The organism is Pseudomonas sp. NPDC086251, from assembly GCF_044746405.1.
Taxonomy (GTDB): domain Bacteria; phylum Pseudomonadota; class Gammaproteobacteria; order Pseudomonadales; family Pseudomonadaceae; genus Aquipseudomonas.
Window position 1 is genome coordinate 69,422 of the sequence record NZ_JBIVBY010000022.1, and the last position, 54,228, is coordinate 123,649.

The 54,228-nt window shown below is 59.0% G+C and carries 61 protein-coding genes (1 of these 61 running past the window's edge); 26 read left to right on the plus strand and 35 right to left on the minus strand.

Annotation, left to right across the window (positions count from 1 at the left end; all coding sequences use genetic code 11):
- On the minus strand, positions 1–202 hold a 202-nt coding region (locus ACIPL2_RS23820; RefSeq protein WP_401360399.1), incomplete at its 3' end, for a cytochrome c5 family protein.
- 191 nt (positions 203–393) lie between these two features.
- Between ACIPL2_RS23820 and yihA the strand changes: the two genes are divergently transcribed.
- A complete protein-coding gene (yihA, locus tag ACIPL2_RS23825) occupies positions 394–1,038 on the plus strand; it encodes a ribosome biogenesis GTP-binding protein YihA/YsxC (RefSeq protein ID WP_401360401.1) in 645 nt (214 codons plus the stop codon).
- 380 nt (positions 1,039–1,418) lie between these two features.
- Here the strand turns inward: yihA and polA are convergent, their stop codons facing one another.
- A complete protein-coding gene (gene polA / locus ACIPL2_RS23830; RefSeq protein WP_401360403.1) occupies positions 1,419–4,190 on the minus strand; it encodes a DNA polymerase I in 2,772 nt (923 codons plus the stop codon).
- 74 nt (positions 4,191–4,264) lie between these two features.
- Between polA and ACIPL2_RS23835 the strand changes: the two genes are divergently transcribed.
- Positions 4,265–4,555 carry a DUF2782 domain-containing protein gene (locus ACIPL2_RS23835; RefSeq protein ID WP_401360405.1) on the plus strand — a complete coding sequence of 97 codons (291 nt, stop codon included), beginning with the start codon at positions 4,265–4,267 and terminating at the stop codon, positions 4,553–4,555.
- Positions 4,556–4,612: 57 nt separating this feature from the next.
- A complete protein-coding gene (locus ACIPL2_RS23840) occupies positions 4,613–5,563 on the plus strand; it encodes a homoserine kinase (protein WP_401360407.1) in 951 nt (316 codons plus the stop codon).
- 118 nt (positions 5,564–5,681) lie between these two features.
- Here ACIPL2_RS23840 and znuA read toward each other — a convergent pair whose 3' ends face one another.
- A complete protein-coding gene (znuA, locus tag ACIPL2_RS23845; protein ID WP_401360409.1) occupies positions 5,682–6,602 on the minus strand; it encodes a zinc ABC transporter substrate-binding protein ZnuA in 921 nt (306 codons plus the stop codon).
- A 66-nt stretch (positions 6,603–6,668) separates the two neighbouring features.
- On the opposite strand from znuA, the gene zur reads away from it, so the two are divergent.
- The 4 genes from zur to ACIPL2_RS23865 are packed head-to-tail and all read left to right on the plus strand — an operon-like array spanning position 6,669 to position 9,471.
- Entirely contained in the window at positions 6,669–7,151 is a 483-nt protein-coding gene (gene zur / locus ACIPL2_RS23850) for a zinc uptake transcriptional repressor Zur (RefSeq protein WP_401360411.1), read from the plus strand.
- Positions 7,151–7,936, plus strand: coding sequence for a zinc ABC transporter ATP-binding protein ZnuC (znuC, locus tag ACIPL2_RS23855; RefSeq protein WP_401360413.1), 786 nt, complete (start codon positions 7,151–7,153; stop codon positions 7,934–7,936). The genes zur and znuC overlap by 1 nt, the downstream gene beginning before the upstream one ends.
- Positions 7,929–8,717, plus strand: coding sequence for a zinc ABC transporter permease subunit ZnuB (znuB, locus tag ACIPL2_RS23860; RefSeq protein ID WP_401360415.1), 789 nt, complete (start codon positions 7,929–7,931; stop codon positions 8,715–8,717). Before znuC ends, znuB begins: the two co-directional genes overlap by 8 nt.
- A 37-nt stretch (positions 8,718–8,754) precedes the next feature.
- Positions 8,755–9,471, plus strand: a complete 717-nt coding sequence (locus ACIPL2_RS23865; RefSeq protein ID WP_401360417.1) for a PA5502 family lipoprotein — start codon at positions 8,755–8,757, stop codon at positions 9,469–9,471.
- A gap of 105 nt (positions 9,472–9,576) precedes the next feature.
- Here the strand turns inward: ACIPL2_RS23865 and katE are convergent, their stop codons facing one another.
- Positions 9,577–11,715 (minus strand): catalase HPII, encoded by a 2,139-nt coding sequence (katE, locus tag ACIPL2_RS23870; RefSeq protein ID WP_401360419.1) that lies wholly within the window; start codon positions 11,713–11,715, stop codon positions 9,577–9,579.
- Between the two features lie 266 nt (positions 11,716–11,981).
- On the opposite strand from katE, the gene ACIPL2_RS23875 reads away from it, so the two are divergent.
- From ACIPL2_RS23875 to ACIPL2_RS23885, 3 genes are all read left to right on the plus strand, one after another.
- Positions 11,982–12,989, plus strand: coding sequence for a methionine ABC transporter ATP-binding protein (locus ACIPL2_RS23875; protein ID WP_401360421.1), 1,008 nt, complete (start codon positions 11,982–11,984; stop codon positions 12,987–12,989).
- Entirely contained in the window at positions 12,989–13,663 is a 675-nt protein-coding gene (locus tag ACIPL2_RS23880) for a methionine ABC transporter permease (protein ID WP_008002212.1), read from the plus strand. The genes ACIPL2_RS23875 and ACIPL2_RS23880 overlap by 1 nt, the downstream gene beginning before the upstream one ends.
- Before the next feature lie 75 nt (positions 13,664–13,738).
- A complete protein-coding gene (locus ACIPL2_RS23885) occupies positions 13,739–14,509 on the plus strand; it encodes a MetQ/NlpA family ABC transporter substrate-binding protein (protein WP_401360423.1) in 771 nt (256 codons plus the stop codon).
- Positions 14,510–14,656: 147 nt separating this feature from the next.
- On the opposite strand, the gene ACIPL2_RS23890 is transcribed toward ACIPL2_RS23885, so the two are convergent.
- The 5 genes from ACIPL2_RS23890 to ACIPL2_RS23910 are packed head-to-tail and all read right to left on the minus strand — an operon-like array spanning position 14,657 to position 18,565.
- Complete coding sequence (locus ACIPL2_RS23890) at positions 14,657–15,292, minus strand: SCO family protein (RefSeq protein ID WP_401360425.1); 636 nt, start codon at positions 15,290–15,292, stop codon at positions 14,657–14,659.
- Positions 15,289–16,188 carry a heme o synthase gene (cyoE, locus tag ACIPL2_RS23895; RefSeq protein WP_401360427.1) on the minus strand — a complete coding sequence of 300 codons (900 nt, stop codon included), beginning with the start codon at positions 16,186–16,188 and terminating at the stop codon, positions 15,289–15,291. The genes ACIPL2_RS23890 and cyoE overlap by 4 nt, the downstream gene beginning before the upstream one ends.
- Entirely contained in the window at positions 16,176–17,255 is a 1,080-nt protein-coding gene (locus ACIPL2_RS23900) for a heme A synthase (protein ID WP_401360429.1), read from the minus strand. Before ACIPL2_RS23900 ends, cyoE begins: the two co-directional genes overlap by 13 nt.
- 10 nt (positions 17,256–17,265) lie before the next feature.
- A complete protein-coding gene (locus ACIPL2_RS23905; RefSeq protein ID WP_401360431.1) occupies positions 17,266–17,859 on the minus strand; it encodes a hypothetical protein in 594 nt (197 codons plus the stop codon).
- Complete coding sequence (locus ACIPL2_RS23910) at positions 17,825–18,565, minus strand: SURF1 family protein (RefSeq protein WP_401360433.1); 741 nt, start codon at positions 18,563–18,565, stop codon at positions 17,825–17,827. The genes ACIPL2_RS23905 and ACIPL2_RS23910 overlap by 35 nt, the downstream gene beginning before the upstream one ends.
- Positions 18,566–18,635: 70 nt before the next feature.
- On the opposite strand from ACIPL2_RS23910, the gene ACIPL2_RS23915 reads away from it, so the two are divergent.
- Positions 18,636–18,839, plus strand: a complete 204-nt coding sequence (locus ACIPL2_RS23915; protein ID WP_008152470.1) for a twin transmembrane helix small protein — start codon at positions 18,636–18,638, stop codon at positions 18,837–18,839.
- Between the two features lie 24 nt (positions 18,840–18,863).
- On the opposite strand, the gene ACIPL2_RS23920 is transcribed toward ACIPL2_RS23915, so the two are convergent.
- From ACIPL2_RS23920 to coxB, 4 genes are all read right to left on the minus strand, one after another.
- A complete protein-coding gene (locus tag ACIPL2_RS23920) occupies positions 18,864–19,751 on the minus strand; it encodes a cytochrome c oxidase subunit 3 (protein WP_401360435.1) in 888 nt (295 codons plus the stop codon).
- A gap of 25 nt (positions 19,752–19,776) precedes the next feature.
- On the minus strand, positions 19,777–20,328 hold the full coding sequence (locus ACIPL2_RS23925) for a cytochrome c oxidase assembly protein (RefSeq protein ID WP_059403699.1): 552 nt from the start codon (positions 20,326–20,328) through the stop codon (positions 19,777–19,779).
- Positions 20,329–20,454: 126 nt separating this feature from the next.
- Positions 20,455–22,044, minus strand: a complete 1,590-nt coding sequence (gene ctaD / locus ACIPL2_RS23930) for a cytochrome c oxidase subunit I (RefSeq protein WP_059403698.1) — start codon at positions 22,042–22,044, stop codon at positions 20,455–20,457.
- An 82-nt stretch (positions 22,045–22,126) separates the two neighbouring features.
- Positions 22,127–23,254, minus strand: a complete 1,128-nt coding sequence (coxB, locus tag ACIPL2_RS23935; RefSeq protein WP_401360438.1) for a cytochrome c oxidase subunit II — start codon at positions 23,252–23,254, stop codon at positions 22,127–22,129.
- Between the two features lie 371 nt (positions 23,255–23,625).
- Here coxB and ACIPL2_RS23940 point away from each other — a divergent pair, with 371 nt between their 5' ends.
- Complete coding sequence (locus ACIPL2_RS23940; protein ID WP_401360440.1) at positions 23,626–24,276, plus strand: hypothetical protein; 651 nt, start codon at positions 23,626–23,628, stop codon at positions 24,274–24,276.
- A 94-nt stretch (positions 24,277–24,370) separates the two neighbouring features.
- Here ACIPL2_RS23940 and ACIPL2_RS23945 read toward each other — a convergent pair whose 3' ends face one another.
- The 3 genes from ACIPL2_RS23945 to ACIPL2_RS23955 form a co-directional block, all read right to left on the minus strand.
- Positions 24,371–25,897: a SulP family inorganic anion transporter gene (locus ACIPL2_RS23945; protein WP_401360442.1), complete on the minus strand. Its 1,527-nt coding sequence runs from the start codon at positions 25,895–25,897 to the stop codon at positions 24,371–24,373.
- 90 nt (positions 25,898–25,987) lie between these two features.
- Positions 25,988–26,719 (minus strand): carbonic anhydrase, encoded by a 732-nt coding sequence (locus ACIPL2_RS23950; protein WP_059403694.1) that lies wholly within the window; start codon positions 26,717–26,719, stop codon positions 25,988–25,990.
- A 243-nt stretch (positions 26,720–26,962) separates the two neighbouring features.
- Complete coding sequence (locus tag ACIPL2_RS23955; protein WP_401360444.1) at positions 26,963–28,021, minus strand: PA0069 family radical SAM protein; 1,059 nt, start codon at positions 28,019–28,021, stop codon at positions 26,963–26,965.
- A 224-nt stretch (positions 28,022–28,245) separates the two neighbouring features.
- Here ACIPL2_RS23955 and ACIPL2_RS23960 point away from each other — a divergent pair, with 224 nt between their 5' ends.
- From ACIPL2_RS23960 to ACIPL2_RS23970, 3 genes are all read left to right on the plus strand, one after another.
- Positions 28,246–28,545 carry a hypothetical protein gene (locus tag ACIPL2_RS23960; RefSeq protein WP_401360446.1) on the plus strand — a complete coding sequence of 100 codons (300 nt, stop codon included), beginning with the start codon at positions 28,246–28,248 and terminating at the stop codon, positions 28,543–28,545.
- 91 nt (positions 28,546–28,636) lie between these two features.
- Positions 28,637–29,197 carry a hypothetical protein gene (locus ACIPL2_RS23965; RefSeq protein WP_401360448.1) on the plus strand — a complete coding sequence of 187 codons (561 nt, stop codon included), beginning with the start codon at positions 28,637–28,639 and terminating at the stop codon, positions 29,195–29,197.
- A 126-nt stretch (positions 29,198–29,323) separates the two neighbouring features.
- Complete coding sequence (locus ACIPL2_RS23970; protein WP_401360450.1) at positions 29,324–29,968, plus strand: dual specificity protein phosphatase family protein; 645 nt, start codon at positions 29,324–29,326, stop codon at positions 29,966–29,968.
- Between the two features lie 38 nt (positions 29,969–30,006).
- Here ACIPL2_RS23970 and ACIPL2_RS23975 read toward each other — a convergent pair whose 3' ends face one another.
- Positions 30,007–30,294, minus strand: a complete 288-nt coding sequence (locus ACIPL2_RS23975; RefSeq protein ID WP_059403677.1) for a YheV family putative zinc ribbon protein — start codon at positions 30,292–30,294, stop codon at positions 30,007–30,009.
- Positions 30,291–32,369, minus strand: coding sequence for an oligopeptidase A (prlC, locus tag ACIPL2_RS23980; protein ID WP_401360452.1), 2,079 nt, complete (start codon positions 32,367–32,369; stop codon positions 30,291–30,293). The genes ACIPL2_RS23975 and prlC overlap by 4 nt, the downstream gene beginning before the upstream one ends.
- A 62-nt stretch (positions 32,370–32,431) precedes the next feature.
- On the opposite strand from prlC, the gene ACIPL2_RS23985 reads away from it, so the two are divergent.
- Entirely contained in the window at positions 32,432–32,977 is a 546-nt protein-coding gene (locus ACIPL2_RS23985; RefSeq protein ID WP_401360454.1) for a gamma carbonic anhydrase family protein, read from the plus strand.
- Between the two features lie 39 nt (positions 32,978–33,016).
- On the plus strand, positions 33,017–33,667 hold the full coding sequence (locus ACIPL2_RS23990) for an HAD family hydrolase (protein WP_401360456.1): 651 nt from the start codon (positions 33,017–33,019) through the stop codon (positions 33,665–33,667).
- Positions 33,668–33,788: 121 nt separating this feature from the next.
- Here the strand turns inward: ACIPL2_RS23990 and ACIPL2_RS23995 are convergent, their stop codons facing one another.
- Complete coding sequence (locus ACIPL2_RS23995) at positions 33,789–34,865, minus strand: aminopeptidase (protein ID WP_401360458.1); 1,077 nt, start codon at positions 34,863–34,865, stop codon at positions 33,789–33,791.
- A gap of 60 nt (positions 34,866–34,925) precedes the next feature.
- On the opposite strand from ACIPL2_RS23995, the gene ACIPL2_RS24000 reads away from it, so the two are divergent.
- On the plus strand, positions 34,926–35,348 hold the full coding sequence (locus ACIPL2_RS24000) for a hypothetical protein (RefSeq protein ID WP_401360460.1): 423 nt from the start codon (positions 34,926–34,928) through the stop codon (positions 35,346–35,348).
- Between the two features lie 42 nt (positions 35,349–35,390).
- Positions 35,391–35,810: a hypothetical protein gene (locus ACIPL2_RS24005; RefSeq protein ID WP_401360462.1), complete on the plus strand. Its 420-nt coding sequence runs from the start codon at positions 35,391–35,393 to the stop codon at positions 35,808–35,810.
- Between the two features lie 6 nt (positions 35,811–35,816).
- On the opposite strand, the gene ACIPL2_RS24010 is transcribed toward ACIPL2_RS24005, so the two are convergent.
- Both ACIPL2_RS24010 and ACIPL2_RS24015 read right to left on the minus strand, forming a co-directional pair.
- Complete coding sequence (locus ACIPL2_RS24010; protein WP_059403671.1) at positions 35,817–36,050, minus strand: DUF1161 domain-containing protein; 234 nt, start codon at positions 36,048–36,050, stop codon at positions 35,817–35,819.
- Positions 36,051–36,228: 178 nt separating this feature from the next.
- Positions 36,229–36,660 (minus strand): OsmC family protein, encoded by a 432-nt coding sequence (locus tag ACIPL2_RS24015; protein WP_401360464.1) that lies wholly within the window; start codon positions 36,658–36,660, stop codon positions 36,229–36,231.
- 242 nt (positions 36,661–36,902) lie between these two features.
- Here ACIPL2_RS24015 and ACIPL2_RS24020 point away from each other — a divergent pair, with 242 nt between their 5' ends.
- Entirely contained in the window at positions 36,903–37,904 is a 1,002-nt protein-coding gene (locus ACIPL2_RS24020) for an LLM class flavin-dependent oxidoreductase (RefSeq protein ID WP_401360466.1), read from the plus strand.
- A gap of 70 nt (positions 37,905–37,974) precedes the next feature.
- Here ACIPL2_RS24020 and ACIPL2_RS24025 read toward each other — a convergent pair whose 3' ends face one another.
- Both ACIPL2_RS24025 and ACIPL2_RS24030 read right to left on the minus strand, forming a co-directional pair.
- Positions 37,975–38,196, minus strand: coding sequence for a DUF1161 domain-containing protein (locus ACIPL2_RS24025; RefSeq protein WP_401360468.1), 222 nt, complete (start codon positions 38,194–38,196; stop codon positions 37,975–37,977).
- A 124-nt stretch (positions 38,197–38,320) separates the two neighbouring features.
- Positions 38,321–38,536 (minus strand): dodecin, encoded by a 216-nt coding sequence (locus tag ACIPL2_RS24030; RefSeq protein WP_401360470.1) that lies wholly within the window; start codon positions 38,534–38,536, stop codon positions 38,321–38,323.
- Between the two features lie 155 nt (positions 38,537–38,691).
- On the opposite strand from ACIPL2_RS24030, the gene ACIPL2_RS24035 reads away from it, so the two are divergent.
- Positions 38,692–39,018, plus strand: a complete 327-nt coding sequence (locus ACIPL2_RS24035; protein ID WP_008027738.1) for a YqjD family protein — start codon at positions 38,692–38,694, stop codon at positions 39,016–39,018.
- Here the strand turns inward: ACIPL2_RS24035 and ACIPL2_RS24040 are convergent.
- Complete coding sequence (locus ACIPL2_RS24040; RefSeq protein ID WP_401360472.1) at positions 39,015–39,908, minus strand: LysR family transcriptional regulator; 894 nt, start codon at positions 39,906–39,908, stop codon at positions 39,015–39,017. The genes ACIPL2_RS24035 and ACIPL2_RS24040 overlap by 4 nt on opposite strands.
- A 126-nt stretch (positions 39,909–40,034) precedes the next feature.
- Between ACIPL2_RS24040 and trpB the strand changes: the two genes are divergently transcribed.
- The 3 genes from trpB to ACIPL2_RS24055 all read left to right on the plus strand — a co-directional run bounded on the left by trpB (position 40,035) and on the right by ACIPL2_RS24055 (position 42,647).
- Positions 40,035–41,255, plus strand: coding sequence for a tryptophan synthase subunit beta (gene trpB / locus ACIPL2_RS24045; protein ID WP_401360474.1), 1,221 nt, complete (start codon positions 40,035–40,037; stop codon positions 41,253–41,255).
- Positions 41,255–42,067 (plus strand): tryptophan synthase subunit alpha, encoded by an 813-nt coding sequence (trpA, locus tag ACIPL2_RS24050; RefSeq protein ID WP_033059869.1) that lies wholly within the window; start codon positions 41,255–41,257, stop codon positions 42,065–42,067. Before trpB ends, trpA begins: the two co-directional genes overlap by 1 nt.
- 121 nt (positions 42,068–42,188) lie before the next feature.
- The gene (locus ACIPL2_RS24055; RefSeq protein ID WP_401360476.1) at positions 42,189–42,647 is read left to right on the plus strand and encodes an anti-virulence regulator CigR family protein; all 459 of its coding nucleotides are present in this window, start codon (positions 42,189–42,191) and stop codon (positions 42,645–42,647) included.
- 60 nt (positions 42,648–42,707) lie between these two features.
- Here ACIPL2_RS24055 and ACIPL2_RS24060 read toward each other — a convergent pair whose 3' ends face one another.
- From ACIPL2_RS24060 to ACIPL2_RS24110, 11 genes are all read right to left on the minus strand, one after another.
- Positions 42,708–44,663 (minus strand): DUF4105 domain-containing protein, encoded by a 1,956-nt coding sequence (locus ACIPL2_RS24060; protein ID WP_401360478.1) that lies wholly within the window; start codon positions 44,661–44,663, stop codon positions 42,708–42,710.
- On the minus strand, positions 44,660–44,980 hold the full coding sequence (locus tag ACIPL2_RS24065) for a DUF2388 domain-containing protein (protein ID WP_401360480.1): 321 nt from the start codon (positions 44,978–44,980) through the stop codon (positions 44,660–44,662). Before ACIPL2_RS24065 ends, ACIPL2_RS24060 begins: the two co-directional genes overlap by 4 nt.
- Positions 44,981–45,007: 27 nt before the next feature.
- Entirely contained in the window at positions 45,008–45,316 is a 309-nt protein-coding gene (locus tag ACIPL2_RS24070) for a DUF2388 domain-containing protein (protein WP_401360482.1), read from the minus strand.
- Positions 45,317–45,422: 106 nt separating this feature from the next.
- Entirely contained in the window at positions 45,423–45,740 is a 318-nt protein-coding gene (locus ACIPL2_RS24075; RefSeq protein ID WP_401360484.1) for a DUF2388 domain-containing protein, read from the minus strand.
- Between the two features lie 145 nt (positions 45,741–45,885).
- On the minus strand, positions 45,886–46,095 hold the full coding sequence (locus ACIPL2_RS24080; protein WP_401360486.1) for a DUF1127 domain-containing protein: 210 nt from the start codon (positions 46,093–46,095) through the stop codon (positions 45,886–45,888).
- Between the two features lie 257 nt (positions 46,096–46,352).
- On the minus strand, positions 46,353–46,568 hold the full coding sequence (locus ACIPL2_RS24085) for a DUF1127 domain-containing protein (RefSeq protein ID WP_008154465.1): 216 nt from the start codon (positions 46,566–46,568) through the stop codon (positions 46,353–46,355).
- 319 nt (positions 46,569–46,887) lie between these two features.
- The gene (locus tag ACIPL2_RS24090) at positions 46,888–48,381 is read right to left on the minus strand and encodes an acetyl-CoA hydrolase/transferase family protein (protein ID WP_401360488.1); all 1,494 of its coding nucleotides are present in this window, start codon (positions 48,379–48,381) and stop codon (positions 46,888–46,890) included.
- A 190-nt stretch (positions 48,382–48,571) separates the two neighbouring features.
- A complete protein-coding gene (locus ACIPL2_RS24095) occupies positions 48,572–50,008 on the minus strand; it encodes an NAD(P)(+) transhydrogenase (Re/Si-specific) subunit beta (protein WP_401360490.1) in 1,437 nt (478 codons plus the stop codon).
- Positions 50,008–50,331: an NAD(P) transhydrogenase subunit alpha gene (locus tag ACIPL2_RS24100; RefSeq protein ID WP_003187010.1), complete on the minus strand. Its 324-nt coding sequence runs from the start codon at positions 50,329–50,331 to the stop codon at positions 50,008–50,010. Before ACIPL2_RS24100 ends, ACIPL2_RS24095 begins: the two co-directional genes overlap by 1 nt.
- Positions 50,332–50,346: 15 nt before the next feature.
- Positions 50,347–51,468 carry a Re/Si-specific NAD(P)(+) transhydrogenase subunit alpha gene (locus tag ACIPL2_RS24105; RefSeq protein WP_401360492.1) on the minus strand — a complete coding sequence of 374 codons (1,122 nt, stop codon included), beginning with the start codon at positions 51,466–51,468 and terminating at the stop codon, positions 50,347–50,349.
- A gap of 434 nt (positions 51,469–51,902) precedes the next feature.
- Positions 51,903–52,802, minus strand: a complete 900-nt coding sequence (locus ACIPL2_RS24110; RefSeq protein ID WP_401360494.1) for a LysR family transcriptional regulator — start codon at positions 52,800–52,802, stop codon at positions 51,903–51,905.
- A 157-nt stretch (positions 52,803–52,959) separates the two neighbouring features.
- On the opposite strand from ACIPL2_RS24110, the gene ACIPL2_RS24115 reads away from it, so the two are divergent.
- Positions 52,960–54,141 (plus strand): acyl-CoA dehydrogenase, encoded by a 1,182-nt coding sequence (locus ACIPL2_RS24115; RefSeq protein WP_059405099.1) that lies wholly within the window; start codon positions 52,960–52,962, stop codon positions 54,139–54,141.
- A gap of 13 nt (positions 54,142–54,154) precedes the next feature.
- Positions 54,155–54,228, plus strand: partial view of a CaiB/BaiF CoA transferase family protein gene (locus ACIPL2_RS24120; protein WP_401360496.1) — the beginning only. It continues 1,147 nt past the right edge of the window; the window shows 74 of its 1,221 coding nt (coding positions 1–74); the start codon lies at positions 54,155–54,157; the stop codon falls past the right edge of the window.

Sequence of the window (54,228 nt, forward strand, 5' to 3'; positions counted from 1 at the left end):
GTGTCTCGCGCTGCACCAGGGTCTTCCTACCTAGATAAATCCCGGCCGTACAAGCCTCCTTATGTAACTTTTGCGGCTCGATGGGTAGATGGGGGGAATGACAGGCACCACAAACACGGTTGTACACAGCTTCCGGATCCTGTGTAGCCTGAGCGCTGTAAAGCGGCATCAAGACACCGGCAGCTAGCAGCCATTTCGTCATAAAACGACCTTTTCAGGGTTGAGAGCGTTCTGCGTTCTGATGCGCAATCAAGGTCAATCGCTCTCGTGAACTTCATCCTACGCTGGGACAAAGCGCACACAAAATCTGCGGCATTATATACTGGCGTCACTGAAACGGAAACGACACTGCTCGCCGCGTCCATTCCCGGCGCCGCCCACATCGGAAATCCCATGCAACTCAAGAACCCCATCCTCGGCCTGTGCCAACAGTCCACCTTCATGCTCAGCGCTGCCAAAGTCGATCAATGCCCCGACGACGAAGGCTTTGAAGTGGCTTTCGCCGGGCGTTCCAACGCCGGCAAATCCAGCGCTTTGAACACCCTGACGCACGCCAGCCTCGCGCGGACCTCGAAAACGCCGGGTCGCACGCAGTTGTTGAACTTCTTCAAGCTAGACGATGATCGTCGTCTGGTCGACCTGCCGGGTTACGGTTACGCAAAAGTCCCTATCCCGTTGAAGCTGCACTGGCAGCGTCACCTGGAAGCCTATCTGGGTGGTCGCGAGAGTTTGAAGGGCCTGATTTTGATGATGGACATCCGTCATCCAATGACCGACTTCGACTTGCTGATGCTCGACTGGGCCGTAGCCAGCGGCATGCCGATGCATATTTTGCTGACCAAAGCCGACAAGCTGACCTACGGCGCGGCGAAAAACGTGCTGCTCAAGGTTCAGGCAGACATCCGCAAAGGTTGGGGTGATGCGATCTCTATCCAGCTGTTCTCGGCGCCAAAACGCATGGGCCTGGAAGACGCCTACACTGTACTGGCGGGCTGGATGCAACTGGCGGACAAGGGCGCCGAGGTTGCCGAGCAATAAATCGCAGGCAAAAAAAACCCCGGACTTCTTATGGGGAGGGGGAAGTTCCGGGGTTCAAGTTCCGGACCGCTAGGGCGGGGTCCAGATTATCTGCCAACACTTAACACAACATAGGAGCATCGAAGGGCTTCACCAGCCATTCAGTAACTCTGAGTGGCGGTTCACGGGTTTAGTTCCGGAGTGGATCAAAATCCATTAGGAATAATCCCAAGAGCTTTTCGAAATAACGGCCCTTCGAGCCATGAATTCCCTGCCTGTAGGAGCGAGCTCGCTCGCGATGGACGTTAACAATAACGCGGGGTGCCTGTGTCAACGTGGCGCCCTTTCGTCCTTCGCGAGCGAGCTCGCTCCTACAGGGAGATTTCATTTTTCTGATGGCTTTAGTGAGCTTCGTCCCAGTTATTGCCTACGCCAACCTCGACCAGCAGCGGCACATCCAGTTTCGCGGCGTCGCTCATGTGCACGCGGATTTCATCGCGAACCTGGTCGACCAGATCCTCGCGCACCTCCAGCACCAATTCATCGTGCACCTGCAGGATGACTTTGGCGTCCAGGCCTGAGGCTGTCAGCCAGTTATCCACAGCCACCATGGCTTTCTTGATGATGTCCGCCGCGGTGCCTTGCATCGGCGCGTTGATCGCCGTGCGTTCGGCGCCTTTGCGCAGGGCCGGGTTTTTCGCGTTGATTTCCGGCAGGTACAGGCGACGACCGAAGATGGTTTCAACGAAACCTTGTTCGGCGGCCTGGGCGCGGGTGCGCTCCATGTAGTCCAGCACGCCAGGATAACGGGCGAAATAACGGTCGATGTAAGCCTGGGATTGCTTGCGATCGACACCGATCTGCTTGGCCAGGCCAAACGCACTCATGCCATAGATCAAACCGAAGTTGATCGCCTTGGCACTGCGCCGTTGGTCGGTGGTGACCTCCGCCAGTTCAACCCCGAAGACTTCGGCGGCGGTGGCTTTGTGCACGTCCAGGTCATTGCGGAAGGCGTGGAGCAGCCCTTCGTCCTTGGCCAGGTGAGCCATGATCCGCAATTCAATTTGCGAGTAGTCCGCTGCCAACAGTTTGTAGCCTTTGGGCGCGACGAACGCCTGACGAATCCGGCGACCTTCGGCGGTACGGATAGGGATGTTCTGCAGGTTTGGATCGCTGGACGACAAACGCCCGGTCGCCGCGACGGCCTGGTGATAAGAGGTGTGAATCCGCCCGGTGCGCGGGTTGATCTGCTCCGGCAGGCGATCGGTGTAGGTGCTTTTCAGCTTGCTCATCGAGCGGTACTGCATCAGCACTTTCGGCAGCGGGTAGTCCTGCTCGGCCAGTTCCGCCAGTACGGCTTCGGCGGTAGACGCCTGGCCCTTGGCGGTTTTGCTGAGGATCGGCAGGCCGAGTTTTTCGTACAGGATCACGCCCAGTTGCTTCGGCGAGCCGAGGTTGAATTCTTCGCCTGCGATGGCAAATGCCTCACGCTCAAGCGCGACCATCTTCTCGCCCAACTCAACGCTCTGAATGCCCAGCAGGTTGGCATCGACCAGCGCGCCCTGACGTTCGATCCGCGCCAGCACCGGCACCAGCGGCATTTCGATTTCGCTCAGGACTTTGCTCAGGCTCGGGATGGCATTGAGTTTTTCTTGCAGCGTCTGATGCAGGCGCAGGGTGACATCGGCGTCTTCGGCGGCGTACGGCCCGGCCAGTTCCAGCGAAATCTGGTCAAAAGTCAGCTGTTTCGCACCCTTGCCGGCGATGTCCTGGAAACTGGTGGTGGTGTGATTCAGGTATTTGAGCGCCAGGCTGTCCATGTCGTGGCGGGTCGCGGTGGAGTCCAGCACGTAGGATTCGAGCATGGTGTCGAAGGCAATGCCTTGCACAATGATGCCGCAGCTTTGATCGCCACCGATGGCGCAGTTGGCCAGGATGTTCATGTCGAACTTGGCGTGTTGGCCGACCTTGAGTTTGTTCGGGTCTTCGAGGATCGGTTTCAGCGCGCGCAGCACGGTGTCGCGATCGAGTTGGTCCGGCACGCCCATGTAGGAATGGGTCAGCGGGATGTAGGCCGCTTCGTTGGCGTGTACCGCAAACGACAGGCCCACCAGTTGCGCCTGCTGCGCATCGATGCCGGTGGTTTCGGTATCGAAGGCGATCAGCTTGGCGTCGTTGAGCTTCTTCAGCCACAGGTCGAAATCGGCCTGGGTGAGGATCGTTGTGTACTTGAGTTCAGTCTCGACGGCCGCTTCTTCAGCCACTGGCGCGACAACTTCCTGGCCGGAGCGCTTGGCGTCGCGCTGGTTTTCTTCGAACCAGCTCTTGAATTCCAGCAGGGTGTAGAGCTCGGCGAGCTTGTCGTGATCCGGCTGGCCCATTTGCAAGTCGTCGAGGCCGATATCCAACGGCACGTCGATTTTGATGGTTGCCAGCCGGTAGGAGAGGAACGCCATCTCCTTGTGCTCTTCGAGCTTGGCCGGCAGGGTCTTGGCGCCGCGAATCGGCAGGGTCGGGACGATGTCGAGCTGTGCATAGAGCTCGGTCAGGCCGCCGTTGACGCCCACCAACAGGCCGGAAGCGGTTTTCGGACCAATGCCAGGAACGCCCGGAATGTTGTCGGAAGAATCGCCCATGAGGGCCAGGTAATCGATGATCTGCTCGGGAGCGACGCCGAATTTCTCCTTCACGCCCTCAATGTCCAGCGCGCTACCGGTCATGGTATTGACCAAGGTAATGTGGCCGTCGACCAGTTGCGCCATGTCCTTGTCGCCGGTGGAAATCACCACCGGACGGTCGGCCGCCGCGCAGCTGCGGGCCAGGGTGCCGATCACGTCATCGGCCTCGACGCCTTCGACGCACAGGAGCGGGAAGCCCAAGGCGATCACGCTTTGATGCAGCGGCTCGATCTGTACGCGCATGTCGTCGGGCATGCTTGGACGATTGGCCTTGTACTCGGCGAACATTTCGTCGCGGAAGGTCCCGCCCTTGGCGTCGAACACCACGGCGAACGGACTGTCCGGGTACTGCTTGCGCAGACTCTTGAGCATGTTCAGCACGCCTTTGACCGCACCGGTTGGCAGACCTTTGGACGTGGTCAGCGGTGGCAGGGCGTGAAAGGCGCGGTACAGGTAAGAAGAACCGTCCACCAGGACGAGGGGGGCTTGGCTCATGAGCAGGATCAACCTTTTCGGCGGGTCCGGCGCTAGAATAGCGGGACCGTTGACGACAAAGGGACAAGGTTATCATGCGCACACTAAATCGCTTGCTGCTGGCTGGCATGTTTGCAACCGTTCCGTTCGCCGTCATGGCGGCGGATGATGCGCCGACTCCAGAGCCTGAAGTCACGATCCGCACGGAAGGGGATAAAACCATCCAGGAATACCGCCAAAACGGTTTCCTGTATGCAATCAAGGTCACGCCGAAGGGCGCACCACCGTATTTTCTGGTGCGCGCGGACGGGACAGATGCAAACTTCGTCCGCTCTGATCAGCCCGATATGCTGATTCCGTCGTGGAAGATTTTCGAGTGGAAGTAGTTTCTTAAATTCAATCGGCGCTGGCTCAAGAGCGGCGCCCGTACTGGCAGTTTAAACATGTCTGTGTTCACCCCCCTGGCTCGGCCCGAGCTGGAAGCTTTTCTCGCCCCTTATGGCCTCGGCCGCCTGCTTGATTTCCAGGGGATTGCCGCCGGTAGCGAAAACACCAATTTCTTTATCAGCCTGGAGCAGGGCGAATTTGTCCTGACCCTGGTCGAGCGTGGTCCGGTCCAGGAAATGCCGTTCTTCATCGAACTGCTCGACGTGCTGCATGAGGCCGATCTCCCGGTGCCGTATGCGCTGCGCACCACCGACGGCGTTGCCTTGCGCGAACTGGCCGGCAAGCCTGCGCTGCTGCAGCCGCGTCTGGCCGGCAAACACATCAAGGACGCCAATTCGCAGCATTGCGCCCAGGTTGGCGAGTTGCTCGGTCATCTGCACCTGGCGACCCAGGCCAACATGATCAAGCGCAAAACCGATCGCGGCCTGGACTGGATGCTGGAAGAGGGCACGCAGTTGCTGTCGCACCTGAATGCCGAGCAGAAAGAACTGCTGCAACGGGCGCTGGACGAGATCGCTCAGCAAAAGACGAAAATTCTGGCGCTGCCGCGAGCCAACATCCACGCCGACCTGTTCCGTGATAACGCGATGTTCGAAGGCACACACCTGACCGGGCTGATCGACTTCTACAACGCCTGTTCAGGGCCGATGCTCTACGACGTGGCGATTGCCTTGAATGACTGGTGTTCGGACGACGACGGTTTGATCGACGGGCCACGTGCGCGGGCATTGCTTGGGGCTTACGCGGCGCTGCGCCCGTTTACGGCGGCTGAAGCCGAACTTTGGCCGACGATGCTGCGGGTGGCGTGCGTGCGGTTCTGGTTGTCGCGGTTGATTGCGGCAGAGTCTTTCGCCGGCCAGGACGTGTTGATTCACGATCCGATGGAGTTTCAGCTGCGGTTGGCGCAGCGGCAAAAGGTCAGTACGCCGTTGCCGTTCGCCCTTTAAAAGCTTCGCGAGCAAGCCCGCTCCCACATTTGATCTTAAGTGAACACACATTCTGTGATCGGCCGAGATCAAATGTGGGAGCGGGCTTGCTCGCGAATGGGCCACCACAAATTCCGAATTACAACGACTCCAGACACCCCGCCAAATCATTCCCTAACTTCTCCAGCACCTGCTCATACCCCTGAGCGGTCGCTGGCGTGTACCCGCCCAGCGCATCCAGTTCCGCCAGTTTCACCGGCAGGCCGGCCACCAGGGTTTCTGCCAGGCGCGGACGCAATGGCGGTTCGCTGAACACGCAGGTCTTGCCGACTTCCTGCAACCGCGCGCGCATGGCCGCGACATGCTGGGCGCCGGGCTGCACTTCGGCAGCGACGCTGAACACGCCGGTGTGCTTGAGGCCGTAGGCGTCTTCGAAGTAGTCAAAAGCTTCGTGGAACACGAAATAAGGTTTGCCCTCTACACTGGCCAGACGTTTCTTCAGGCGCAGGTCGAGTGCATCCAGACGTTCATCGAATGCCTTGAGGTTGCTTTGATAACGGGCCGCATTCGCCGGATCTGCAGCACTCAGGTCAGCGGCCATTTTTGTCGCGATCACGCGAGCGTTGACCGGTGACAACCACAAATGCGCATCCAGACTGCCCGGACGGTGATCGTGGTCATGTTCGTCGGCTTCTTCTTCATGAGAGTGGCTATCTGCGGCGAAGCGACGCAGTTTCAGACCCGGCAAATCCTGCACGGCAACGCTGGGCTGCGTACGGCCGTTCAGCACGCGAGGCAGGAAACCTTCCATGTCCGGGCCGATCCAGTACAGAAGATCGACCGACTGCACCTTCCGTACGTCGGATGGGCGCAAGGCATAGTTATGCGGCGACGCACCGGGCGGCAACAGGACTTCCGGAATCGCCACGCCGTCCTGCACCGCCGCCGCGATCAGCTGTAGGGGCTTGATGCTGGTCAGGACTTTGACGTCGGCATGCGCTGAACCGATCAGCAGAAAACTTGCGAAAAATGCGACAAAGATAGAAAAAAGTCGGGACACGATGACCACTCGAAGAGGCGAGAACGGGTAACATAATAACGTCTCTCACAAAACTCGTCGCCGCTCATGCCTAAAACACCGATTGCCAGCCGTCCCCACGACCACTCTCATTGCGTCCATACCGCATTGTCTGAGGCCGATACCCTGTGCGCGCGGCAAGGCTTGCGCCTGACTGCCTTGCGCCGGCGGGTGCTGGAACTGGTCTGGCAAAGCCACAAGCCGCTGGGTGCCTACGACATCCTCGCGGTGCTCAGCGAGCAGGACGGCCGCCGCGCCGCGCCGCCGACCGTGTACCGCGCGCTGGATTTCCTGCTGGAAAACGGCCTGGTGCACCGCATCTCTTCGCTGAACGCCTTTGTCGGCTGCAATCACCCGGAACACGCCCACCAGGGCCAGTTCCTGATCTGCCGCGAATGCCACGCCGCCATTGAGCTGGAACAGAAATCCATCAGCGACGCGATCATCGGCAGCGCCAAGGATGTCGGTTTTGTCGTCGAAGGCCAGACCGTTGAAGTGGTCGGTCTCTGCGCCGGTTGCCAGGGGGCTTGATGAGTAACGCGCTGATCCGCCTCGAGCAGGTTGCCGTCACCTTTGCCGGGCAGAATGTGCTGGATAACATCGAGCTGAGCGTCGAGCCAGGGCAGATCGTGACCCTGATCGGCCCCAACGGTGCCGGCAAAACCACGCTGGTGCGCGCGGTGCTCGGCCTATTGAAACCGGACAGCGGCAGTGTGTGGCGCAAGCCGAAACTGCGCGTCGGTTACATGCCGCAAAAACTTCACGTCGATCCGACGCTGCCGCTGTCGGTGCTGCGCTTCTTGCGCCTGGTGCCGGGTGTTGACCGCGCGATGGCCTTGTCTGCACTCAAGGAAGTCGGCGCCGAACAGGTGATCGACAGCCCGGTGCAAAGCGTGTCCGGTGGCGAAATGCAGCGTGTGCTGCTGGCTCGGGCGCTGTTGCGCGAGCCGGAACTGCTGGTGCTCGACGAGCCGGTACAAGGCGTCGACGTGGCCGGTCAGGCCGAGCTCTACAGCCTGATCACACGCCTGCGCGATCGTCACGGCTGCGGCGTGTTGATGGTCTCTCACGATCTGCACCTGGTGATGAGCACCACCGACCAGGTGGTCTGCCTCAACCGTCACGTCTGCTGCTCCGGCCATCCCGAGCAGGTCAGCGGTGATCCGGCGTTCGTCGAGCTGTTCGGAAAGAACGCACAAAGTCTGGCGATTTATCACCACCATCACGACCACGCCCATGACTTGCATGGCTCTGTGGTCACCGCGGCCTCGGCGGCCCAACCCCACGTTCATGGAGATAGCTGCAAGCATGGCTGATTTTCTTCTATATGCCCTGCTTGCAGGCCTGGCCCTGGCATTGGTCGCGGGCCCGCTGGGTTCGTTCGTGGTCTGGCGGCGCATGGCTTATTTCGGCGACACCCTTTCTCACGCGGCGTTGCTCGGCGTGGCGCTCGGCTTTCTGCTGGATGTCAGCCCGACAGTGGCGGTCACTGTCGGCTGTTTGTTGCTGGCGGTGTTGTTAGTGACCTTGCAACAGCGTCAGCCGCTGGCGTCCGACACGCTTTTGGGAATTCTTGCACCGAGCACCCTCTCTTTGGGCTTGGTGGTACTAAGCTTCATGCACGAAGTACGGATCGACCTGATGGCCTATCTGTTCGGTGACCTGTTGGCGATCAGCCCGACCGATCTGGCCTGGATCCTCGGCGGCAGTGCCGCCGTTCTGGCCTTGCTGGTGACGTTGTGGCGGCCATTACTGGCGATTACCGTGCATGAAGAATTGGCTAAAGTTGAAGGTCTGCCGGTGGCGTCGTTGCGCCTGGCCCTGATGTTGCTGATCGCCGTGGTGATCGCGGTGGCGATGAAAATCGTCGGTGTTTTGCTGATTACGTCACTGCTGATCATCCCGGCGGCTGCGGCACAACGTCACGCCCGGTCACCGGAGCAGATGGCACTGGGCGCGAGCCTGCTGGGTATGCTCGCGGTCTGTGGCGGGCTGGCGCTGTCGTGGTTCAAGGACACCCCGGCGGGCCCGTCGATTGTGGTGGCCGCCGCCGCGCTGTTTCTGCTGAGTTTTGTCCTGCCCCGTCGAGGGGTGTAGACTTGCTCGTTTTTTGCGCAAATAGAGAGTCGCAGGAATGAAGCCGTTCGCCTCACGTTATCTGCTCCTTGTCGCATTTTCCCTGCTGCTGGGCGCTTGCCAAAGCACGCCACCGGCGGCCACCGAGGCCCCCGATGGGCGAGCCGAGGCTGTTGCACAACTTGAGAAAAATCTGGCCAGCAATGAGCTGGCCACCGCCGAGGATCAGCTGGCTGCCTTGCAAGCCCAGTCACCCAATGACCCGACGCTGGTGCAGTACCAACGACAATTGGCCGAAGCCTACCTGCAACGCAGCCAGATCGTTTTGCAAAAAGGCGATGTGAATGCCGCCGCTACGGCGCTGAGCCGTGCCCGGGCTTTGATGCCCAAGGCTCCGGCGCTGACCGGTGGGGTTAACAACGCCATCGTCAATGCGCGCAAGGCTGAGCTGGACAAGGCAGAAGCAGCGCTGATGGCTGCCGAAGCCAAGGCGCAGGCGAAAGTGATCGATCCTTCGGCGCAAAGCACCACCGTTGCACTGAACGTCACCGATATTGCCAAGCTTCGGCGTCAAATGGATGCCATCGCCGCCGATGTGGTGAATTATCAGTGTGATGTGAGTATTCAGGCGCCACGGACCGAAGACTACCCTTGGTTGGCCACGTTGCTGACCAAGCGGGTGAAGAAGCTCGATGCGGATTTTGAGTTGAATCTGGAAAAGCAGATTTTGCGCAATGTTCCGGCGCAGATGGTTTTGAGTCCGCGTAAGCCTTAAAAGCTTCGCGGGCGAGCCTCGCTCCTACAGGATTATGTCGCTCCATGGCGATCCTGTAGGAGCGAGGCTTGCCCGCGAAGGCGTCCTCACTAACGAAGCACTGCCTTAAGCCGGAATCGCCTTGGCCTTAGGCTCCCTGTCCCACACCCGATGCTGCCCGATCGCGGCAAAAAACGCCTTGAACAGCTTGGCGTCCGCTCCGACGATCAACCCCGCATCAGCCTCCAGCTTCAACACATCCAGCAACTGCTTGGCCTCGCCATGCAGTGCGATTGCCTTCAAATGTTTGTAGGCCTCCAGCAGGTAATGCAACGCCACACCGTCCGTGCTCAACGCCTTGATCGACGCCGCGCCACCGGGTACGAACACCGCGTCGAACGCCACCGAAGGCAAGCCTTCCATCGACGCATCGACCGGCAGCGCCTTGCCATCGGCGGTGGTCACGGGAGCGGAAGTCGGGCCCAGCAGCTTGGCGTGCGCACCTTCGGCCGCCAGCGCTTTCTTCAACGCATCAATGGCTGCGCCATCGACACCATTCGCTGCCAGAATCGCCACTTTCCGGGTTTTGATATTGCCCGGCAGCAGATTCGCCTGACTCAGGGCCGGCGAACGATCAAGCGAGGTTTTTGGCACCTCGACCGTCCCGGCTTTAGGCGCCGGCAGACCGAGGTTCTGCGCCACGCGCTTGGCCAGTTCCAGGTCGATGTTGGCGAGGATCTCATTCACTTGCCGCGCCCGAATAAACTCGCGCTCAACCTTGCCCAGCTCAAAGCTGTAGGCCGAGATGATGTGTTCCTGCTCGTGCTTGCTCATGCTGTGGAAAAACAGCCGCGCCTGGGAGAAGTGGTCGCTGAACGACTCGCTGCGCTGGCGGATCTTGTTCGCGTCGATGCGCTCCGGATACGTCTCGAAGCCGCCATCCTGTGCAGCCGGTGGAGTTTCTTTCGGCCAACCGCCATCGATCGAATTCGGCTCGTAGGATGCGCGCCCCTTGTCGATGGTGGTGCGGTGCATCGCATCCCGCTGACCGTTGTGGAACGGTGATACCGGGCGGTTGATCGGAATCTCGTGAAAGTTCGGTCCACCGAGTCGGCTGATCTGCGTATCGGTGTAGGAAAACAGCCGACCTTGCAGCAGCGGATCGTTGGAGAAGTCGATTCCCGGCACGATATGCCCTGGGCAAAAGGCGACCTGCTCGGTTTCGGCAAAGAAGTTGTCCGGGTTGCGATTGAGGGTCATCTTGCCCAGCGGGGTGATCGGTACGATTTCCTCGGGAATGATCTTGGTCGGGTCGAGCAGGTCAAAATCGAAGGCGTGTTCGTTTTCTTCCTCGACCACCTGAACACCCAGCTCCCATTCCGGGTAGTCGCCCATCTCGATTGACTCCCAGAGATCGCGACGGTGGTAATCGGTGTCTTTGCCCGCGAGCTTCTGCGCTTCGTCCCACACCAGCGAGCAAGTGCCGGCCGTGGGGCGCCAGTGGAATTTGACGAAGCGTGATTTTCCTTCGGCATTGATCAACCGGAAGGTGTGCACGCCGAAGCCCTGCATGCTGCGCAGGCTTTTCGGGATCGCCCGGTCAGACATGGTCCAGATCACCATGTGCGCCGATTCCGGCACCAGCGAAACAAAGTCCCAGAAGGTGTCGTGCGCCGAACCGCCGGTAGGAATCTCGTTGTGTGGCTCGGGCTTGACCGCGTGCACGAAGTCAGGAAACTTGATCGCGTCCTGAATGAAAAACACCGGCATGTTGTTGCCCACCAGGTCGAAGTTGCCTTCGTCGGTGAAGAACTTCACGGCGAAACCTCGTACGTCCCGCACGGTATCGCCTGACCCACGAGGGCCTTGTACCGTTGAAAAGCGCACGAATACCGGGGTTTTCTTCGCCGGGTCTTGCAGGAAGCCTGCCTTGGTCAGCACGGAATGGTTTTCATAGCTCTGGAAGAATCCATGAGCGCCGGTGCCGCGGGCATGCACGATGCGCTCGGGAATGCGTTCATGGTCAAAGTGCGTGATTTTTTCACGCATGATGAAGTCTTCCAGCAACGAAGGTCCGCGAGCACCGACCTTCAAGGTGTTCTGGTTGTCCGAAACCTTCACGCCCTGATTGGTGCGCAGGGCTTGATCGGTGGCGTCGGAGCGGAATTTTTCCAGGCTGTCGAGCTTGGCATTGGTGTTGCCGCGGTCCAGGGTATCGGTCCCGGCCAGTGCGCTTTTGGGGGCGGCAGGCTTTTTAGTACTCATCAGGCATAAACTCCTCGTTTGCGATTCCTGCCATAGCCAGGACGCTTGAACAATTCCCAGGCACGGCACCCAGGGTGGTTTCGAAGTTGCTTAATTAGTGACTGATGGCGCTTTTAGCCGTTCCTTTTTTCTGACCTTTGATCGCGTTATTGCCAAATGGCAGGATGAATGCGAAATAAATGCTAAGAACCTCTATACGGACAGGCTAAAATGCGCGCCCGGCTAACCGCTGATCCTTTTATAACGCGCCCCACAAGGTTCGCTACGTGATCGAGTTTCAAAACGTCCACAAAACCTACCGCGTCGCCGGTAAGGATATCCCCGCCCTGCATCCGACCAGTCTGACGATTGAGAATGGTCAGGTTTACGGCCTGATCGGTCATTCCGGCGCGGGAAAAAGTACCCTGCTGCGTCTGATCAATCGCCTGGAAAACGCCAGTGGCGGCAAGATCTTCGTCGACGGCGAAGAAGTCACCGCGCTCGACGCCAATAGCCTGCGGCGTTTCCGTCAGCAGGTCGGGATGATCTTCCAGCACTTCAACCTGCTGGCGTCCAAGACCGTAGCCGACAACGTCGCGCTGCCGTTGACCCTGGCGGGTGAATTGTCGCGCAGTGACATCGACCTGCGGGTGGCTGAGTTGCTGGCGCGGGTTGGCCTGTCCGACCACGCCAAAAAGTACCCGGCGCAATTGTCTGGCGGCCAGAAACAACGGGTGGGCATCGCCCGCGCTCTGGCGACCAAACCGAAAATCCTGCTGTGCGACGAAGCCACCAGTGCTCTGGACCCGCAGACCACGGCGTCGGTCCTGCAATTGCTGGCCGAGATCAATCGCGAGCTGAAGCTGACTATCGTGTTGATCACCCACGAGATGGATGTGATTCGCCGGGTCTGCGACCAGGTGGCGGTGATGGACGCTGGCGTGATCGTCGAGCAAGGTTCGGTGGCCGAGGTGTTCCTGCATCCGAAGCACCCGACCACCAAGCGCTTCGTGCAAGAAGACGAGCAGATTGACGAAAGCGAACAGCGTGACGACTTCGCTCATGTCCCGGGCCGCATCGTGCGCCTGACCTTCCAGGGTGAAGCGACCTACGCGCCGTTGCTGGGCACCGTCGCTCGCGAAACGGGTGTGGACTACAGCATCCTGGCCGGTCGTATCGACCGCATCAAAGACGTTCCCTACGGGCAACTCACCCTGGCCGTCACCGGTGGTGACATGGACGCGGCGTTTGCCCGCTTCACCGCGGCTGACGTCCACATGGAGGTGCTGCGCTAATGGAAGCCTTGACAAGTTTCTTCGCCAACATCGACTGGTTCGAAATCTGGCTGGCCACCGGCGACACCTTGCTGATGCTCGGCGGTTCGTTGCTGTTCACGGTGTTGCTCGGCCTGCCCCTGGGCGTGCTGTTGTTCCTGTGCAGCCCACGCCAGTTGCTGGAAGCCAAAGGCGTGTACGCGATGCTGTCGCTGGTGGTGAACATTCTGCGTTCGCTGCCGTTCATCATCCTGTTGATCGTGATGATTCCGTTCACCGTACTGATCACCGGCACCTCGCTGGGTGTTGCCGGTGCGATTCCACCGCTGGTGGTGGGCGCCACGCCGTTCTTCGCGCGACTGGTGGAAACCGCCCTGCGTGAAGTCGATCGCGGCATCATCGAGGCGACCCAGGCCATGGGCGCAACGACGCGGCAGATCATCACCAACGCCTTGCTGCCGGAAGCCCGTCCGGGCATCTTTGCAGCGATTACGGTGACAGCCATTACGCTGGTGTCCTACACGGCGATGGCCGGTGTGGTGGGCGCTGGTGGTTTGGGTGACCTGGCGATCCGTTTCGGTTACCAGCGTTTCCAGACCGATGTGATGGTTGTGACGGTGGTGTTGCTGCTGGTGCTGGTCCAGGTGCTGCAAACCGTTGGCGACAAATTGGTTGTCCACTTTTCTCGTAAATAAGCTTTTCTAAATAAATGCATGAGCCGGCCATTCGCTGGCAGGCGCCGAACGGGCGCCGCACAAGGAGTTAGCTGAATGAAAAAACTACTCGTCGCGTTCGCTGCCGTTGCAGCCTTTTCCGCCCATGCCGACACCCTGACCGTCGCAGCGACCCCGGTCCCGCACGCGGAAATCCTCGAATTCGTGAAGCCGGCACTGGCCAAAGAAGGCGTGGACCTGAAAGTCAAAGTCTTCACCGACTACATCCAGCCGAACGTACAGGTTGCGGAAAAACGCCTGGACGCCAACTTCTTCCAGCACCAGCCGTACCTCGATGAATTCAACAAGGCCAAGGGCACCAACCTGGTAGCTGTTGCCGGCGTGCACCTGGAACCGCTGGGCGCTTACTCCAGCAAGTACAAAGCACTGACCGAACTGCCAGGCGGCGCCAACGTGGTCATCCCGAACGACGCCACCAACGGCGGCCGTGCGCTGTTGCTGCTGGCCAAGGCTGGCCTGATCAAGTTGAAGGATTCGAACAACATCCTGGCGACCGTTAAGGACATCACCGAGAACACCAAGGACCTGAAAATCCGTGAACTGGAAGCCGCGACCATCCCGCGCGTGCTGACCCAGGTCGACCTGGCGCTGATCAACACCAACTACGCACTGGAAGCCAAGCTCGATCCGGCCAAGGATGCACTGGTCATCGAAGGCAGCGACTCGCCGTACGTGAACATCCTCGTGGCCCGCCCGGACGACAAGGACAGCGACGCGATGAAGAAACTGGTTGCCGCGCTGCACAGCCCGGAAGTGAAGGCGTTCATTCTCGAGAAGTACAAAGGCGCGGTCGTGCCGGCGTTCTGATCCGCGGATGTAACGAAAAAGGGGACGCCATGAGCGTCCCCTTTTTTATGCCGATTGTCCCGACCCTGTAGGAGCCAGGCTTGCCGGCGAAGGCGTCCGTGAGATCGCCTTCGCCGGCAAGCCTGGCTCCTACAGTGGGGGTGGTGCTTATTTGCGTTTGAGCATCACCGGCAACTGCGCCACCAACTTCACATTATTCAACGGCGCCCGAATAAACCCACGCTGCGTCCCATCCGGACCGATCACCGCCAGGTTGCCGCTGTGATCAACGGTATAATTCGGCTTGCTGGTGTCCGCTGGAATAAACGGAATGCTCACGGCATTGGCGAGCTTCTGAATGTCGTCCACCGATGAGGCCGTCAGCCCCTGGAACTGCGGATCAAAGTAGCCCAGATACTGCTTGAGCTGCTTCGGCGTGTCGCGATTCGGGTCGACGCTGACCAGGATGATCTGCAACTTATCCACAACCTCGGGCGGCAGTTCGCTTTTGATCTGGCGCAGTTGGGCGAGGGTGGTCGGGCAGATGTCCGGGCAGAAGGTGTAGCCGAAGAACAGCAGGCTCCACTTGTCTTTCAGCTCGTTGACCGCCACCGGTTTGCCGTCCTGGTCGGTCATCGTCACGTTCGGCAAATTACGGCTTTGCGGCAACAGGATGATGCCGGCGTCGATCAACGCGGTCGGGTCGCCCTGGCCTTTGCCGGACAGCACTTTGTTGATGGTCAGGCCCAGAACCAGCGCGATCAGGGCGACGAGGATGAAGACGGTTTTCTGAGTTCGAGTCATAGGTTCAACAGTAGGTAGTGGTCTACGAGCAGGGCGATAAACAGCAGGAACAAGTAGTAAATAGAGTACTTGAACGTGTTGATCGCCGCGTGCGGCCGAGTGCCACGGTACAGCACCACGGCCCATTGCAGAAACCTCGCGCCCAGTCCCAGCGCACAAATCAGGTAGAGCATGCCGCTCATGTGGATCACGTACGGCATCAGGCTGACGGCCAGCAGTGCGAAGGTATACAGCAGAATATGGACCTTGGTGTAGTGCTCGCCGTGGGTCACCGGCAGCATCGGAATGTCGGCTTTGGCGTATTCCTCTTTGCGGTGAATCGCCAGGGCCCAGAAGTGTGGCGGGGTCCAGGCGAAGATGATCAGCACCAGCAACAGCGGTTCGGCGCTGATGTGACCGGTGGCTGCGGTCCAGCCGAGCAGCGGCGGCGCGGCGCCGGCCAGGCCACCGATGACGATGTTCTGTGGCGTCGCGCGTTTCAGGAAACCGGTATAAACCACCGCGTAACCGAGCAGCGAGGCGAGGGTCAGCCAAGCGGTCAACGGATTAGTGAAGGCCAACAGAATGGCTTGGCCGAGCACGGCCAGCACCAGTGCGAACGTCAGCGCAGCCGCCGGTGACACCCGGCCTTCGGCCAAGGGCCGTTTGTGCGTGCGGGCCATCACCGCATCGATCCGCCGGTCCACCACATGATTGACCGCCGCCGCCCCACCGGCACACAGGGCAATCCCCAGGTTGCCGAACACCAGCACCGTCCACGGCACCCCGGCGCGGGTCGCGAGGAACATGCCCACCAGTGAAGTGATGAGCATCAGCACCACCACTTTCGGCTTGGTCAGCTCCAGGTAGTCACGCCAGATCGCCTGACTGTGATGTTCGCCAATCAGAGTCGCCATGGCATCTCTCCTTTTATTGTTATGGGCCCGGCCGAGTGTTTGCGCGGGCTGAACCGCCAGCGCGCAGGGGATTGCTGCTTGACCCGAACCAGACTGGTTCGCGCGTGATAATTGACCAGCACCATCGTCAGCAGCAACGCGGCGCCGCCCGCGTTATGGGCGACGGCCACCGGCAGTGGCAGATGAAACAACACGTTGCTGATGCCCAGGGTGATTTGTGCGGCGAGGGCGATCAGCACCAACCCGGCCAGGCGCGTCATGCCGACGACTTTCAGTTGCCAGGCCAACCCCAGCAGGGCAACAGTCACCAGCAGGGCGCCGATACGGTGCGTCAGATGAATTGCCGTGCGCGCATCGCTGTCCAGTTGCCCGCCGAGGTAGTTCGGGCCGATGTGTTGGGTCAGGTGAAAGCCGTTGGCGAAATCAGCCTGTGGCAGCCATTGCCCGTGACAGGTCGGGAAGTCGATGCAGGCCACCGCCGCGTAGTTGGAACTGACCCAGCCACCGAGGGCAATTTGCAGGATCACCAGCAGTAATCCGGCCGTCGCCCAGTACTGCAAGCGGCGCGGCACCGTCAGCGCCGGCAGTACGCCAGACAGTCTTAAGGTCAGCAGGAACAACAAACTCAACGTTGCAAACCCACCGAGCAAATGCCCGGTGACCACCTGCGGCCAGAGCTTGAGCGTCACCGTCCACATGCCAAATGCCGCTTGGGCGAACACCACCGCCAGTAGGAACAGCGGCAACTTCACCGGTTGCCCCGGATGACGCCGATGCACCCAGGCGCGACCGGCCAGCACCGAGATCAACATCCCCAGCGTCCCAGCGAAGTAACGGTGGACCATCTCGTTCCAGCCCTTGTGGGCTTCCACTGGCGCATCGGGAAAGTGCAATTCGGCATGGGCCAATTGGGCTTCGCTTTTCGGCACGCTGATAAAGCCGTAGCAGCCGGGCCAGTCCGGACAGCCGAGGCCGGCGTGGGTCAGGCGGGTGTAGGCGCCGAGCAACACCACAATCAGTGCCAGCAACGTGGCAAACAGCGCGAGGCGAAATCCAGGTTTGGCCATGACGATGCCCTTATCCGATGTTCGACAGTTTCAGCAGGTGACGCAGGTCGTTGAGCAGGTCCTTGCCCTTGACGGTCGGGTCGTAGCGCAGCACCAGATTGCCGTGCGGGTCGATGATCCATAGCTGCGGCACCGCCTGATCGCCCGTCGTCTTGCTGAAGGTGGTCAGGTCCATGGGGTAGCGTTGCAGTTGCGGGTATTCGCGGGTCAGCTTGGCTTCGTAATCGGCAGCCAGCGGTTGCGCGGCGGCCAACGCGTGGCTGGCGCGTGAAGCATCGCGACCGAGGCCGATCTGGATTTGTCGCGCCAGATACACCAGTTGCTGGCAGTCCACCGAACACTCCTTGGGCGCCGTCACCAGCATCTGCCAGCGGTCTTCCTGCGCCTGCACGCCGAGGTCGGCGCGGGTCTGGCCGTTGCCGATCAGTTCGCCGTGATAACTGCGCCCCTCCGGCACCCAGAACTGCAATTTGTACATGCCGGTGGCGAGGATCATCGGACCGATCACCCCGAGCAGGATCAGCAGCAACTGCAAGCGCCCCTTGCGCCGACTTGCCGGCGTTTTCGCCTCAGACATGCTGGGTGGATTCATGGCCGCTCCCATGGTGTTTCTCCTTTGCGTTGTGCCAGCCGAGATAGAGATATAGGCCGAGCAGGGCGATCGACATGGCGAACCACTGCACGGCATAAGCGATGTGTTTTTCCGGCCCCATGGCCACCACCGGCCAATCGGCCTGGTAGGACGCGGGACCGGCTTCTGCACGTAATTCGTAGGCAAACCCTTCACGGTCAAGCACTGCCCAGAGCTTCGCCGGCTCAACGGCTGTCACCAGCTGAGGCCAGGTTGTGGTGCTCGGATCGGCATGTAATTGAAAGGTCGCGCCGGGGGAGACGTAGACCGATGCATCGAGGCTCAACGGTTCTTTAGGCGTGGTGAATTGCGGCGGTGTGCGCCGATCGGGCCACGGCAGCCAGCCGCGATTGACCAGCAGCCAAAGCCCGGTCGCCTGATCCTGAAACGGTTGCAGCAACTCGACTCCAACCTTGCCGTCGCGCTGACGGTTATCCAGCAGCAGGCTGTGCGTCGCATCGAACTGGCCATGCAGGCGCACGCGGCGAAAAGCTGGATCTTCGGTGTGTTGCAGCTCGGTGCTGGCCATCGGTTCAGCGGCACGGCGTTCGGCGTAGCTTTGCAGCAGCGCGCTTTTCTCCGCGCCCCGGCTCAATTGCCAGAACCCGAGCGACACCAGCAGCGGCAGCAATAGCGCGACCACCAATGTCGGCACGATGCCCGGCCGGAAGCGCTTCATGGCATCGCCAGAAAGTCGCTAGTCGCGATAGCTATACTCAAGTGCATCGCCTTTCCCCCGGAGTCTCACCATGCTCAAAGCAGCTATCGTCCTGATGCTGATTGCCACGGTTGTCAGCCTGTTCAGCGGCCTGTTTTTTCTGGTCAAGGACGACAGCAGCTCGAACCGCCTCGTCATTGCCTTGAGTGTTCGTGTGGCGCTGGCCGCCATCACCGTCGGCTTGATTGCCTGGGGTTTTTTCAGCGGCCAGTTGGTGTCGCACGTGCCTTGGTAGGTGTAGGAGCGAGCAAGCTCGCTCCTACAACACGTAAACGAAAACGAACAACCCGATCCACACCACGTCCACGAAGTGCCAGTACCAACTCGCCGCTTCAAAACCGAACTGGTGCTCGTTATCGAAGTGCCCGCGCATGATCCGCATCAGCATCACGAACAGGATGATGGTGCCGATGGTCACGTGGGCGCCGTGGAAACCGGTGAGCATGAAGAAGGTCGCGCCGTAGATGCCGGAACCGAGGGTCAGGCCCAGTTCGTGGTAGGCGTGCAGGTACTCTTCGGCCTGGAAGCCAAGGAACGCGCAACCCAGCAACACGGTGATCGCCAGCCAGATTTTCAGCGCACCGCGATGGCCCTTCTTCAAGGCATGGTGGGCGATGGTCACGGTGACGCTGGAGCTGACCAGTAAAACTGTATTGAGCAGTGGCAGGCCCCAAGGGCTGATGACTTCCTTGGGCGGCGGGAACAGTTTCGAGTCGGGGTTATTCAGCAATGGCCAGGTGAACTGGAAGTTTGGCCACAGCATGTGGGCGATGCCTTTGGCGCCCTCGCCACCGAGGGCCGGGCCGGACACGTGACGCACATAAAACAGGGCACCGAAGAAGGCGATGAAGAACATCACCTCCGAGAAGATGAACCAGCTCATGCCCCAGCGAAACGAGCGATCCATCTGTGCGCTGTACAACCCGCCGCGGCTTTCCTTGATCACCGTACCGAACCAGCCGAACAGCATGTAAGCCAGCAGCAGCCCGCCGACGAAAAAGATCAGCGGGCCGTGGGATTCCGGCCGCGCCGCTTTCAGGTCATTGAACCAGGTGGCCAGGCCGAACACTGTCGTGAGCATGCCGACCGTGGCGATAATCGGCCATTTGCTCTGGGCCGGTACGTAATAGTGTTCATGAGTTGCCATTTATTGTTCTCCTTATCGGGCACGCTCAGCCGCCAGTGTTTACGGCTACCGGTGGATGTCGGGCGGTGATATCGAACAGCGTGTAGGACAGCGTCAGGTGCTTCACATCCTTGGGCATGTCACGGTCAACAATGAAACGTACCGGCATCTCGATCCGCTCACCGGGCTGCAACACTTGCTGGGTAAAGCAGAAACATTCGGTCTTGTGGAAATAGGCCGCCGCGTTGCTCGGCGCGATGCTCGGAACCGCCTGGGCGCTCATCGGCCGATCTGTGGGGTTGTGCGCGATGAAGATCATCTCGTTCACCGCCCCCGGGTTTGCGATCAGCTCATCGCCTTTCGGGTAGAAATCCCAGGACATGTCGGCCGAGTTGGTCGACAGAAACTGCACGCGCACCTGCCGCGACGTGTCGACCGTTTGCTCGCCTTCGTACTGCCCGGCCGTCTTGCCGTTGATGCCGAAGGCCTTGCACATCACGTCGTAGATCGGCACCAGGGCAAAACCGAAGACAAACATCGCCACCACCACCATCAGTAGACGCGTGACCAGCTTTTTCAACGAAATTGAATCAGCCATGATTCCAAACCTCTGCCCATAACCCTGTAGGAGCGAGCTCGCTCGCGAAAAAACCGAGAGCGCCACGGCGTGTCAGGCTCCCGGCGTTTTCGTTGACGTCCATCGCGAGCAGGCTCGCTCCTACAGTCATTTCACTTCCGGCGGCGTGGTGAACGTGTGATACGGCGCCGGTGACGGAATACTCCACTCCAGCCCTTCAGCCCCATCCCACGGTTTGGCCGGTGCAGGCGGGCCGCCGCGGATGGTCTTGATCACGATGAACAGGAAGAAGATCTGCGTGGTGCCGAACATGAACGCGCCAATCGACGAGACCATGTTGAAGTCGGCGAATTGCAGGTTGTAGTCCGGAATCCGCCGTGGCATGCCCGCCAGCCCCACGAAGTGCATCGGGAAGAACGCCATGTTCATGCCGATGAACGAGAGCCAGAAGTGCAGCTTGCCGAGGGTTTCGTCGTACATGTGCCCGGTCCACTTCGGCATCCAGTAATACGCCGAGGCAAAGATCCCGAAGATCGCTCCCGGTACCAGCACGTAGTGGAAGTGCGCGACCACGAAGTAGGTGTCCTGGTACTGGAAGTCCGCCGGGGCGATGGCCAGCATCAGCCCGGAGAAACCGCCGATGGAGAACAGGATGACGAACGCCACCGCAAACAACATCGGCGTCTCGAAGGTCAGCGAGCCCTGCCACATGGTGCTCGCCCAGTTGAACACCTTCACGCCAGTGGGCACGGCGATCAGCAGCGTGGCGTACATGAAGAACAGCTCGCCCACCAGCGGAATGCCGACCACGAACATGTGGTGCGCCCAGACGATAAACGACAGGAACGCAATGCTTGCCGTGGCGTAGACCATCGAGGTGTAGCCGAACAACGGCTTGCGCGAGAAGGTCGGGATGATCGAGCTGACGGCACCGAAGGCCGGCAGGATCATGATGTACACCTCGGGATGGCCGAAGAACCAGAACACGTGCTGGAACAACACCGGATCACCGCCACCGGCGGCACTGAAGAAGCTGGTGCCGAAGTGGATGTCCATCAGCATCATCGTCACGCAGCCCGCCAGTACCGGCATCACCGCGATCAGCAGGAACGCAGTGATCAGCCAGGTCCAGACGAACAGCGGCATTTTCATCAGCGTCATGCCGGGGGCGCGCAGGTTGAGGATGGTCGCGATCACATTGATCGCGCCCATGATCGAACTGATCCCCATCAAGTGGATGGCGAAGATGAAGAACGTCACGCTTTCCGGTGCGTAGGTTGTCGACAGCGGGGCGTAGAACGTCCAGCCGAAGTTCGGTCCGCCACCGGGGGTGAACAGGGTCGACACCAGCAGGATGAACGCCGCTGGCAACAGCCAGAAGCTGAAGTTGTTCATCCGTGGCAGGGCCATGTCCGGCGCGCCGATCATCAACGGGATCATCCAGTTGGCGAGGCCGACGAAGGCCGGCATCACCGCACCGAACACCATGACCAGACCGTGCATGGTGGTCATCTGGTTGAAGAACGCCGGTTCGACGATTTGCAGCCCGGGCTGGAACAGCTCGGCGCGAATCACCATCGCGAACGAACCGCCCAACAGGAACATGGAAAACGCGAACCACAGGTACAGCGTGCCGATGTCCTTGTGGTTGGTGGTCAGCACCCAACGCATCAGGCCTTTGGCCGGGCCGTGGGCGTGATCGGTGGCATGACCATGGTCATCGATGACGGCGCTCATGGCGTGTCTCCTGCAAACAGATGGGCTGGGCAGGCCGGGGCGCGCTGCCCCGACCGGTTCCTTAGATGCGCAATAGACCGGGTCATTTGCTTTCCGCCTGTTTCAGCTCCAGCACTTCTTTAGGAGTGACCATGTCGCCCTTGTTGTTGCCCCAGGCGTTACGTTCGTAGGTCACGACCGCCGCGATATCGACTTCCGAGAGCTGCTTGCCGAACGCCGCCATGGCGGTGCCAGGCTTGCCGTGGAAGACAATGCTCAGGTGACCTTCTTTAGGTCCTGTAGCGATTTTCGAGCCCTTGAGTGCCGGGAACATCGGCGGCAGGCCCTGACCTTCGGCCTGGTGACAGGCCACACAGGTGGTGTGATAAATCTTGTCGCCGCGTTCCTTGAGCTCGTCGAGGGTCCATTCCTTGCTGGTCAGCTCTTTGAGCTGCAGGGCTTCAGCCTTGCGCTCGCCCAGCCATTTTTCGTAGTCGGCCTTTTCCTTGACCTCGACCACGATGGGCATGAAGCCGTGGTCCTTGCCGCACAGTTCGGCGCACTGGCCCCGGTAGAGGCCGGGCTTTTCGATTCGGGTCCAGGCTTCGTTGACGAACCCCGGAATCGCATCGCGCTTGACCGCGAAGGCCGGCACCCACCACGAGTGGATAACGTCGGCGGAGGTCACGAGAAAACGCACCTTGGCGCCAATCGGCAGCACCAGCGGCTTGTCGACTTCGAGCAAGTAATGCTCGCCTTTGGCTTCCTTGTTGTGGATCTGGTCGGCGGGTGTGGTCAGGTTGCTGAAGAACTCAACGTCCTGGCCCAGGTATTTGTAGTGCCACTTCCACTGATAGCCGGTGACCTGGATATCGATATCCGGCTCACTGGCGTCGTACATCTTGATCAGGGTGGCGGTCGCCGGAATCGCCATCGCCACCAGGATCAGGAACGGCACGATGGTCCAGAGGATTTCGACGGTGGTGCTTTCATGAAATTTTGCGGCCACCTGCCCGGTCGAGCGACGGTGGAGAATCATCGACCAGAACATGGCGCCGAAGACGATGATGCCGATCACTACGCAGATCCAGAAAATGGTCATGTGCAGGTCAAATACTGCGTGACTGATTTCAGTCGCTCCAGGCGCCATATTCACAGTCCAGGCAGCGTGTGCCGGGCTGAAAATTGACCACAACAGGAGGCCCATCCAGACGTGTGGATGTCGCATCATTGCGGGTTCCCCTTATCGTTCTTGTTATCCCGCCGGCTTTCACCTGCGGCAAGGGAGCGGCTTTTTCAGACTACGAACTTGAATCGCCGAGCCTTGCTGCGTGTGCAGTCGGGCGTCATCAGCTAACTCCATTCCCACCCGAGTATAGACAGCGAGTGCGACCTCGCAATGTGATGGCGTAAATGATCTGAAACAGCTGGGACTTGCGTTCAAGGTCACGAATGGAGAAGGATGCAGACGAGTGGTGGCGAATGGATATAACTCTGAGCTCTCAAGGATGAAACAATTATGACAAATGCGTCTTAGCCCTTTTCATAAGCCAGCTAAGTTATGTCTTCCCTATTTCATTGCCTTTGTTTCCTGGAGTTTTCATGAACACCGCCGCATTGCGCGAGCAGATCCAAAAAGCCCAACAACATGAAGCCGAGACCGGCCTGCTGACTCGTCAGCTGGAAAGCAAACTGCCTCACCTGCACCCGTCGATCCAATTACCCGAGGCGGATGCCAACGGCGTGTTGACGCGTTTTGTCGCCGCCTACATCGATGAAGTGCCTGATCTGCTGGATGCAGCCAATGAAGTTGCCAGGGAAGCGGGTATCGAGTCGCAAATCAAACCGGTGCTGAAAATCGCCGAACAGTACTTTCTCCAGCCGCCGGACATCATGTCCGGGCACATCGGGCTTGATAGCCTGCTGGATGAAGCCTATCTGGCGCATCGGTTTGTCGAAGAGGTCAATGACCTGTACATCAAGCATTTTGGCCAGCCACTGATCCCATTGGACATGACTGTCGCCAACCTCATTGCCCACCAATTGATCGGTGAGGAATTTGCCAACCAACTGGATGAAGTGGTGCACCACGCGGTGGACAGCATGCTCGACGACGAAAGCTTTGCGCTGGAGTCGGTGGAAATCTACCGCGAAAAACTCAGCAGCCCGGATACGGGCGCTGCGTGGAAGCGCTGGCCGTGCATGTCGCGCCGCTTGGGCGTCGGCCTGGAGCTGGAGCAGCCCGCTGCATAAAGCTGCAACCCACCTGTAGGAGCGAGGCTTGCCCGCGAAGGCGTCCTCAAGTACGCCAAAAGCTTCGCGGGCAAGCCTCGCTCCTACAGGTGATTTAGCCGGTCGCACCGACTCCGGTGGTTGTACGCAATCGGCCTTCCAGCCTGCGCTTCAAACCCCGCGCCTCAATCAGCAGCTTCGAACCCTTCGCCGCATTCGCCCGGCCCCACTCCTCCAGCAATTCCAGACACGAATGATCGATGTAGCTCAGGTTATTGAGCGGCACATGCACCGTCGCGCCTGCCGGAATCGTGCCCAACACCTGGGTCAGCGCTGGCACCTTGAGAAAGGTTGCCGCACCCATCAGCCGTAATTCCATTTCACCATCATTGGGCAGATCGATCAGGCTGATCTTCAGTCGCGAGGCTTTCCAGGCGAGCTTGGCCAAGGTCAGACCGAAGCCGATCAGCACGCCGGTCAGCAAGTCGGTGAAGATGATTGCCAGTGCGGTCGCCGCGTACGTGAACATCGGCATCCGGCCATAACGGCCCAAGCCACGAAAGGCTTTCAGGTCGACCAGCTTGAAGCCGGTGTAAACCAGCACACCCGCCAGGCTTGCCACCGGAATGCTTTGCAACACGCTGGACAGCAACAACACGAACGCCAGCAGCCACAAACCGTGGAAGATCGCCGACATTCGCGTGGTGGCGCCGGCCTGGACGTTGGCCGAGCTGCGCACGATCACGCCGGTCATGGGTAATGCGCCGAGCAGGCCACAGAGCATATTGCCGACACCTTGTGCCGATAACTCCCGGTCAAAGTCCGAACGCTGGCCGCTGTGCATACGGTCAACGGCCGCGGCCGAAAGCAGCGTTTCGGCACTGGCGATGAAGGCCACGGCAAACGCGGCGATCAGCAACGTCGGATCGGCCAGGTTGAGCAAATCCGCAGGTTTCAGCCAGTCGATGGCCTCTGCCAGATTGGCCGGTACCTCCACGCGTTTGACTTGCAGTGCGAGTATCAGGCTGGCAATCGTCGCCAGACCGACACCGAGCAACGCACCCGGAACAAAACGCAGGGAGTGCGGACGGAATTTTTCCCACAAGTACATCACGGCAATGGTCGATAGGCCCAGCAAACCTGCCTGCCAGCCAAACGACGGCAAAGCCTGAGCGACGGCGGCCGGGAAGGCTGACAGGTTATCCAGTCCGGAAGGCTTGGGCACCGCGTCGAGCATCACATGCACTTGCGATAGCACGATCAGCACGCCAATCCCGGCGAGCATGCCATAGACCACCGCTGGCGCCGTCACCCGAAACCAGCAGCCGAGCTTCAAGCGCCCGGCCACCAGTTGCAGAAAACCCGCCAGCAGCAGGATTGGGCCAAGCATGGCGATACCGTGCTGGCGCACCAGTTCGAACACCAACACGGCCAAACCCGCCGCCGGGCCGCTGACTTGCAGCGGCGAACCGGCAAGCCAGCCCACGACCAGACCACCAATGATCCCGGTGATCAAACCTTTGGCGGGCGGCAGCCCTGAGGCGATGGCAATACCCATGCACAAGGGCAGGGCGACCAGAAACACGACCACCGAAGCCAACAGCTCCCGTGGCAGAACAGCTTTTAATTGCGCAGCACGCATAGGGATTCTCCCGAAGTTTTCTTCAGGCATGGCAAAGCCAGGCTGCTTGATCAGCAGCCATGGCTAAACCACACAAGGATTTAGGAGGTTTTAGAAGCGCGCCTTGGGCGTCGCCACCGGAATCGGATGGCTGCCATCGAGCGGCAGGAAACAACCCTGATCCGCGTCGTAAGCTCTGATTTCGCTGGTTTCGATGTTGTAGATCCAACCATGGATAAACAGATGACCATTGGCCATGCGCGAGGCTACCGACGGATGCGTGCGCAAATGCTGCAACTGAGCGATCACATTTTCCTCGGTGAGGACGTGCATGCTTTCGTTTTCGTCAGCGCAATGACAGTTTTCCTGGACCATGGTTTTCGCCACTTCGGCATGACGCAACCAGGCTTTGACCGTGGGCATTTTTTCCAGGCTTTGCGGGTTGAGTACCGCGCGCATCGCACCGCAGTCGGAGTGCCCACAAATGATGATGTGCTGCACGCCGAGGGCCAGGACCGCGTATTCGATGGCCGTGGAAACACCGCCGTTCATCTGCCCATAAGGCGGAACGACGTTGCCGACGTTGCGGGTCACGAACAGGTCGCCGGGGGCGCTTTGGGTGATCAGCTCAGGAACGATGCGCGAATCGGCGCAGGCGATGAACATCGCCCTGGGGCTCTGGGCCGTGGCGAGTTTTTTGAAGAGTTCTTCCTGCTGTGGAAAAACCTCATGATGAAAATGCAAAAAGCCGTCAACGATATGCTGCAACGCTGCATCGGCGGTTTCCGCCTCCGGTTGGGCTGAAGCCGACGCAGCCAGCGGCTGTTTATCCTTGTCACTCATGATTCATCCTCTTTGGCGGAGTCAGGGAATTTTCCCGTTTTGTCCGGTGTGAAGCCAGTGGCTGTTTAAAAAACATCCAGGCCGAAGATCTCGACCCGTCAGTCACTCGATGAACAAGGTAGCCGTTGAAACTTAACTCAAACTGAATGAAACGCTCTAGAACGTGTGTTCCAGGTCACAAAAAACGTGACCAGCCTAATGGCAAAGCGCCTTTCCAACCACTCAACCATAGGCCAATTGTCCTTAAATCAACGACATTTGGCGACCCGGCGGACAGAAGGCATCGCAATCCAGATTAAATCCTTCCCGACGATTAAGCCCCAGACGCTTGATGGTTTTGGCAAAGCGTTGCGCCAAGAGGTCGGCGAACGGTCCTTCGCCGCGCATCCGGGCGCCAAACCGACTGTCGTAGAGCTCACCGCCACGGCTTTGGCGAATCAGGCTCAACACATGCGCGGCACGTTGAGGATAGTGGGCCGCCAGCCATTCTTCGAACAGCGGCGCCACTTCCAGAGGCAGGCGCAGCATCATGTAAGCGGCACTCTGCGCGCCCGCTGCATGGGCCTCGGTGAGCAGGCTTTCGAGTTCGCTGTCATTGATCATTGGAATCATCGGCGAACAGAGCACCCCCACCGGTATTCCCGCTTCGCGCATCACCCGGATGGCCCGCAGTCGAGCCTTGGGTGCTGCGGCGCGGGGTTCGAGGATGCGTTTGAGTTCATCGTCCAGGGTCGTCAGGCTGATCATTACAGCCACCAACCGTTGCCGGGCAAGTTCGGCCAGCAGGTCCAGGTCGCGAAGAATCAGCGAGCCTTTGGTAATGATGGTTACCGGATGGCGATAACGCAGCAGCACTTCGAGGGTTTGCCGGGTGATCTTGTGTTCGCGTTCGATCGGTTGATAAGGATCGGTGTTGGAACCCAGGTTGATCGGTGCACATTGGTAGCCGCGCTTGCAGAGCTGTTCTTCCAGCACATCGGCAGCGTTGGTCTTGGCGATCAGCTTGGTTTCGAAATCCAGCCCCGGCGACATATCCCAATAGGCGTGGCTGGGCCGCGCGTAACAATAGATGCACCCGTGCTCGCAGCCGCGATAAGGATTGATCGAGCGATCGAAGGGCAGGTCCGGCGAGTTGTTGCGGGTGATGATGGTTTTCGCGGTCTCGATGCGCACTTCGGTGCCTTGGGTCATCGGCGCTTCCTGATACCAGCCGTCGTCCTCGGCCACCGAGCGACTGGGGGCGAAGCGGTTATGCGGATTGGTCGCGGTGCCGCGACCGCGTGGGGGCAATGGCGTATTCATCGGGAGAACCCTTGATGCTGTATGTGCATACAGTATCGCAGGGCGCATCGGCGAGCCACTGCCGTTCGGCGCTTTCTCACCTTAATGGATACAAAGGTAGAAATGCGCTTTTGCGTTTTATGCAATTGAGAGTTACATATGAATAATGGCTTTGCCGTTATAGTTGTCTGTATTGTTTGAGTCGCTGTAAAACTAAATATGGATATCACTAAAAGGATTTAATAATGTCTAACTTCAATCAACGTGGCATTTTTCTGCAAAAACTTGGTCCGAGCATTGTCGAGCCGGACGAAGTATTAGTCTCCCTGCAGTTTGCTTTGAAAGAGCCGGGCCTGAATGGTGATGGCACACCCATGGAGCGTTTGCTCGACTCCACTACTTACTATGCTTCGTCATACGATGGTGGCCAAACTTTCAGCATTGATAATGCTCGAGACGTGGATGGCGATGGCGACATCGATGATAGCGATAAGGCAAAACTGCTGGCACTGGCCAAAGCTTACGCAAATATTGTCAATCCGTAATTGATGTGTGCCAGTCAATCTGACTGGCACAGGTTGGATGATCTGCTGCGCATGGGGTCCATACGCAGCAGCTTGGGCGCATGGGGAAAGTATGATGTGGGTACCAGGTGATACAGGCGTATTTCTACAGCGAGTAGAAACTCCTGAAGTTAACAAGGTAATTATAAGATTAGTGCGAGAACAAAGTGCGGGGCTTTATACCAACGTAACCACCATGGTGTTACATATAACGGCCGGGACTGAAGAATACAAACTCGACTACGATCCCTGGTCTGATGTAGACGTGATTCCAGATAACAGTATTGATGAGAAAGATGTAGGCGCTATTACTCAACTGGCTCTCGCCTTCTACCGTCAACCGGTCATTGACCCTGGCTACGGAGTTTTTCTCACTCTTGAACCAGAAGACATTGTTGATATCTTTGATCCGGATAAACCAGTTGAACCTGTCCCTCCTCAGAGAATCGGAGTGCAAATTGAAGTGCTGGATATGGAGGACGGTGATGAGTCGGAGTTCGACTATGCCTTGACTGCTTTATCCGTGGACGATGGCGCAAGTTTTATAGTCCGAAGGATCAATCCCTACACCGGCATTGTTCGCATCCAGGGGCTGGACGACCTGCTCAAGTCTTTCATCAAGCTAAAATTGTAAGTCCGAGCCTTCTGAAGGCTTGGCAGCACCGTTTCACGATTCATTGACACCCCCCTCACAGGGCTTTGACCGCTCAGGGGCGATTCTGGATGCCAACATCCAGACTCTCTGAACGGTCACCCAAGCATGTCACTACCGCGCTGTATCCCTGCGATATGCCTATCGCTGGTCGCAATTTTCAACCAGACCCTGGCTCACGCTGACGACACCGCTTTGCACCGTCCTGCGGAGTGGGCTCAATCCGTCGAGGTGCAATACAACCTCTATCAAATGTCGCCGACGCTCTATCGAAGCGCACTACCAGACCAGGGTGCCGTGTCATTACTGCAAAAGCTCAAGATCGCCACCGTTATCAATTTCCTGCCCGAATCGGATTCAAGCTGGTTATCCACGCCAGATATCGCACAGGTACAACTGCCTTATCGCACCAATCACGTGGATGACGCGGATGTAATCAAGGCCTTGCGCACCATTCAAGCCGCCGAAGCCAAAGGCCCGGTACTGATGCACTGCAAACATGGTTCGGACCGCACCGGCCTGATGGCCGCGATGTACCGTGTGGTGGTGCAGGGTTGGAGCAAGGATGATGCGCTGAGCGAAATGACCCAGGGCGGTTTTGGCGACAGTACCCATTTCAAGGACGGTGTTCGTTACATGATGCAGGCCGATGTCGACAAGCTTCGCACGGCGCTGGCCAACGGCGATTGCAGTACCAGCCCGTTTGCCGCGTGCTCGATGAAAAGCTGGTTCAAGTCGGCCCACGTTGAATAAATTGCCCCCCACTGCATTGCACAGTGAGGGGGCAGCTATCAGTGCTGCTCGTCAGGCTTTTTCTTCAGCTTTGGGTTCGGGAAAAACTGCACGGCCTGAACCTTGGCGTCCGGCACTTTCAACGCTGAAGTGTTAACCCGCGTGCCCAACTCCTTGGGCACGGACAGGCCTTGTTCATTCAACGTGTCGGAATAACCGCAGGCCACGCATTCACGATGCGGGACTTCGTCTTCGTTCCACATCATCAACTTGTCCGGCTCGCTGCAGGCCGGGCAGACCGCCCCGGCGATAAAGCGTCTTTTGGTAATCACAGGACCCTCACTCATGCTGCCGCGACCTCACTCAGGCCGCTATGGCGCAAGAGTGCGTCAATCGACGGCGGACGTCCGCGGAAGTCGACGAACAGCACCATCGGCTCCTGAGAACCACCGCGCGCCAGGATCGCCTCGCGGAACGCGCGACCGGTGTCGGCGTTGAGTACGCCCTCTTCTTCGAATTTCGAGAAGGCATCGGCCGACAGCACTTCAGCCCACTTGTAGCTGTAGTAACCCGCCGCGTAACCGCCGGCGAAGATGTGGGCGAAACTGTTCGGGAAGCGGTTGTAGGCCGGCGGACGCATGACCGAGACCTCATCGCGCACACCTTCGAGCACTTGCAGCACGCTGCGGCCGTCGCCGTGGGTGGCGTGCAGTTCGAAGTCGAACAGCGAGAACTCCAATTGGCGAACCATCATCAGGCCGGACTGGAAGTTCTTCGCCGCGAGCATTTTCTCCAGCAGGTCCTGAGGCAACGGTTCGCCGCTTTCGTAATGACCGGAAATCAGCGCCAGGCCTTCCGGCTCCCAGCACCAGTTTTCCATGAACTGGCTTGGCAACTCGACCGCATCCCACGCCACGCCGTTAATGCCGGACACGCCGGCGTGTTCGACGCGGGTCAGCAGGTGATGCAGGCCATGGCCGAACTCGTGGAACAGAGTGGTCACTTCATCGTGGGTCAGCAGCGCAGGCTTGCCGCTGTCGGCCGGGGTGAAGTTGCACACCAGATTGGCCACCGGGCTTTGCAGTACGCCTTCAATCGTACGACGACGGTCACGTGCGCCGTCCATCCAGGCACCGCCGCGCTTGTTCGCGCGGGCATACAGGTCGAAAAAGAAGCGCCCGACGTGCTGGCCGTTTTCCTTGATTTCGAACAGGCGAACATCCGGATGCCAGGTGTCGAAGCCTTTCAGTTCGGCGATCTCGATGCCGTACAGACGTTGAACGATGGCGAACAAGCCACCCAACACCTTGTCGATCGGGAAGTAGGCGCGAAGAGCTTCCTGGGCCACGCTGTAGCGCTGCTCGCGAAGTTTTTCGCCGTAGAAACCGCTGTCCCAGCTTTGCAGATCCGGGCAGCCTTGTTCGGCGGCGTAGGCTTTGAGCTGCTGCAGATCCTGGGCGGCGAATGGTTTGCTGCGCTTGGCCAGATCACGCAGGAAACTGAGAACCTGATCGCTCGATTCAGCCATTTTGGTGGCCAGGCTCAGCTCCGAAAAGCTGGCGAAACCCAACAGCCTGGCCAGTTCCTGACGCAGGTCGAGGATTTCTTCCATGACCGGGCCGTTATCGTTCTGACCGGCATTCGGGCCCTGATCCGACGCGCGGGTGCAGTACGCTGCGTAAACTTCTTCGCGCAGGTTGCGGTCCTGGGCGTAGGTCATCACCGCGTAGTAGCTCGGGAATTCCAGAGTGATCAGCCAGCCGTCCAGGTCTTTGGCCTGGGCGGCGGCAGCCATCTGCGCCTTGGCCGAATCGGTCAGGCCTGCCAGGGTTGCTTCATCGGTGACATGCTTGGTCCAGGCCTGAGTCGCGTCGAGCAACTGGTTGGAGAAGCGGCTGCCCAGCTCCGACAATTTGCTCTGCACTTCGGCGTAACGCTTTTGTTCGGCTTCCGGCAGGTCGATACCCGACAGACGGAAGTCACGCAGGGAGTGTTCCAGGATAGTTTTCTGCGCCACATCAAAACCGGCAGCTTCCGGGCTGCTGGCCAGGGCTTCGAAGGCTTCGAACAGTTCGCGATTCTGGCCCAGCTCGGTAGAGTAGGCGCTCAATGCTGGAAGGCAGGACTCGTAGGCTTCACGCAGCTCGGCGTTGTTGCACACGGCATTCAGGTGGCTGACCGGGCTCCAGGCCGCGCCCAGACGGTCATTGAGTTCATCCATCGCCAGCACCAGGCCGGCCCAGGTCGGTTGTTTGCCCTGGGTCTTGAGGATCTCGATAATGGCGGCACGGTTGTCAGCCAGGATCTGGTCAATGGCCGGTTGCACGTGTTCGGCACGGATCGCCGAGAACGGCGGCAGGTCGTAGGACTGCAAAAGAGGGTTGTTCACGCTCACGGTTGGCACCTTGGCTGGAAGAAACATGGAGCCATCTTAATTACAATCGACGCTCACCGCAGCTATCAGCAACAGAGAGAAACCCTATCGTGACCCTTCGCAAGTATCAGAACCACATGCCGCTGCTCGGCAAAGGCGCTTTTGTCGACGGCTCGGCGGTGGTGATCGGCGACGTCGAAATCGGCGAAGACAGCTCCGTTTGGCCGCTGACGGTGATCCGAGGCGACATGCACCGCATCCGCATTGGTGCGCGCACCAGCGTGCAGGACGGCTGCGTGTTGCACATTACCCACGCCGGGCCGTTCAATCCCGATGGCTTCCCGTTGCTGATCGGCGACGATGTGACCATCGCTCACAAGGTCATGCTTCACGGTTGCTCGGTGGGCAGTCGGGTTTTGATCGGCATGGGCAGCATTGTGATGGACGGTGCAGTGGTCGCGGACGATGTGATTATCGGCGCCGGCAGCCTGGTGCCCCCAGGCAAGCGCCTGGAAAGCGGTTTCCTTTATGTGGGCAGTCCGGTGAAACAGGTTCGGCCGCTGACGGACAAGGAAAAAGCCTTTTTCACCTACAGCGCAGCGAATTACGTGAAGCTGAAGGACCTGCATCTTGCCGAAGGCTACGACTCGCTCTAAGCCTCTAATAAAGCGTCTCGCTATTGCTCAGGAATTTTCATGCATTACCAAACCGTTTTGTTCGACCTCGATGGCACCCTGACCGACCCGCGCGAAGGAATCACCCGTTCGATCCAGTTCGCCTTGAGCAAATTGGGGATCGACGAGCCTGACCTGACCAAACTTGAGCACTTCATCGGCCCGCCGTTGTTGCAGGCGTTCATGCAGTTCTACGATTTCGACGAAGCCAAGGCCTGGGAGGCGGTCAACTTTTACCGTGAACGCTTCAAGGTCACCGGCCTGTACGAGAATCGCGTCTTTGACGGCGTCACGCCGCTGTTGGAAACCCTTGGCGGGCAAGGGCGCCAGCTGTACATCGCGACGTCCAAGCCATGGATCTTTGCCCGGGAAATCGCCCGACACTTCGACTTCGCCAAACACTTCAAAGTGATCTACGGCAGCGAACTGGACGGAACCCGCACGAATAAAGTCGAGCTGATTGCCCACCTGATGGCCGAAGAAGGCCTGGACCCGGCCAACACCTTGATGATCGGCGACCGCAAACACGACTTGATCGGCGCGCGCAGTAATGGTCTGGACGCCGCAGCCGTTGGTTATGGTTTTGGCAGCCGGGAAGAATTGAGCGCAGAAGCACCGGCCTATCACTTCGAGACGCTGGACGAGATGCATCAGGCGTTTTTGCAGCGCTGATCACATCCATTCGCGGGCAAGCCCGCTCCCACACATCCAATGGCGTTCACCTATTTTGTGCTCGCCACGAACACTGTGGGAGCGGGCTTGCCCGCGAAGAGGCCCGCCCGCCACCGAAATTTTATGACCCCGCCAGAACCTTCAGCGCCGCCTTACGCTCGCCAACCGGCAACGCCCCCAGCTTCTCGACCGCCGCATAAAACTTCACCCAATCCCCATCCACTTGCCTGAACAACGTGGCAAACGCCGGCACCCATTGGTCATACAGGCCAAATGGCAGCAACCGGGCATTGTTCATCGGGGCATTGATCCAGGCGTCATAGCGCTTGTCACCGGCCCATTGGCTGTCGCGCAGCTGCCGGTATTCACGTCGCAATCGCTCGAACTCGGCGGCTTTGCGCTGACGCATCTGTTCTGCCGGCAGCGGCAGTGCGTAAAGCCGTTCCAATCGTGTGCGGGTATCCAAAACCAGCTGAATGAACTGGTCGCGGTGTCGCGCCTGTTCGCCGTTTTCCGGCGCCAGGCCGCGTTCGGCGCGCCATTGGCGGGTGCCTTCCTGCTCGACGAAGGTGGCGAAAGACTCGTTGAATTCGGTGTCGTCCTTCACATAGAAGCGCTGATGGGCCAGCTCATGAAAGATCAGCGTGGCCAATCGTTCGTCGCCCCAGCCCATCATCGAGCTGATAATCGGATCGTTGAACCAGCCGAGCGTCGAATAAGCCTCGACCCCGCCAATCGAAACGTCCATACCTTGCAGGCGTTGCAAGGCGGCCTCGCCACGGGCGGCGCTCTGGCTGTAATAGCCGCGATAGGCGACGCAACCGGCGACTGGGAAGCAATGATTCTGCGGCGTCAGGGAAAATTCCGGCGTGGCGAAGACATTCCAGACCACGAACGGCCGGCCAATGTCGGCGTACAGGCGATAGCTCTGGTTGTCCGGCAGATGCAGCTGTTGGCTGGCGAACGTCCGGGCCTTTTGCGATTGAGTCAGGTGCGCACGCAATTGTTGATCACGCCCGGGATCGGCAATCACCTTGGCAACTGGCTCCCGCGCCCGCAGCAATTGCAGCTGACCACTGGCCAACTGACCGTAGTAGCTGACGCTGGCGCAGCCGTTGAGCAATAAAAACAACACACCCGGAAACAAAATGCGAAAAACGCGATCAAGTAACCCAAGGCTTGGAAGCGGCCTGATCAAAATAAAATCTTCCCTGGAGAGTCTGCCCGCAAGACTATCCCGCCTGACTGGAGCTCCGCTATGCGCATGTTGATGCTGACAGGAAGCCTGCTGATGTTGGCAGGTTGTGCTGGTTTCGGATTACCCCCTCATGATCCGGCACAAGCGTGGATCGACCTGGATTCTAAACAGGAGGACACGGCCTTGCTGGCGCTGGGGGTCGATAACCAGGCCACCACCGACAAGCGCTATTTCGAGGTTCAGCCCGGCAGCCATGAACTGACAGTTCGTTATCAATTCCCGGTCCAGCCGACCAATATCGGCCCCGACGCCGAGCCGCTGTGGCGTGACTGTCAGATGAATGTGAAATTCAAGGGCTTCAACGCCGGCGAACGCTATCAGCTGCAAGCGGGGAATATCGGCTTTCGTCCGTGGCTCAAGCTCTATGATCAGCAGCGAAAAGTGATTGGCCAAGGCACACCGGCAGGCTGCCAACGTAGCTGATCGGCGTTATGCTCAATGGACCAATTGTTTGGGACATTCATCATGAGCAGGTTGATGCTGTTGCTCGCTGCAAGTGTCGTTGCCGGTTGCCAGAGCCCATTGCCGGCGGTTAACCCGCAGATGGCCTGGGTCGAGTTCTCTACGCCGTTCCCTAACGATAAATTGCTGATGGCCGAGCGACTGGACAAACAGCGATTGCGCGACGGGCGTTTTTTCCAGGTCACGCCCGGCAGCCATGAGCTGATCGTTCGATTCGACTTTGAAGTTCCCGGTGGCGGGGGGTTGAGTACGATGAGCCCCACGGAACGGCTGTGCTACCTGACCATCAACTACGACAATTTCGAAGCAGGCCAGCGTTATGTGCTGGTTGGCCAGTCAATAGCGTTTACGCCCGGCGCCCGGTTGTACAACGCCAAGCGCGAAATCGTCGCTGAAGATCGAGAGTCTTATTGCCTCATGTGAGGAAAATCAGCGGTCGTTTTTCTGGTAGATGATTTTCTTGGTGCCGTTTTCGCACGAGCCAACGACCATGTTCTGATCGTGCACTTCGTCATTGGTGACGATTTCCAGGGTGTAAGAAGAGACGTTGTTGGCCTGGATCTTGGCTTCGATTTCGGCCTTGAGTTCTTCACAGGATTTCGGTGCCGCCAGGGCCGATGTGGCCAGCGCGCAACAGATAACCGCCAAGGCAAAACGTTTCATGGTTGAAGCTCCTTTGAGGCAGCGCGCACCGAAATGCGTTTTTGCTGCTGTCAATAATTCGACCACAGTTTCGCAAAGCGAGTTCTGATATCGCTCACAAACCTCAGGTTTAGCCGTTTGGGTGGTGTCGTTTATTAGATCGCCTTCGCGAGCCTGCTCGCGAAGGCGTCGGCGCCGATCAGTTGACCAACGTCGCCTCCAGGCTGATCTTCGCATTCAGCACTTTGGACACCGGGCAACCTTCCTTGGCCTTGTTGCTCAGTTCCTCGAATTGCGCCTGAGTGGCACCGGGGATTTTCGCCTTGAGGATCAATTTCACCGCGGTGATCGAAAAACCACCGTCCACCTGAACCAGAGTGACTTCGGCATTGGTATCGATGCTGTCCGCCTTGAGGCCGGCATCACCGAGAATCATTGAAAACGCCATGGAGAAACAGCCCGCGTGGGCCGCGCCGATCAGTTCTTCCGGGTTGGTGCCCTTGCCGCCTTCGAAACGCGCCTTGAAGCCGTAGGGTGCTTCTCTGAGGACACCGGTTTCTGTGGAAATCGAGCCGATGCCGGTTTTCAGATCACCTTCCCAATGAGCCGATGCTTTCTTCGTGATAGCCATGTCTGCCTCCTCAAGATCCGGCGCGAAGCGTCGCGCCTTCGTGGTTTTCGGTCGCTAGGGTTCTGAGGATAGACCGTGGTGCAAAGTTCACCTCATCTGATCGGTCCGCAAATTCTGTAGGAATTTTGTCTCTGCTATTGAAACTCGGGTATATGCCCTCATTGCATGAAACACGCTTATGGATTCGGCAGGTTTTCGTTCCCAAGAAAAAACCTGCGCACTCAAATGGGAGAAGCAGGTTTATGAAACGAATGTCCGATATCAAGTTTTCAACCCTCGATCTGGTGCCCGTGCGGGAAAACGGCAGCGCGGCCCAGTCGCTGCGCAATTCCCTGGACCTGGCGCAGCACGTCGAAAAATTCGGCTACAACCGCTTCTGGGTGGCCGAACACCACAATATGGATGGCATCGCCAGTTCCGCGACCTCGGTACTGCTCGGTTACCTGGCCGGCGGCACCTCGACGATTCGTGTCGGTTCGGGTGGCGTCATGTTGCCTAACCACGCACCGCTGGTGATCGCGGAGCAGTTCGGCACGCTCGAAAGTCTGTACCCGGGCCGGATTGACCTGGGTCTGGGCCGCGCCCCCGGTTCTGATCAGATGACCGCCCGCGCGCTACGCCGTGAACGCTCGGGCAGCGCCGATGACTTCCCGGAAGACGTGGCGGAACTGATGCGCTACCTCGGCCCGCGCACCCCTGATCAGCGGATCATCGCGATGCCGGGTACCGGCACCAATGTTCCGGTCTGGCTGTTGGGTTCGAGCCTGTTCAGTGCCCAACTGGCCGGCGAACGCGGTTTGCCCTACGCCTTTGCCTCGCATTTCGCACCGCGCTTCATGCATGAGGCCATTCGCGTCTATCGCAATCACTTCAAGCCTTCAGCCGTATTGGATAAGCCCTACGTAATGCTCGGCGTGCCGCTGGTGGCCGCCGACACCGACGAACAGGCTGATTACTTGGCAACGTCGGTCTACCAGCGGATTCTCGCCCTGATGCGTGGCCAGAGTCTGGTGCAACGTCCGCCGGTGAAAACCATGGACGGCTTGTGGCTGCCTCATGAGAAAGAAGCAGTCGGCGATTTCCTCGGGCTTGCCATGGTCGGCAGCCCGCAGAAAATCCGCGCCAAACTGGAGGTGCTGATCGAGCAGACCCAGGCGGACGAGCTGATTTTTACCTGCGACCTGTACGAACATGCCGATCGTATTCATTCCTACGAGCTGTTGGCGCAGGAGATGAAGGGCTGACGCTCAAACGACGCGTACAAAAAAGCCGACGCAATCGCGTCGGCTTTTTTATGAACACGATGGCAACAACCTACCTTTTGTAGACGATCAGCTTGGTGCCCTTTTCACACGTACCGACGATTTTCCCACCGGCTTCTGCGCCTTTATCGACGATTTCCAGTGAATACCCAGAAACGCCCTTGGCGTCCAGTTTCGCGGCGATTTCGGCCTTCAACTCTTCGCACGACTTGCCGTCAGCCATCGCTGCACCCGCAAGGCTCAACAAACCTACTGCCAAAATAAACTTCTTCATCGGTCGCAATACCTGGTCGTATCAAAGGGAGCTTCCAGCCATCAGCCGGAGGCACTCGAGTAGCGCTGTGCCATTTTCCCTATGGCACTCGGCCGGTGCGCAAGTTCAGAAGACTAGCTCAAACTCAGCTGGTGGCAATCCGGAACCCGACTTTGAGCGTCACCTGGAAATGCGCAGCCTTGCCATCCTTGATGTGGCCGCGGGTTTCGGTCACTTCAAACCATTCCATGTATTTCAGGCTTTTACTGGCTTCGGCCAGCGCGTTGTTGATCGCGTCCTCAATGCTGCTGGTGGACGAGCCGACCAGCTCGACTTTTTTATAGGTGTGATGGTCAGTCATGGCGTTCTCCTCAGGGTGTGAAATACAGCCTAGCAGTGATTTTTCGTATTTCTTCTGTCGGCCAATCCGAGAGAGAAGTTCAGATTTACTGCACTTTCTCGAACCCCTGAAGTCCCAACCAACACACGCAACTCAATCAATGCAGGAGAGCCACCATGGCCAACACCTCTTTACGTAAAGCCTCATTGCAAAGCATGGAAGCCGAAATCGAGAGTCTGCTGAAGTCTTTGGAAAATCTGAAAGACGACGCCTCGGACGAGTCGCGTAAAACGCTCAAGGCTTTGAAAGCCAACGCAGAGAGTGCGCTGAAACATTCGCGTCATTTGCTCAGCGACGCGTACGAAGAAGTCAAAGTCAAAACCCGCGAAACCGGGATCGCGACTCGGGACTACGCCCAGGAACACCCGTGGACTACGGCCGGTGTCGCGGTGGGTGCATTGGGTCTGCTCGCGGCTTACCTGCTGTGCAAACGCGGTGACTAATCTGTTTGGCGCAGCTCGTTTTTAAGCCACTGCGCCAACTGCCGAGCGCGCCCGTCCGCGGCGCGCTTGGGTAGCCACAACGCCAGTTGCGCCGGGGTTTCACTGAAACCCCATGGCGCAACCAGGCGACCGGCTTTCAAGTCTTCGGCCACCAGCGGCTCAGGTGCAATGGCCACACCCAGGCCAGCGACGGCTGCTTCCAGCAAATAATACAAATGCTCAAAACCCTGACCGAACTTCAACGCCTTGGCGTCGAGGCCGCTTTGCTGCGCCCAACTCGGCCAGGCTTGTGGCCGTGATGTGGTGTGCAGTAAAGGTTCGCACAGCAGCGCGTTCGCCGGCGCGTCTCGCAGCCGTTCGTAACCGGCAAACCGTGGGCTCATGACCGGGCCGATGCGTTCGCTGGCCAATTCGTAGACCTGCATGTCCGCCGGCCATGGTGGCTCGGCAAATACCAGCAAGGCATCCAGCCCTGGCCGACGCGGATCGAGATCACCTTCTCCCGCCGACAGGTGCAGGCGCAGATCAGGCAAATCAGCATTCAAGCGTCCCAGGCGCGGGATAAACCAGCGCGCCAGCAGGCTTCCCGAACAGCCGAGCACGAACGGCGCGTCGGCGGTGCTTTGGGTCAGTTCGGCACAGACTGTACGCAGACGTTCGAACGCCTCGCCACTGGCATCACGCAAACGAACACCGGCATCTGTGAGTTTCAGGCCGCGACCATCCTTGACGAACAGGCTGACGCCGAGGTGCTCTTCCAGCACTTTCAGCTGGCGGCTGACCGCGCCATGGGTGACGTGCAGCTGCTCGGCGGCCTGGCTGACGCTGTTCAGGCGAGCCGTGGCTTCGAAGGCGCGAAGGGCGTTCAGCGGCGGAAGGTCGTGGCTCATGGGATCTGTGAGTTTTCCTGACAGGTTGTGGCGATCTTATCGGTTTTCAGCCGGGGGCGTCAGGGGTAGAGTTAAGCCCACTCTCTTTTCAACAGCTTCATTTCACACATTCAACTGGAGCGACCCATGACCCAGACTAATCTGCGCAACGGCCCCGACGCCAACGGCCTGTTTGGCGCGTTCGGCGGCCGCTACGTCGCCGAAACCCTGATGCCGTTGATCCTCGACCTGGCCCGTGAATATGAAGCGGCCAAGGAAGATCCGGCATTCAAAGAAGAATTGGCCTACTTCCAGCGTGATTACGTCGGACGTCCAAGCCCACTGTATTACGCCGAACGTCTGACCGAGTTCTGCGGCGGCGCGAAGATTTACCTCAAGCGTGAAGAGCTGAACCACACCGGCGCGCACAAGATTAATAACTGCATCGGCCAGATCCTGCTGGCGCGGCGCATGGGCAAGAAACGCATCATCGCTGAGACCGGCGCCGGCATGCACGGCGTGGCGACCGCCACCGTGGCTGCGCGTTTCGGCTTGGACTGCGTGATCTACATGGGCACCACCGACATCGAACGCCAGCAAGCCAACGTGTTCCGCATGAAGCTGTTGGGCGCTGAAGTGATCCCGGTCGTGGCCGGCACCGGCACCCTGAAAGATGCGATGAACGAAGCGCTGCGCGACTGGGTGACCAACGTCGACAGCACGTTCTACCTGATCGGCACGGTTGCCGGTCCGCACCCGTACCCCGCCATGGTTCGCGACTTCCAGGCCGTTATCGGCAAGGAAACCCGTACTCAGCTGCAAGACCAGGAAGGCCGCCTGCCGGACAGCCTGGTGGCGTGCATCGGCGGTGGCTCCAATGCGATGGGCCTGTTCCACCCGTTCCTCGATGACAAGAGTGTTGAGATCATCGGTGTCGAAGCGGCCGGTTACGGTATTGAAACCGGCAAGCACGCGGCCAGCCTGAACGGCGGCGTTCCGGGTGTACTGCACGGCAACCGCACCTTCCTGTTGCAGGACGACGACGGCCAGATCATCGACGCTCATTCGATCTCTGCCGGCCTCGACTATCCAGGTATTGGTCCTGAACACGCCTGGTTGCACGACATCGGCCGCGTCCAGTACACCTCGGTGACTGACGACGAAGCCCTTGATGCATTCCATAAATGCTGCCGCCTGGAAGGGATTATTCCTGCACTGGAAAGCGCCCATGCCTTGGCCGAGGTGTTTAAACGTGCACCGAACCTGCCGAAAGATCACCTGATGGTAGTCAACCTGTCCGGTCGTGGCGACAAAGACATGCAAACCGTGATGCACCACATGGAACAATCCCAGCAGGAGAAACACTGATGAGCCGCCTGCAAACGCGTTTTGCCGAACTCAAGGAACAGAACCGCGCCGCCCTGGTGACATTTGTGACCGCCGGCGACCCGAGCTATGACACTTCCCTGGCGATCCTCAAAGGCTTGCCCGGTGCTGGCGCCGATGTGATCGAGTTGGGCATGCCCTTCACCGATCCGATGGCCGATGGCCCGGCGATCCAGCTGGCGAACATCCGCGCCCTGGGTGCCAAGCAGAACCTGGCGAAAACCCTGCAAATGGTCCGTGAATTTCGTGAAGGCAATACCGAGACGCCGCTGGTGTTGATGGGTTACTTCAACCCGATTCACATGTACGGCGTGCCGCGTTTCATTGCCGATGCCAAAGAGGCCGGTGTGGATGGCCTGATCGTGGTCGATCTGCCGCCCGAGCATAACGGTGAGCTGTGCGATCCGGCGCAGGCAGCAGGCCTGGACTTTATCCGCCTGACCACGCCGACCACCGATGATGTGCGCCTGCCGACCGTGCTGAACGGCAGCTCCGGTTTCGTCTACTACGTGTCTGTCGCCGGTGTGACCGGTGCGGGCGCGGCCACGCTGGAACACGTTGAAGAAGCGGTTGCCCGTCTGCGTCGCCACACCGATTTGCCGATCAGCATCGGCTTCGGCATTCGCACGCCAGAGCAGGCGGCGTCCATCGCTCGTCTGGCTGACGGTGTGGTGGTGGGTTCGGCACTGATCGATCACATCGCCAATGCCTCGACGCCGGACCAGGCGATCGATGGCGTGTTGAGCCTTTGCTCGGCATTGGCAGAAGGTGTGCGTAAGGCGCGCGTCAGCTAAAGGTAAAGTTCCTGATACAGAGGAATTAGAGCCTCGCGGCACAGACTAAACAGCAAGACCGAGGGCTTCAGGACTACGTTCTGAGGCCCTTTTTGCTGTATGTGCAGTGAGGAATGACCTGATGAAAATGCCGAAACGTCTGATTGCCAGCCTGGGTGTACTGATGCTCAGTGCCACCCCGTTGCTGAATGCCAGCGCCGATCAGCGCGACGATCACGACCACGGCGGCCCACAGCAGGGCCAATACGATAATCATGCTGACAACCATGGCGATGACCACCGTGGTCGCCAGGACAACCATCGCGGTGGTCCTCCTCCGCGTGACTTCGGTCCGGTGCGCCAGACTATCCACGATAATCACGGCTATTTCGTTCGCGGTGCGCCGCCACCTCCAGGCATTCATCTGGTCCGAGGTCGGCCGTTGCCTCACGGTTATTACGGCGAACGCCTGGACAATCGCGCCTTGGGTCGGCTGCCGTATTACCCAGGGTACGAATGGCGTCGCGCGGGAGGCGATATTGTGCTGATCGCTGTAGGAACCGGGATCGTGTATGAAGTGCTCGAAGGGGTTTTGTACTAATCGGTAGAAGTGCAGCGCCATGAAAAAGATCGCAGCCGAAAGGCTGCGATCTTTTGTTTGTCAGGGCAACTCCAGCCCACCCGACGCCTTGTGCAACTTTCTCAAATGCTCGCCAATCTGCTTCAGGTTGGCTTCATTGGCGGCCATTTCAGCCGCACGGCTTGGTTCGAGCAGCGCTCTCACTTCCTTGTCCAGATCCCCGGTCAACACCTGAAGCTGTTTCTGCCGCAGGTTGCTTTCCGATTCCAGGCGCTGCCATTCATTGGGCTGGGGCAACCCATATCCACCCGTCCCGAGCAGTTCCGCCGGACGACTGAGGAAGCCGCTATTGGCCAGAATCTGTTGCAAGGTTGCGTTGGCCTTATCCATGCCGCCGTTCTTCCGCGCGCCCAGATAGCGTTGCTTCACTTCGTCCTGAGCCAGTACCAATTGCTGGCGGAAGGCTGCCTGCTCCAGTAATAGCAACGCCGCGCTGGTGCGCAAGTCAGCCTGCTCAACCCACTTGCGGCGTTCTTCGGCCTTCAAGGCCAGCCAGTCTTCGACTTTTTCCTGTTTGATTGGCAAGTGCTTTTTCAGCACGTCGAACATGGCTTGATAGCGATCGCGGAAAGAGTCGAAGCGATAGCCCAGGCGCAGGGCTTCGCGGGGATCGTCCAGTACGCTGGTGTCCGCCAACCCGCGGCCCTTGAGCACCTCCAGCAAGCCGTTGGGCATGATGCTGTCGAGTCCGACCAGTTGCGAATTGTTGGTGCCGCTGCGCAGCAGTTTCAGGCCTTCCACAGCACAGTTGTTGGAAAGAAAGAAATAGTTGCCGTCGTAACTCCAGTGCATCTCGGCGGCGTGTTCCACGACATCCTCGATTTCGTTACGCGACAGGTTCAGCGGCACAGAGGCCAGGCTGCGCAATTCGGTCTTGGTGTATTCGTCGATCACTTGAGCCAGCGGCAGGACAAAAAGGCGCGACGGGTATTTACCGACCAATCCATCCCAGCTCGACAGTTGTACGTCACCGACGAAGGCGCGATACGACAACACCAGATGCTGGTCCAGATCCAGTCGGCAATCCGGCCCGCGTGGCCGGCCAGGCGCGCAGATCACCAGGCGCAACATGCTGTGGCCCCAGCGGCTGACCCAGTTCTGGTTGGCTTCGGCCAGCAGATAGTCGATGGCGTAAACCCGTTCCGGGTCGACCTGGCCCAAGGGTTGTCGGGCGAAATCATTGCCGGCATTCAGGAAGGCGAAGGATTTACCGCAGGTGTCTTTGGCGGCGGGCGCCCAGCCGAAATGTTCTTTGTAATAGCGGTACAGCGCAGGGCGTCGGCAGGCGTAGCTCGGGTCGAGGAGGAAGTACTCCATGTTGACCGCGACGAACTCTTTGGGACTGCTCGTTTCGTAAATGTCCGGGCTGCGGGCGATCTGCCGGTTGTACTGTTCACGTTCGCCACGGCGGCCAACGTATTGCGGCCAACCCGCGAGGTCGAGCAGGCGCGGGTCATCGCTGAGGGTAAAGCGCCGGGCGGATTGACCACGGCATTGATCCGGGATACCGACCAGCCCCGAGCTGCTGTTGCGTCGGGTGCAACGCTGGATCAGTGTGCGCTCGGCGTCTGGCCACAGGCGCGACCGGTCGTAAATGTGGGTGAGTTCATGCAGCACCGTGGCGAGCATTTCCCGGCGGACGGTGCCGTGGGGGCGATAAGTCTTCTTCGTCGCGGCAGTGCCATCGGTGAGGCTGGCGAGCAGGTTGCGGTTCAGATCGAGTTCGGACACCAGCGACGCCTGGCCATAGGCGTTGCCCGGCATGTCATCGGTCCAGCCGACGTCGATACGCCGGTCAAGTTCCTCGATGAACCGCGGCGGCAATGCCTGCATGGCTTCATCGAGCAGTGCCTGGCTGGCCTGCTGTTGCGCGGGGCTCAGACCCTCGGTCTTGAGCTTTAATTGCAGGCCAGCCTGGGCCGTGTTGCCGAGCAGCAACATGACCCCGGCCAACAGCCAGGTGCTTGGGAACCTCACAGTGCGAGGATGGCTTCGGCGAGGACCTGATCACTGGCATCGCGGGCTTCCGGCACGCGGGTGCGCAACGTGTTGAAGGCTGCTTCCAGGTGCGCGCCGCGAATGTCGCCATCGCTGGCGACGAAACTGGCGGCATCATCATGAGCTTCACGAACGATTTTCGAGTCACGGATGGACGTCGTGGTATCGGAGGTGAAATCAAGGGTACGCCGGGTGGCGTTGATGAGGATGTTACTGGTGGCTACCAGGGTTTGCGCCTGGGCCATATCGGCCAACAACAACAGGCCGAGGGTGGCAGCAATCAGTGGGCTACGCATGGAACGACTCCGCAAGAACAAGGATAACTATTGGACGAGAATTGCCTGCGCCAGTTCAAGGTCGCTTGCATGAAGTTTTGGCTGGGTGCGGCGCAGATAATCCAGGGCCGACTCCAATTGTGCGCCTCGCAGCTGACCGTCACTGGCGATGAACGCTGCTGCGTCATCATGGGCTGCGAGCAGCAGCTTACGGTCGAAGGGTGCGGCAGTCACCATGGTTGTGGCATAGCCGGTGGCCACAAGGCCTTGTGTAGACACATCGAGCGCATTGGCCGAGCCCGTCCAGCAGGCCGTCACCAATACTGAAGTGATCAATGGGTTCGAAATAAAACGCATGAGACTCGACAGTTGAAGGCGAGTCCAAAGGCTAGCGCAACGCCCGGTTTAGAGCCAGCGCAGAAACATTGGGACACGACAGGCGCGTCCCACGTCAGTGCGTTACTTAGATGGTCAGGATGGCCTGGGCCAGCTGTGCGTCAGTCGCGTTCAGTGCAGGTGCCTGGTGGCGAATGTGGTCGAGAGCGCTTTCCAGTTTCACGCCGCGAATGGCGCCTTCACTGGCGACGAAGCTGGCGGCGTCGTCACGGGCAGCGCGCACGATTTTGTCATCGCGAAAGGACGAGGTGACATCGGAGGTCGCATCAGATGTGGCCTTGAGTGCGTTGACGACGGCATCGGTGGTCACGATAAAGCTGGTGGCGTGGGAATTGGCAGCCACGGCAAGCAGGGCTGCAGCGCTGAGCAGACGAAGACGGGACATGGTGTAACTCCTTTGGATAAACCGATTAAGAGGTGGCGCGGTATCTGTAAGATCAGACGCCTTCAGCGCGGTGTGCGCCACGTTCTGACTTGATATTAGGCCTGAGCGCGTCAGTTCGAACAGTCCTGTCTGCTCACACAGGTCGCTAACGCCAGAACGGTTTATCCAATTCGTTGAGCCGATCCGCGAGGCTGATGCCCAGGTCCGAGAGTTGATGCTCATCGAGTTGGCCCAGTAAACGCCGGGTTCTGGCCCTTTCCAGGCTGTTGGCGAGAGACCTCGACAATTGACTAAGCCAGAGGAAGCGAAGCTTCGTTTGCGCTGTGGGAACGGAAACATCCAGTAGTTGATTCATGGCGCAGTCCTTTTGCTGGCAGGTTGAGGGGTTCATGTTGATCCCCAACGCCAGTCCAGGCCAGACACACTCGGCTGATATTGTACTGGTTCAGTTTCGATATATAAGAAACTGTACCGGTTCGCTGCTATCCCTATTGTGTGGTCGTATTGATGGCCCAAAACGACAAAACCCGTCGTGGTTTCCCACGACGGGTTTTGTTTGTTCAATTCGGGTTGCTGGCGGTGGACCCTACAGGTCAGAGCCAGCGACGCTACTTAGCGCCAGAACGGCTTGCTCAGCTCTTCGTAGCGTTGTGCTTCGCTAATCCCGGCGTCAGCCAGCAGACGCGAATCCAGACGAGCCAGTTGATGGCGGCTGGAGATGCGGCGCTGCCACAACATCAGGTTGGCGAGAACGCGAAGAGGCGTGGAAGCCTGGGTCTTTACAGCGTTGTCTTCGAAAAACAGCTCGGAACTGAGTGTACGTTCCATGGTTGACATCCTTCCGCTTATGGCGGGATTAGGTAGTGGTTTAACTGATGCCAATGATCCTCTCGTTTGGCTAGTCTCTGTAGATACAGTTCACCTGTATTGTGAGGGACCAGTTAACTGTTAATCAGCGGTGTACTGGTCAAAATTGAGGCAACTGTACCTATCTGCACTTGTATGGTGCGTTTTTGGCTGTTTGACTTGGAAAGATAGGCAATTACGGTAGGAAAAGACCGGTACAGCAGTACAGTTTTATTCAGTATCTGGTCTTGCAACAGCAAGCTGACGAAACTGTGTTTGCGTCAGCTGCTATCTGTACCAATTACACCGCCAGCATTCGCCCGGTTTCTTCCAGGTTGATGTGCCAACTCAGGGCATCACGCAGGATGTGCGGGGTGTGTCCACCAACGGCGCAAGCAGCGGTGAAGTAGTCGTCCAGTGCCTGGCGATAGTCCGGGTGCACACAGTTGTCGATGATGACGCGAGCCCGTTCACGCGGTGCCAGGCCACGCAGGTCGGCCAGGCCTACCTCGGTGACGAGGATGTCGACGTCATGCTCTGTGTGGTCAACGTGGCTGACCATCGGCACGACGCTGGAGATCGCGCCGCCCTTGGCGATCGACTTGGTCACGAAAACCGCCAGATGCGCGTTGCGCGCAAAGTCGCCCGAGCCGCCAATCCCGTTCATCATCCGCGTGCCGCAGACGTGCGTGGAGTTGACGTTGCCGTACAGGTCGAACTCAAGCGCGGTGTTGATACCAATGATGCCGAGCCGACGCACCACTTCCGGGTGGTTGGAAATTTCTTGCGGGCGCAGCACCAGTTTGTCCTTGTAGCGCTCCAGGTTGCCGAACACGTCGGTGTTGCGACGGGCCGACAAGGTAATCGAACTGCCCGACGCAAAGCTCAGCTTGCCAGCGTCGATCAGGTCGAAGGTCGAGTCCTGCAGCACTTCGGAGTACATCGTCAGGTCTTCGAACGGCGAATCGATCAGGCCGCACATCACCGAGTTGGCAATGGTGCCGATACCGGCTTGCAGCGGGCCAAGCTTGTTGGTCATGCGTCCAGCCGCCACTTCCTGCTTGAAGAAGTCGATCAGGTGATCGGCAATGGCCTGGGTATCCACGTCCGGTGGCAACACGGTGGATGGCGAGTCGGACTGGTTGGTGATGACGATCGCGACGATCTTTTCCGGCGGGATCGGGATGGCGGTGCTGCCAATCCGATCGTCGACCTTCACCAGTGGAATCGGCGTACGGGTCGGCCGGTAAGTCGGGATATAGATGTCGTGCAAACCTTCCAGGTTCGGGTTGTGCGCCAGGTTGATCTCGACGATTACCTGTTTGGCGAAAATCGCGAAGCTGGCCGAGTTACCCACGGAGGTGGTTGGCACGATGTGGCCTTGCTCAGTGATGGCCACGGCTTCAATCACCGCGATGTCCGGCAGTTTGAGTTGCTGGTTACGCAGCGACTCCACGGTTTCCGACAGGTGCTGGTCAATGAACATCACTTCGCCGGCGTTGATCGCCTTGCGCAGGGTGCTGTCGACCTGGAACGGCATGCGCCGTGACAATACGCCGGCTTCGGTGAGCTGTTTATCGAGGTCGTTGCCCAGGCTCGCGCCGGTCATGAGGGTGATTTTCAGCGGGGTGATTTTGGCGCGTTCGGCCAATGCATGGGGCACGGCTTTGGCTTCGCCAGCGCGAGTGAAACCACTCATGCCGACGGTCATGCCGTCCTCAATCAGAGCGGCAGCATCAGCGGCGCTCATCACTTTATCCAACAACGAAGGCAAGCGAATACGATCACGGTACATGGATTGTTATCTCGGGCAACGGAAGCAAGGTACGCAGTCTAGTGATTTCAAAAAAATTCCTCCCGCTACCATGGTCGAATGCAGACCCCTGATTTAGAGCCTTTGGTCGGGTTGGAGGGGCATATCGCGGGCAATAAAAAACCCCAGCCTACTAAAGGCTGAGGTTTGGGGTATTGCGTTGGAGCAGGTTTTACTCGACGGCTTTGACCATGTCTTCGATGACTTTCTTGGCGTCGCCGAAGACCATCATGGTTTTGTCGAGGTAGAACAGTTCGTTGTCCAGACCGGCATAGCCGCTGGCCATCGAGCGCTTGTTGACGATGATAGTCTTGGCTTTGAACGCTTCCAGAATCGGCATGCCGGCAATCGGCGATTTCGGGTCGTTCTTGGCGGCCGGGTTGACCACGTCGTTGGCGCCCAACACCAGCACCACGTCGGCCTGGCCGAACTCGGAGTTGATGTCTTCCATCTCGAACACCTGGTCGTAAGGCACTTCGGCCTCGGCCAGCAGCACGTTCATGTGGCCAGGCATCCGACCGGCAACCGGGTGGATCGCGTACTTCACGGTCACGCCGCGATGAGTCAGCTTCTCGGTCAGCTCTTTCAGCGCGTGCTGTGCCCGTGCCACTGCCAGGCCGTAGCCCGGAACGATGATCACGGTGTCGGCGTTGGTCAGCAGGAAGGTTGCGTCGTCAGCCGAACCGGATTTAACCGGGCGAGCTTCTTTCGAACCAGCAGGACCAGCCGCATCCGCAGTGTTGCCGAAACCACCGAGCAGTACGTTAAAGAACGAGCGGTTCATCGCCTTGCACATGATGTACGAGAGGATCGCACCGGACGAACCGACCAAGGAGCCTGCGATGATCAGCATCGAGTTGTTCAGCGAGAAGCCGATACCTGCCGCTGCCCAGCCGGAGTAGCTGTTGAGCATCGACACCACGACCGGCATGTCGGCGCCACCAATCGGGATGATGATCAGCACGCCGAGTACGAAGGCCAGGGCCAGCATTAGCGCGAAGGCGCTCAGGTTGCCCGTCAGCATGAAGGTCACACCAAGTATCAGCGTCGCCAGGCCCAGCACCAGGTTCAGCTTGTGCTGGCCGCCGAACTGTACCGGTGCGCCCTGGAACAGGCGGAACTTGTACTTGCCCGACAACTTGCCGAAGGCGATCACCGAACCGGAGAAGGTGATTGCACCAATGGCCGCGCCGAGGAACAGTTCCAGACGGTTGCCGGCAGGAATCGCATCACCCAGTTGCTTGACGATACCCAGCGATTGCGGTTCAACGACAGCAGCAATAGCAATGAACACCGCCGCCATACCGATCATGCTGTGCATGAACGCGACCAGTTCCGGCATCTTGGTCATTTCAACGCGCTTGGCCATGATCGAGCCAGCGGTGCCGCCAACCAGCAGGCCGACGATGACGTAACCGATCCCGGCAGTCGCGAGCTCAGCGCCCAGCTTATAGATGAGGCCAACGGTGGTGAGGATCGCCAGTGCCATGCCGAGCATGCCGTACACGTTGCCGCGTCGCGACGTGGTCGGATGCGACAGGCCTTTGAGGGCCTGGATGAAGCAGATCGACGCGATCAAGTAGAGCGTCGTGACAAGGTTCATGCTCATTACTTAGGCGCCTCTTCTTTTACGGCTTTCGGGGCTTTTTTCTTGAACATCTCAAGCATCCTGCGGGTCACCAGGAAGCCACCGAATACGTTCACCGCCGCCAGAGCCACCGCCAGGGTGCCCATGGTCTTGCCCAGTGGCGTCACGGTCAAAGCCGCCGCCAGCATGGCGCCGACGATCACGATCGCCGAGATTGCGTTGGTCACCGCCATCAGTGGCGTGTGCAGTGCAGGTGTAACGTTCCAGACCACGTGATAACCGACATAAATCGCCAGCACGAAGATGATCAGGTTGTAGATACCGGGGGAGATAAGCTCTTCCATCGTCTGAATCCCTGCTTAGGCGTTTTTGCGGATGACTTGGCCGTCGCGGCACATCAGGCACGCGGCGACGATGTCGTCTTCGAGGTTGATCTCGAACTGGCCTTCTTTGTTGAAGACCAGCTTCAGGAAGTCCAGCAGGTTGCGCGCGTACAGGGCCGAAGCATCTGCCGCGACCGCACCGGCCAGATTGGTCGGTCCGCAAATGGTCACGCCATTCTCGACCACAACCTGGTCGGCCACGGTCAGCGGGCAGTTACCGCCCTGGGCTGCTGCGAGGTCGATGACCACCGAGCCCGGTTTCATCTGCGCCACGGTTTCCGCGCTCAGCAGCGTCGGTGCCTTGCGGCCCGGGATCAGTGCAGTGGTGATGACAATGTCAGCCTGCTTGGCGCGTTCGTGCACGGCCAGGGCCTGGCGTTGCATCCAGCTGGCAGGCATTGGTCGCGCGTAACCGCCGACACCGACGGCGCATTCGCGCTCTTCATCGGTCTCGTACGGCACATCGACGAATTTGGCACCGAGGGATTCGATCTGCTCTTTTACCGCCGGACGTACGTCGGACGCTTCGATCACGGCACCCAGGCGTTTCGCGGTAGCGATCGCCTGCAAACCCGCCACGCCAGCGCCAAGAATCAGCACCCGCGCCGCTTTCACGGTGCCCGCAGCCGTCATCAGCATGGGCATGAAGCGTGGGTAGTGGTGAGCGGCCAGCAACACGGCTTCATAGCCGGCGATGTTCGCCTGGGAGGACAGCACATCCAGGCTCTGGGCACGGGAGGTACGCGGCGCGGCTTCCAGCGCAAACGCGGTAATGCCGCACTCGGCCAGCTTGGCGATGGTTTCATTGCTGAACGGATTGAGCATTCCCACCACAACGGTGCCGCTCTTTATCAGCGTCAGCTCGCTGTCGCTGGGGGCGACCACCTTGAGAATCAGCTCGGCACCAAACGCATCGTTGGCACTGCCAATCGTTGCGCCTGCCGCTTCATAAGCACTGTCGACAACACTGGCATTAATGCCGGCGCCGCTTTGCACAGTGACTTTATGACCCTGGCCGATCAGCTTCTTGATGGTTTCCGGGGTTGCAGCAACCCGTGTTTCACCCGTCTGGGTTTCGAGAGGAACACCAATGTGCACGTCAAATCTCCTGCGTGATCTTATTGAGTAAACCCATGCACTACGGATGGTGCGGCTGGGGCGGCCGATCAGCACGATCCCGCTAAATCAGGGCGGGGCGCGGCATTTTGCAGGCGAACTTTGTGCCCTTCAAGGGTTTATGACGGGTGACGGAAAATTAACTACAAGTCACCCCGTGACCGAATGTCGCACTATTCGGTGCAATCCCTTGCTGGCTGTGGCCTGTAAGGTTTTTCGACAAATTTCAAGAATTTACACATCGGCGCGGTGAATGAAGCGTCATCGCTTTGTAATAGAGGCTCAAGGCCACGTCTTCAGGCGCTTGTGGGACGTTTGTGCTGCTTGTCAGTACAGTCTGTCAAAATGCGACAAATACTTATATCTGTAGGGCTTTTATTTATCTGACTACGAGGTCAGATAGTTGCTGTGGGCCTTTATCCTTCTAGGTTGTAGCTCTGTGCCTGATTGACCAGCCAATCGCGAAAAGCCCGTAAAGAGGCCGATTCCACCTTTCGCTCAGGAATCATCAGGTAATAAGCCTTGATGCTGGAGAGTGCCTGGGCGTTGGCGATCACCAGGCGCTTCTCGGCCAGTTCGCGTTGAATCAGGAAGGGCGGAATCAACGCGATGCCCATGTCGTGCATGGCGGCCTGGGCAAGCATGGAGAATAGCTCGTAGCGCGGCCCTGTCATGTCTCGCGGGATATTAAGGTGTTGCGAGTTGAACCACTGGCGCCAGGCATAAGGGCGCGTGGTCTGTTGCAGCAGGGGTAATTCGGCGATTTCACCGGGCGTCAGGTGTGTGCTTTTCCCCAGCAGATTGGGGCTGCACACCGGCATCGGATTTTCCCCCATCAGCCTGTGGGATTCGGTACCAGACCAATCCGCGTCGCCGAAGTAGATGGCGGCATCGAAGTCGGTGTCAGCAAACAGGAAGGGCCGCGTACGGTTCGTGAGGTTGACCGTCACCTCAGGGTGTTTTTGCTGGAAATCCTTGAGCCGAGGCAACAGCCATTGAGTGCCAAACGTCGGGACCACCGCCAGTTCGATCACGTTGGCGCCTTGCTGACCCATCACGGACAAGGTGTCGCGCTCGACCGCATCGAGCTGGATGGCCACTCGTCGACTGTAGGAAAGTCCCGCTTCCGTCAGCTTGACCCCGCGACGTGAGCGTCGGAACAGTTCTACGCCGAGGAACTCCTCGAGGCTGGCGATCTGTCGGCAAATAGCCCCTTGGGTCAGCGAAAGTTCCAGGGCCGCCTTGGTGAAGCTTTCGTGGCGTGCGGCCGCTTCAAAGCTGATCAGGGCCGTAGTGCTGGGTATTTTCCTGCGCATGTACGTCAACCTCACTAATACATCGCATCTAAGCTCTTTTGCGATGTTTCGGAGTGAGAAATTAGCACAACAGTATGCAAAATCCTCGTTTGCCGGAACGCCGAACCCGGCCTAGGATCAGTCCACGTTATTTGACTCGATTCGAGAGGACACACTCATGGGCGGTAAAGCTAGCTTCAACTGGATCGATCCCCTGCTGCTGGATCAACAGCTCACCGAAGAAGAACGCATGATCCGTGACACGGCTGCGCAGTTCGCTCAGCAGAAGCTCGCGCCGCGTGTTCTCGAAGCTTTCCGCCATGAAAAGACCGACCCGGCGATCTTCCGCGAGATGGGTGAAGTCGGCCTGTTGGGCGCAACCATTCCTGAGCAGTACGGTGGCAGCGGTCTGAACTACGTCAGCTACGGCCTGATCGCTCGTGAAGTCGAGCGCGTCGACTCGGGCTATCGCTCGATGATGAGCGTGCAGTCTTCGCTGGTGATGGTGCCGATCAATGAATTCGGTACCGAAGCGCAGAAGCAGAAGTACCTGCCGAAACTGGCCTCGGGCGAATGGATTGGTTGCTTCGGTCTGACCGAGCCTGACCACGGCTCCGACCCGGGTGCGATGATTACGCGTGCACGTAAAGTGGAAGGCGGCTACAGCCTCACCGGCAGCAAGATGTGGATCACCAACAGCCCGATCGCCGATGTGTTCGTGGTCTGGGGCAAGGACGATGCGGGCGATATCCGCGGCTTCGTTCTGGAGAAGGGCTGGAAAGGCCTGAGCGCTCCGGCGATTCATGGCAAGGTCGGCTTGCGCGCGTCCATCACCGGCGAGATCGTCATGGACAACGTGTTTGTCCCTGAAGAAAACATTTTCCCGGATGTACGCGGCCTGAAAGGTCCGTTCACCTGCCTCAACTCCGCACGCTATGGCATCTCGTGGGGTGCGCTGGGTGCTGCCGAGTTCTGCTGGCATACCGCCCGCCAGTACACCCTCGATCGTAAGCAGTTCGGTCGCCCATTGGCTGCTACTCAGCTGATCCAGAAGAAGCTGGCCGACATGCAGACAGAAATCACCATGGCGTTGCAAGGCTGCCTGCGTTTGGGTCGCATGAAGGATGAAGGGACTGCGGCGGTCGAGATCACTTCGATGATGAAGCGCAACTCCTGCGGCAAGTCCCTGGACATCGCTCGCATGGCGCGCGATATGTTGGGTGGCAACGGCATCTCCGATGAGTTCGGCGTGGCGCGCCATCTGGTCAACCTGGAAGTGGTGAATACCTATGAAGGTACGCACGACGTCCACGCGTTGATCCTCGGTCGTGCACAGACTGGCCTCCAGGCGTTCTATTAATAGGAGAACGTCCATGGGCGCGCTATCGCATCTGCGGGTACTGGATTTATCGCGGGTATTGGCCGGGCCTTGGGCCGGGCAGATCCT

Excerpts from the sequence above, each read along its gene's own strand:
- ACIPL2_RS23955 (WP_401360444.1), bottom strand. The coding sequence starts at position 28,021 with ATGAATACGCCATTGCCCCCACGCGGTCGCGGCACCGCGACCAATCCG.
- ACIPL2_RS23970 (WP_401360450.1), top strand. The coding sequence starts at position 29,324 with ATGTCACTACCGCGCTGTATCCCTGCGATATGCCTATCGCTGGTCGCA.
- ACIPL2_RS24065 (WP_401360480.1), bottom strand. The coding sequence starts at position 44,980 with ATGCGTAGCCCACTGATTGCTGCCACCCTCGGCCTGTTGTTGTTGGCC.
- ACIPL2_RS24010 (WP_059403671.1), bottom strand. The coding sequence starts at position 36,050 with ATGAAACGTTTTGCCTTGGCGGTTATCTGTTGCGCGCTGGCCACATCG.
- ACIPL2_RS24000 (WP_401360460.1), top strand. The coding sequence starts at position 34,926 with ATGCGCATGTTGATGCTGACAGGAAGCCTGCTGATGTTGGCAGGTTGT.
- ACIPL2_RS24110 (WP_401360494.1), bottom strand. The coding sequence starts at position 52,802 with ATGCGCAGGAAAATACCCAGCACTACGGCCCTGATCAGCTTTGAAGCG.
- ACIPL2_RS24085 (WP_008154465.1), bottom strand. The coding sequence starts at position 46,568 with ATGGAACGTACACTCAGTTCCGAGCTGTTTTTCGAAGACAACGCTGTA.
- ACIPL2_RS24100 (WP_003187010.1), bottom strand. The coding sequence starts at position 50,331 with ATGGAAGAGCTTATCTCCCCCGGTATCTACAACCTGATCATCTTCGTG.
- ACIPL2_RS23925 (WP_059403699.1), bottom strand. The coding sequence starts at position 20,328 with ATGGCTGATTCAATTTCGTTGAAAAAGCTGGTCACGCGTCTACTGATG.
- ACIPL2_RS23905 (WP_401360431.1), bottom strand. The coding sequence starts at position 17,859 with ATGGGAGCGGCCATGAATCCACCCAGCATGTCTGAGGCGAAAACGCCG.
- ACIPL2_RS24035 (WP_008027738.1), top strand. The coding sequence starts at position 38,692 with ATGGCCAACACCTCTTTACGTAAAGCCTCATTGCAAAGCATGGAAGCC.
- ACIPL2_RS23865 (WP_401360417.1), top strand. The coding sequence starts at position 8,755 with ATGAAGCCGTTCGCCTCACGTTATCTGCTCCTTGTCGCATTTTCCCTG.
- trpA (WP_033059869.1), top strand. The coding sequence starts at position 41,255 with ATGAGCCGCCTGCAAACGCGTTTTGCCGAACTCAAGGAACAGAACCGC.
- ACIPL2_RS24020 (WP_401360466.1), top strand. The coding sequence starts at position 36,903 with ATGAAACGAATGTCCGATATCAAGTTTTCAACCCTCGATCTGGTGCCC.
- ACIPL2_RS23885 (WP_401360423.1), top strand. The coding sequence starts at position 13,739 with ATGAAAAAACTACTCGTCGCGTTCGCTGCCGTTGCAGCCTTTTCCGCC.
- ACIPL2_RS23950 (WP_059403694.1), bottom strand. The coding sequence starts at position 26,719 with ATGAGTGACAAGGATAAACAGCCGCTGGCTGCGTCGGCTTCAGCCCAA.
- ACIPL2_RS23920 (WP_401360435.1), bottom strand. The coding sequence starts at position 19,751 with ATGGCAACTCATGAACACTATTACGTACCGGCCCAGAGCAAATGGCCG.
- katE (WP_401360419.1), bottom strand. The coding sequence starts at position 11,715 with ATGAGTACTAAAAAGCCTGCCGCCCCCAAAAGCGCACTGGCCGGGACC.
- ACIPL2_RS24015 (WP_401360464.1), bottom strand. The coding sequence starts at position 36,660 with ATGGCTATCACGAAGAAAGCATCGGCTCATTGGGAAGGTGATCTGAAA.
- ctaD (WP_059403698.1), bottom strand. The coding sequence starts at position 22,044 with ATGAGCGCCGTCATCGATGACCATGGTCATGCCACCGATCACGCCCAC.
- ACIPL2_RS23945 (WP_401360442.1), bottom strand. The coding sequence starts at position 25,897 with ATGCGTGCTGCGCAATTAAAAGCTGTTCTGCCACGGGAGCTGTTGGCT.
- coxB (WP_401360438.1), bottom strand. The coding sequence starts at position 23,254 with ATGATGCGACATCCACACGTCTGGATGGGCCTCCTGTTGTGGTCAATT.
- ACIPL2_RS23975 (WP_059403677.1), bottom strand. The coding sequence starts at position 30,294 with ATGAGTGAGGGTCCTGTGATTACCAAAAGACGCTTTATCGCCGGGGCG.
- znuC (WP_401360413.1), top strand. The coding sequence starts at position 7,151 with ATGAGTAACGCGCTGATCCGCCTCGAGCAGGTTGCCGTCACCTTTGCC.
- ACIPL2_RS24090 (WP_401360488.1), bottom strand. The coding sequence starts at position 48,381 with ATGTACCGTGATCGTATTCGCTTGCCTTCGTTGTTGGATAAAGTGATG.
- znuB (WP_401360415.1), top strand. The coding sequence starts at position 7,929 with ATGGCTGATTTTCTTCTATATGCCCTGCTTGCAGGCCTGGCCCTGGCA.
- ACIPL2_RS23835 (WP_401360405.1), top strand. The coding sequence starts at position 4,265 with ATGCGCACACTAAATCGCTTGCTGCTGGCTGGCATGTTTGCAACCGTT.
- polA (WP_401360403.1), bottom strand. The coding sequence starts at position 4,190 with ATGAGCCAAGCCCCCCTCGTCCTGGTGGACGGTTCTTCTTACCTGTAC.
- ACIPL2_RS24095 (WP_401360490.1), bottom strand. The coding sequence starts at position 50,008 with ATGAGCATGAACCTTGTCACGACGCTCTACTTGATCGCGTCGATCTGC.
- zur (WP_401360411.1), top strand. The coding sequence starts at position 6,669 with ATGCCTAAAACACCGATTGCCAGCCGTCCCCACGACCACTCTCATTGC.
- ACIPL2_RS23940 (WP_401360440.1), top strand. The coding sequence starts at position 23,626 with ATGAACACCGCCGCATTGCGCGAGCAGATCCAAAAAGCCCAACAACAT.
- ACIPL2_RS24080 (WP_401360486.1), bottom strand. The coding sequence starts at position 46,095 with ATGAATCAACTACTGGATGTTTCCGTTCCCACAGCGCAAACGAAGCTT.
- ACIPL2_RS23910 (WP_401360433.1), bottom strand. The coding sequence starts at position 18,565 with ATGAAGCGCTTCCGGCCGGGCATCGTGCCGACATTGGTGGTCGCGCTA.
- ACIPL2_RS23840 (WP_401360407.1), top strand. The coding sequence starts at position 4,613 with ATGTCTGTGTTCACCCCCCTGGCTCGGCCCGAGCTGGAAGCTTTTCTC.
- ACIPL2_RS23965 (WP_401360448.1), top strand. The coding sequence starts at position 28,637 with ATGATGTGGGTACCAGGTGATACAGGCGTATTTCTACAGCGAGTAGAA.
- ACIPL2_RS24075 (WP_401360484.1), bottom strand. The coding sequence starts at position 45,740 with ATGTCCCGTCTTCGTCTGCTCAGCGCTGCAGCCCTGCTTGCCGTGGCT.
- cyoE (WP_401360427.1), bottom strand. The coding sequence starts at position 16,188 with ATGGCGACTCTGATTGGCGAACATCACAGTCAGGCGATCTGGCGTGAC.
- ACIPL2_RS24040 (WP_401360472.1), bottom strand. The coding sequence starts at position 39,908 with ATGAGCCACGACCTTCCGCCGCTGAACGCCCTTCGCGCCTTCGAAGCC.
- trpB (WP_401360474.1), top strand. The coding sequence starts at position 40,035 with ATGACCCAGACTAATCTGCGCAACGGCCCCGACGCCAACGGCCTGTTT.
- ACIPL2_RS23890 (WP_401360425.1), bottom strand. The coding sequence starts at position 15,292 with ATGACTCGAACTCAGAAAACCGTCTTCATCCTCGTCGCCCTGATCGCG.
- ACIPL2_RS23990 (WP_401360456.1), top strand. The coding sequence starts at position 33,017 with ATGCATTACCAAACCGTTTTGTTCGACCTCGATGGCACCCTGACCGAC.
- ACIPL2_RS24030 (WP_401360470.1), bottom strand. The coding sequence starts at position 38,536 with ATGACTGACCATCACACCTATAAAAAAGTCGAGCTGGTCGGCTCGTCC.
- ACIPL2_RS24005 (WP_401360462.1), top strand. The coding sequence starts at position 35,391 with ATGAGCAGGTTGATGCTGTTGCTCGCTGCAAGTGTCGTTGCCGGTTGC.
- ACIPL2_RS24070 (WP_401360482.1), bottom strand. The coding sequence starts at position 45,316 with ATGCGTTTTATTTCGAACCCATTGATCACTTCAGTATTGGTGACGGCC.
- ACIPL2_RS23880 (WP_008002212.1), top strand. The coding sequence starts at position 12,989 with ATGGAAGCCTTGACAAGTTTCTTCGCCAACATCGACTGGTTCGAAATC.
- ACIPL2_RS24025 (WP_401360468.1), bottom strand. The coding sequence starts at position 38,196 with ATGAAGAAGTTTATTTTGGCAGTAGGTTTGTTGAGCCTTGCGGGTGCA.
- prlC (WP_401360452.1), bottom strand. The coding sequence starts at position 32,369 with ATGTTTCTTCCAGCCAAGGTGCCAACCGTGAGCGTGAACAACCCTCTT.
- yihA (WP_401360401.1), top strand. The coding sequence starts at position 394 with ATGCAACTCAAGAACCCCATCCTCGGCCTGTGCCAACAGTCCACCTTC.
- ACIPL2_RS23915 (WP_008152470.1), top strand. The coding sequence starts at position 18,636 with ATGCTCAAAGCAGCTATCGTCCTGATGCTGATTGCCACGGTTGTCAGC.
- ACIPL2_RS23960 (WP_401360446.1), top strand. The coding sequence starts at position 28,246 with ATGTCTAACTTCAATCAACGTGGCATTTTTCTGCAAAAACTTGGTCCG.
- ACIPL2_RS24115 (WP_059405099.1), top strand. The coding sequence starts at position 52,960 with ATGGGCGGTAAAGCTAGCTTCAACTGGATCGATCCCCTGCTGCTGGAT.
- ACIPL2_RS23900 (WP_401360429.1), bottom strand. The coding sequence starts at position 17,255 with ATGGCCAAACCTGGATTTCGCCTCGCGCTGTTTGCCACGTTGCTGGCA.
- ACIPL2_RS24055 (WP_401360476.1), top strand. The coding sequence starts at position 42,189 with ATGAAAATGCCGAAACGTCTGATTGCCAGCCTGGGTGTACTGATGCTC.